Below are 56,830 nucleotides of genomic sequence, written 5' to 3'. Positions count from 1 at the left end.
GTCCTTCTCGGGGCTGCGGTTCACCCGCTCGACGGGGATCCGGAACACGGTGACCCTGCGGGTGTCGCGGTCGATCCGCCACCGGGGCATCGCGTCGGGCAGGGTGGCATCGGTCGGCATGTCGGCCACCTGGAACACCACGCCCGACAGTTCCTCGGGCCACAGCCCGATCAGGTAGTGGGCGCTGTCGCCGACGATGCGGTCGAAGGCCTCGGCGCGGGTCGTGATCGGCGCGAGTTCGGGACCGGTCACGCTCGACCGCCCGCCGCGTCCGTGCCGGGACCGGCCTCGACCGCGGTCGACGGGAGTGACGAGGCGGGGCTTGCGACGCATCCCCACATGGTACGCGCGCACCGGGTGCTCCCGGGCGCTCCGCTAGGCTCCGTGTCGACATGGACGTGAGGATCTGCAGCAAGGTCGCGTGCGCCGCGAGCGCTTCGGCGACCCTGACCTACGACTACGGAGACTCCATGGTCGTCGTCGGGCCGCTCTCCACGCGGGTCGAACCGCACGGCTACGACCTCTGCGCCCGGCACGCCGCCGGCCTGCGCGTCCCGCGCGGCTGGCAGGTGGTGCGGCGCGAGCCGCTGCAGCGCGAGACCGACTGACGGCTCGCGTCCGCGACGCACCAGCGGCGGTGCACGGGAGGCCCGTGGAACGTGACCGACGTCGGCTGGGGACCCGCGCCTCCCGGCATGGAAGACTGATGGGCATGCCCACCGAAGCCCAGACCGCAGCACCGTACCGCGTCGCCGACCTCTCGCTCGCCGAGGCGGGCCGTCACCAGATCCGCCTCGCCGAGAACGAGATGCCGGGCCTGATGGCCCTGCGCGAGGAGTTCGGGGCGTCGCAGCCGCTGGCCGGCGCGCGCATCGCCGGGTCGCTGCACATGACGGTGCAGACGGCCGTCCTGATCGAGACGCTCGTCGCCCTCGGTGCGCAGGTGCGGTGGGCGAGCTGCAACATCTTCTCCACGCAGGACGAAGCCGCCGCGGCGATCGCGGTCGGCCCGACCGGCACACCGGACGCACCAGCCGGCGTCCCCGTGTTCGCGTGGAAGGGCGAGACGCTCGAGGAGTACTGGTGGTGCACCAGCCGCATCTTCGACTGGACCGCCGAGGCCGCTGCCGCCGGAGCCGACTGGGCCGGTCCCAATATGATCCTGGACGACGGCGGCGACGCCACGATGCTCGTGCACACCGGTGCCGACGCCGAAGCCGCCGGTGCGGCCCCGGTCGCCGGCGCCGACGCGAGTGCCGAGTGGAGGATCGTGCTCGACACCGTCGCGGCGTCGCTCGAGACGTCGTCCGACCGCTGGACCCGCATCGCCGCGGACATCGAGGGCGTCACCGAGGAGACCACCACGGGCGTGCACCGCCTGTACGAGCTGTCGCGCACCGGACAGCTGCGGTTCCCCGCGATCAACGTGAACGACTCCGTGACGAAGTCGAAGTTCGACAACAAGTACGGCATCCGCCACTCCCTGCCCGACGGCCTGAACCGTGCGACCGACGTCCTGATGGGCGGCAAGGTCGCGTTCGTGGTCGGGTACGGCGACGTCGGCAAGGGGGCGGCCGAGGCGCTGCGCGGCCAGGGCGCCCGCGTCATCGTGAGCGAGGTCGACCCGATCTGCGCGCTGCAGGCCGCGATGGACGGCTACCAGGTGGCACGTCTCGCCGACGTCATCGAGACCGTCGACATGGTCATCACGTGCACGGGCAACCTCGGCGTCGTGGGCGTCGACGAGATGCTCGGGCTGAAGCACCTGGCGATCGTCGCCAACGTCGGCCACTTCGACAACGAGATCGACATGGCCGGGCTCGAGTCGCTGCCCGGTGTCGAGAAGGTCGAGATCAAGCCGCAGGTGCACGAGTGGCGTCTGCCGACCGGCCGCTCGATCCTGGTGCTGTCCGAGGGGCGGCTGATGAACCTCGGCAACGCCACCGGGCACCCGTCGTTCGTGATGAGCAACTCGTTCACGAACCAGGTGCTGGCGCAGATCGAGCTGCACACCCGTCGTGACGAGTACCCGACGGGGGTCTACGTGCTGCCGAAGCACCTGGACGAGAAGGTCGCGCGCCTGCACCTCGGTGCCCTCGGGGTGGAGTTGACGACGCTGCGCCCGGAGCAGGCGGCGTACATCGGCGTGCCGGTCGAGGGCCCCTTCAAGCCCGAGCACTACCGGTACTGAGCCGGGGCGCGCCGCGCTAGCGCGGGAAGCCCGGGGGCCGCGCCGACGCCGACGCACCCGCTGCGGTGAGCAACCCGACACGGGAGCGCAGCGCCTGCACGTCCCGCCCACGACGCAGCACGACGACCCCGGCGAGGAACACCTCGGCGGGCACCGGCGGCACCGGGTGGGCGAAGGGTGCGACGTCCGCGGCCAGCGCGCGGGCGGCGGACTCCCGGAGTTCGGGGCGCATCACGGCGGCCCCGCGGAAGAACGCGCCGAGCCGGTTCTCGAGTCGCTGCGGCAGCGCCGAGACGTCCGCGACCGTGGCCCAGGCCGTCAGCTCGGGTGGCAGGACGACCTGCGGGTCGCGCTGCTTCGGCAGCCGCTCGTGCTGCACCACGGTGCCGGCGAGCAGGTCCCCGAGGCGTCGCGGACGACTGCCGAACAACGCCACGAGCAGTGCCACCGACCCGAACGTCATCCACAGCTCGAACAGCCCGACGAGTGCGCGGGTGAACGCGTGCCGGAACCCGATCGCACCGCCGTCGACCCGGACGACCCGCGTGCCGACGGCGTACCGGCCGACGCTGCGGCCCCGGGTCACCGTCTCGACGGCGGCCGGCACGAGCACGAGCACGGCGACGAACAGGGCGAGGCTCAGCGCGGCACCCCACGCCTCGTCGAGGCCGCTCGGCCACAGCCGTGACACCCCGAACATCAGCAGCAGGTACAGGACGAGCAGGCACACCCCGTCGAGGAGCGCCGACGCCAACCGCAGGACGAGTCCGGCCGGCTGCACGTCGAGCGCGACCGCCTCGCCGACCACGAGCTCGTCGGCGGTCTCGTCCAGGGCGAGCGAGAACCGGGCGTCGGCGAGGTCGCGCGGCGTGCGGGGCTTCGACATGGGATCATTCTGTCGGAAGTCGGCCGACACGAGGGGGAACACGTGGACCTGGACGCCTACGCCGAGGTGCACCGCGACCGGTGGCAGGAGCTCGACCGCCTCGCGCGCGCCCGGCACACCACCGGTGCCGACGTCGACCAGCTCGTCTCCGGCTACCAGGCCGCCGCGACGGACCTCGCCCGCATCCGCGGCGCCGCACCCCGCACCGCGACCGGCGACCGGCTGTCCCTCACGCTGTACCGCGCCCGCCTGCGCTTCACCGGCACCCCGGTCGACCCGCTCACTGCGGTCGCCCTGTTCTTCACCCGGCAGCTGCCCGCGGCGCTGTACCGGATCCGCTGGGTGACGATCTGGGTGGCGCTGGCCACCGTCGCGATCGGCGCGATCGTGGCCGTCTGGATCACGACGACACCGGGGGCGACGGCGACCTTCGGTACGCCGGCGGCGCTCCGCCAGTACGCCACGCAGGACTTCGTCGACTACTACTCCGACCACGGCCTCGGCGCGTTCACGGCGCAGGTCTGGACGAACAACGCCTACATCGCGGCCACCATGGTCGCGTTCGGCATCACGGGCGTCTTCGTGCCGTTCTCGATCATGCAGAACGCGGTCGGGCTCGGGGTCTCCGCGGCGATCATGCACTCGCAGGGACGCCTGGCGGACTTCTTCCTGTACATCGCCCCGCACGGCCAGCTCGAGCTGTACTCGGTGTTCCTCGCCGGCGGCGCGGGCCTGATGATCTTCTGGTCGTGGGTCGCTCCGGGGCCGCACCGGACCCGCGCGCAGGCCCTCGCCGAGGACGGCCGTGCCCTCATCACGATCGCGGTCGGCCTGACGCTGACGCTGCTGCTGTCCGGGCTGGTCGAGGGCATCGTCACCCGTCAGGACTGGCCGTGGCCGGTCAAGATCGGCATCGGGACGATCGCGCTCGCCGCGGTCCTGGCGTACCAGTGGGTGCTCGGCGGTCGCGCGTACCGGGCCGGGGACCGCGGCGACCTCGACGAGTTCGAGCGCGGCACGTCGGCCCTGGTCGCCGGGTAGCGTCCGTCCGGTCTCAGAGCCGACCGGTCGCCTTCGCGCGCAGGTAGGCGTCGGCCACGAGCGGTGGGACGTCCTCCGGTGCGCCACGGACGACCTCGGCGCCGCTCCGGCGTGCGACGTCGGCGACGCCGTCGGCATCGAGCAGGGTGCGTTCGGCGGCGGCCCGCCGGTACACGTCGCGCTCCGCGCCGGTCGGGAGGCCCGGCACCCGTCCGCCCCCCGCCGTGCGGATCGTCGTGGCCGGGTCCACCCCGCCGCGTGCGGTCCGCTGCACCGCCGGGTCCTCGATGCTCGTCACCACGACGGCGTGCCGCCGGGTGAGCCGGGGCAGCACCGCCAGCAGGTCACCGGAGGCACCGACCGAGTCGAGGCTCGACGCCAGCACGACGAGCGCCCGTGAGGTCGTGATCGAGTCGACGAGCGCCGGCACGGCGGACCAGTCTGTGGCGGCGAGTCCGGGTTCCGCCATCGCGAGGGCCTCGCCGAAGCGCTGGACCACGTCGGTGCGGGTCGCCCCGTGCACACGGTCGTGGACGGTGTCGTCGAGGACCGCCAGGTCGACCCGGTCGCCGGCGGCCGCGGCCAGGGCACCGAGGAGCAGTGCGGACTCGATGAAGGTGTCGAGGCGCGGTTCGTCGGCCACCCGTCCGGCCCCGGCGCGCCCGGCGTCGACGACGACCACGACCCGCCGGTCACGCTCCGGGCGCCAGGTGCGGACCACGAGGCCCTGTCGTCGGGCGGTCGCTCGCCAGTCGATCGAGCGGACGTCGTCGCCCCGGACGTAGTCGCGCAGCGAGTCGAACTCGGTGCCGTGGCCGCGGAGCTGCAGGGTGGTCTCACCGTCGAGTTCGCGCAACCGGGCCAGCCGTGACGGCAGGTGCCGTCGCGAGCGGAACGGCGGGGTGACGACGAGTTCGCCCGGCGCCGTGACGACCCGCTGGCGGGCGGCGAGACCGAGCGGACCGAACGCTCGGATCGCGACGCCGGCCGTGCGGCGTCGACCGCGGCGGAACGGGGTGAACCGCATGCGGGCGGTCCGTCGTTCGCCCGCGGGCACCGTCATCCGGATCCGGCGCGGTCGGTGTCCGGCCGAGGGCTCCCACATGTCGCGGACGATGCCCCGGAGCACCCGCCCGCCGTCGTTCGCGAGCACGAGCGTGCCGTCGGCGGTGCTGTCCCGACGGGCCAGTCGCGGCATCCGCCGTTCGACCCGCACGCGTGCCAGGTCGGCGGCGAGCAGCACGTCGAGGGCCGCGGCGAGCAGCACGACGACGACCCACGCCAAGCCGGCCCACCCGCTGGCGAGCAGCACGGTGGGCACGACGGCGACGGCGAGCAGCGCGACGAACCGGCCGGAGACCGCCACTAGATCGGCACCCGCACCTGCTCGAGCACCTGCTGGAGCACCCCGTCGGCGCCGACACCCTCGAGCTCGGCGTCGGCGGCCACCCGGAGCCGGTGCCGCCAGACCGGCAGGGCCATCGCCTGCACGTGGTCGGGCGTGATGGCGTCGTAGCCGGTGAGCCACGCCCACGCCTTCGCGGCGGCGAGCAGCGCCGTCGCACCGCGCGGGCTGACCCCGACCCGGACGGACGGAGCCTGACGGGTGGCACGGGCGAGGTCGACGATGTACGCCAGCACGTCGTCACGCGCACCGACGGCCCGGACGGCGCGCTGCGCGGCGAGGACCTCGTCGACGCCGACCACGGGGGTGATGCCCGCCGACCGGACGTCCCGCGGCACGAAGCCGTCGGCGTGCCGGCGGAGGACCTGCCACTCGACGTCGCGCGGCGGGATGTCGAGCGTCAGCTTCACCAGGAAGCGGTCGAGCTGCGCCTCGGGGAGCGTGTACGTGCCCTCGAACTCGATCGGGTTCATGGTCGCGGCGACGAAGAACGGGTCGGGCAGCAGCCGGGCGTCGCCGTCGACACTGACCTGGCGTTCCTCCATCGCCTCGAGCAGGGCGGACTGGGTCTTCGGGGGTGTGCGGTTCACCTCGTCGGCGAGCAGCACGTTGGTGAAGACGGGGCCTTCGCGGAACGGGAACGTGCCGGTGGAGGCGTCGTACACGAGGGAACCGGTCACGTCGCCGGGCATCAGGTCCGGCGTGAACTGGATCCGCTTCGTGTCGAGGGACATCGCGGCGGCCAGGCTGCGGACGAGCAGGGTCTTGGCGACGCCGGGCACGCCCTCGAGCAGCACGTGCCCCTGCGCCAGGAGTCCGACGATCATGCCGGACACCGCGCCCTCCTGTCCGACGACGGCCTTGGCGACCTCGGCCCGGACCCGCCCGAAGGCGTCGCGGAGCCCGGGGTCGTGCTGGTTCCGGTCGTGCGGGGCGCGGTGGCCCGGTGCAGGGTCGTGCTGGTCGGGGGCAGCTGGCAGGTCGGTCACGGTCGTGCTCCTGGTCGGTCGTGGTCGGTGCTGGGACGGTCGCCCGACGTGGATCGTCGGACGGCCCGTTCGAGGTCGTCGAGTGCCCTCGTGCCGTCGACGAGGGCTCGGTCGTCACGGGTCGGACCGCCGACGAGGACGGCGCCGATGCGGTCGTGCGGGATGCCGGTGGCGCGGGCCGCTGCGCGGACGACGTCGTCGACGTGCGCGGACCGGGGGAGTCCGAGCATCCGACCGATCCGGCGCACCGCGGCGACGCGGAGGGTGTCGAGGGCGTGGGTGCGGTCGTGGGTGCGGGCGTACATGCGGGCCCGGCCCTCGGTGGTCTCGGCGGCGCGGACCACGACGGGCATCCGTTCGACGACGAGCGGCCCGAGACGTCGGCCCCGCCACACCGCGGCGGCGACGGCCACCAGGGCGAGCAGCGCGATGCCGCTCGGCACCCACGGCGGTGCGAGCTCGCCGAGGGTCGGGGCGGCGTCGGGGGCGCCGACGGTCGGCGTGTACCAGGTGAGGCGGTCGTCCGAGCCGAGCAGGCCGAGGGCGAGCGCGGCGTTCCCGGCGGTCGTGATCGTGTCGTTGCGGAGCGCCGACGTGGTGCCGACGAGGGTGACGTCGCCGCCGGGCGTCGCCGCGCGGACGAGTCCCCAGGCTCGGTCGTCGCCGCTGCCGGACGGCGCGCAGCGATCCGCGTCGGGGTCGTCCACCGTGTAGCCGTACCCGTCGGTGGACACCCGCGCGGCCGACGCCGCGGCCGGGATCGCACAGGACGCGGTGGACACGGTGTCGCCGCCCTCGGGCGCGGTGGCCGTCGTGACGTCGAGGCCGAACGACGCGAACGGAGTGGAGTCGACGCCCACCAGGACCACGTGCTCGGCGGTGCGGGCGATGCGCTCGGCGACGCCTGGGTCGAGGACGCCGTCGGAGTCGTCGACGAACACCGTGCCACCGTCGATCCCGTCGGCACGGTCGGTCACCCGGACGGAGGTGCCGCGCTGCTCCAGGACCCGGACCAGCGCGGCCGACCCGCTCGCGGTGGTCGAGGCGGGGTCGAGCGGCCGGCGGTCCGGGCTCTCGGCGCCCTGCACCACGGCGGTGAGCACGGCGAGCACGAGCCCGACGAGCACGATCGCGATCCAGAAGCCGAACCGGAACCGTCGGCTCTCGCGCTGCTCCGGTCGTGGTGCGGTCGCGCGCGGCACGTCGGTGGCGGTGCTCATGCGGGCACCACCGGCCCCGCGGACCTGGCCGGACGGGCCTGGCGCACGGCCCGCTCGGTGTCGAGGACCCGGCGAGCAGTGGCCTCGTCGGCGTCGAGCCCGAGGTAGCGGACGGCGTCGAAGGCCGTCGCGGCGTCGTCGAGCGCCGGGGCCTCGGCGGGGAAGGGCACGGCTGCGCGGGCGGCGATGGTGCGTGCGGTGGCCCCGGGGACGTCGGGGACCAGGTCGCGCTCGCCGAGGCCGCGGGCGGTCGCACGGAAGCCGTCGAGGACCGCCGCCGACCAGTCGCCCCGGCGGATCGCGGACTGTGCGGCCTCGAGCAGTTCGCGGGCGGACCGGAGGTCGTCGTCGTCGAACACCCCGCCGGCGTCGTCCGCGTCGCTGCGTGCACGACGTCGGGGGAGCCCGCGGGCCACGACGACGAGCACGACGACGGCGACGAGCACCACGATCGCGATCACCAGGGCCGTGCGTGCCGCGACGGGGGAGTCGAGCCCGTCGGCGCGGAGGGACCCGAGCCAGTCCAGGAACGTCCGTGACGCGCGGTCCCACCACGTCACGTGGGCGCCGTCGTACGCGGGCCGGTCGAGTTCGCGTTCGAGCAGGCGGCGGGCCTCGTCGGGGTCGACCGCGGTCATGCGGTCCCGTCCGGCGGGCGGTGCTGCCCCTGCTGCGGCGGGTGTTGCGGCCACGGTTGCTGCTGTCCGGGCCAGGGCTGCTGCGCCTGCTGCTGTCCGGGCCACGCCTGCGGGGGCTGCCCGGGCCACTGCGGCGGCTGCTGCGCCCACGGCTGCTGCTGCCCGGCCCACGGCTGCTGCGGCCACGGCGGTCGGGCGACCGGTGCGGACGGCGCGAACGGGTCGGCCGGCTGCCCGGTGTCGAGGTGCGACGCGATGCGCTGGTCGAGGGCCTCGGTGCGGATCCGCCGGTCGATGGTCAGGAAGGTGACGACCGCCGCGCTCAGCACGTCGGTGACGCACTGCACCGCGATCGCGAGCAGGCTGCCGATGACGATCAGGACGAGGGCGCCCGCACCGATGCCCGAGGACGCGTCGGTCTGCCCGAGCGGGTCGAACACGCCGCCGACGAGCACGGCCCCGATGGTGAGCGGCGCCGTGGCGATCGACGCCGCGACGCCGAACATCACCTGCACGAGCAGCAGGATGCCGAAGGTCCGCCAGAACGCACCTCGGGTGAGCCGCCACGACTGCGCGGCGGCGGCGAAGACCGGTCGGCCCTCGAGCGCGATGGTCGGCACCGTGAAGGCGAAGCGGATGCCGAGCCACGTCAGCACGACGCCGAAGCCGAGCACCATCACGAAGACCGCCAGGACGAACCACCCGGCGCCGGCGTCCCCGGCACCGAGCGCCGCGAAGAACCCGACGAACACCACGGCGACGATGATCCCGACGACGAGCCCCGCGCCGATCTGCACGAACATCCACCCGACGACCGGCCACCGCCGCCCGGCGAGCAACGCCCAGAGGCCCCGGAAGGTCGCGCGACGGCCGAGCACCCGCTGGCCGGTGTCCGCGGCGACGGGTGCCACCAGGAAGCCGCGACCGAGGTACGCCAGGAACGGCAGGCCGATCGTCAGCAGGATCCACAGCGTCACCGAGCCCGCGACGATCGTGTCACCACCACCGCTGCCGTCGAACGCGGTCATCATCCGCGACTGCAGCGCCTGCTGGCCGAACGTGCTGACGAGGGTGGAGAGCAGCCCGAGCACGCCGCTGAGCAGCACGCTCCAGAGCAGCAGGACGCGGGCGTTGCGGCGGAAGACCGTGAAGGCGCCGCCGAGCACGTCACCGAACCCGAGCGGGCGAAGGGGGATCACCGGACGCGAGCCGGACGGCGGACGACCGCCGGGGGGTCGACCCGGCCCCGGGGCGGGCGGCGGCGGCGCGGAGAACCGGGGCGGGCCTCCCGGCTGTCCCTGCCACGCGCCCTGCTGCCCGGCGTCGTGCTGCCCGGCCCCCTGCTGACCACCGCCAGGCGTCTGCCAATCGGACATGACCTCGGCCCCCTTCGTCGTGTCGGTCCGCGCTGCGACGCGCGGTCCACCTCCATCCTGGCGGAAAACGCCGCGTGACGGGGCCTCGGCTATCGTGTGGGGACACGTGCCGACCCGGCACCACCCGCACGCCACACGGAGTCCACATCACATGACACCGCGCATCCTCGTCGTCGACGACGACCAGGCCCTCGCCGAGATGATCGGCATCGTCCTCCGCTCGGAGGGCTACGAACCCGAGTTCAGCGCCGACGGCAACGACGCCGTCGACGCGTTCCACAGCACGAAGCCGGACCTCGTCTTGCTCGACGTGATGCTCCCGGGCATCGACGGCATCGAGGTCTGCAAGCGCATCCGTGCCGAGAGCGGCACGCCGATCATCATGCTCACCGCCAAGAGCGACACCGCCGACGTCGTCCTCGGGCTCGAGAACGGGGCCGACGACTACGTCGTCAAGCCGTTCAACCCGAAGGAGCTCGTCGCCCGCATCCGCACGCGGCTGCGGCCGAGCGCCACCGACGCCACCGTCCTGCACGTCGGGGACGTGACGGTCGACGTCGCCGGGCACGAGGTCCGCCGCGGTGACACCGTCATCGCGCTCACCCCGCTCGAGTTCGACCTGCTCCGGGCGCTCGCCGAGAAGCCGAACCAGGTCTTCACCCGCGAGATGCTGCTCGAGCAGGTGTGGGGCTACCACTACAAGGCCGACACCCGCCTGGTGAACGTGCACGTCCAGCGCCTGCGCGCGAAGATCGAGCACGACCCGGACAACCCGAAGACCGTCACCACGGTCCGCGGTGTCGGGTACCGGGCCGGAGGAGCCTGACCGCCGTGCCGCCCGCCCCGCCCGCCGGCACCGCTCCCGGCACGGCCACCGTGTCGATCGGGGTGGTCGGCCGCGGCCGACGACGGATGCGCCGCTGGGTCCGTCGCGGCTGGCGGCCCGTCGCCTACGTGTGGCGTCGGTCCCTGATGTTCCGCTCGGTCGCCATCACCGTGATGACGACCGGACTGGCGGTCGGGATCATCGGCACCGCCGTCATGGTGAGCATCTCGACGAACGTCTACTCGCAGCGCCGCGACCAGATCGAGTCGGAGTCGGCCCGCGCGACCATCGTCGCGCAGGGGATCTTCGACGCCGCCACCGCGGCCGAGGACAACAACCAGTCGGAGCTCGAGACGCTGCAGAACGAGGCGCAACAGGCGATCCTGTCGAACACGACGAGCCCCGGCGGCACGAGCATCGCGATCGAGCGGAGCCCGGACCAGTCGACCCCGCAGACCTTGCAGACCATCGCGAGCCAGGACTTCCCGGACGCCGTCATCACCGACGCCCTGCGCAAGGAGGTCGGTGCGAACACCGGCAAGCTCAGCCTGCAGCCGGTGCGGCTCGACGACGACGGCCGCCGCGTACCCGGGCTGGCCGTCGGCTCGACGCTGCAGATCCCGAGCGCCGGCCAGTACGAGCTGTACCTCGTCTACGACCTGTCCGATGCCCAGCAGACCCTCGACTTCGTGTCGCAGACGCTCTCGATCGGCGGCGTCGCGCTCATGGTGCTCATCGCCCTGGTGACGTCGCTCGTGGTCCGGTTGGTCGTCGTCCCGATCCGCGAGGCGGCGGAGACGAGCCGCAAGATCGCCGCCGGACGCCTCGACGAACGCATCCCGGTGCGCGGACAGGACGACCTGGCGACCCTCGCGCGGAGCTTCAACGGCATGGCTCAAGCGGTCAGCCGGCAGATCACCCAGCTCGCCGAGCTCTCCCGCGTGCAGCAGCGCTTCGTGTCCGACGTGTCCCACGAGCTGCGCACGCCGCTCACCACCATCCGGCTCGCCGGCGACATGCTCTTCGACTCGCGGCACGCGTTCGAGCCCTCGGTCGGGCGCTCGGCCGAGCTCCTGCACGCCCAGGTGGAGCGGTTCGAGCTGCTGCTCGCCGACCTGCTCGAGATCTCCCGCTACGACGCGCAGGCCGTGCAGCTCGACACCGAGCCGTCGGTGCCGGCGGCGCTCGCCGCGGACATCGTCGAGGAGTTCCGCCCCCTGGCCGAACGCGCCGGCATCGACCTGCAGCTCGCCACTCCCGGCGGGCACACCACGATGCGGCTCGACGCCAAGCGCGTCCGCCGCATCCTGCGCAACCTGGTCGGCAACGCGATCGAGCACGGTGACGCCAAGCCCGTCCAGGTCGTCGTCGACAGCGACGCCCGCACGGTTGCGATCGCGGTGCGCGACCAGGGCGTCGGCATGCCGCCGGAGGACGCAGCACGGGTGTTCGACCGGTTCTGGCGTGCCGACCCGAGCCGCAAGCGCACCATCGGCGGCACCGGCCTGGGTCTCGCGATCAGCCTGGGCGACGCGAAGCTGCACGGTGGTCGGATCGACGTGTGGTCGCGCCCCGGTCAGGGGTCGACCTTCGTGCTCACCCTGCCCCGCAACGAACAGGTCACCGCCGCGACGTCGGCGATCCCGCTGCCCGAGCTCGACGAGTCGTACGACGGCCCCCGCGCCGTGCGAGAGGAGTCCTGATGCGCCCCCGTCTCCGTCCCCGCTTCCGGCACGTCGTCGCCGCAGCACTGGCGGCCGTCAGCGTACTGGCGCTCACCGCCTGCGCCGCGATCCCCGTCGACGGCGCCGTCCGCACCGGGCAGACGATCAAGGACGAGTCGCTCTCCGGTGTCGACTTCCGGCCGGACAAGCCGATCACCGGCTCCGACCAGACGGCGATCCTGCGCGGGTTCATCGCGGCGGCCACCGGTGCGCAGGACAACTACGCCATCGCCCGGCAGTTCCTCGCATCGGACTTCTCGCAGCAGTGGAACCCGCGGCGGGGCGTCACGATCCGCGACGGCAGCGGCACCGTCGAGCGCGCCGACGACCGCGAGCTGACCTACACGCTCACCGCGAGCGCGACGGTGGACTCCGAGGGGGAGTACACCCAGGCGGTCCGCCCGACCTCGTCCACGCTGACGTTCCAGTTCACCCGCGAGGACGGCGAGTGGCGCATCGCCTACGCCCCGGACGGCATCATCCTGTCCCCGGTGAGCTTCGACTCCGTCTTCCAGCAGCACGCCCTGTACTTCTACGACCCGACGTTCCGGTTCCTCGTGCCCGACGAGCGCTGGTTCCTCGCCCGCTCGTCCACCAGCACCCGCATCGCCAGCGCGCTGATGGCCGGTCCCGCCGACTGGCTGAAGGGCGCCGTGGTCTCGTCGTTCCCCGAGGGCACCCAGCTCTCCCTGAACGCGGTCACCATCGACAGCGGCACAGCACTCGTCGACCTGTCCAGCGACGCCCTGCGCGCCAGCACCGTCGATCGCGTCCGGATGCGCGAGCAGCTGAGCAAGTCGCTCGCCTCGGTCGCCACCATCTCGTCGGTGTCGATGACCATCGAGGGCGCGAGCCTGTCCGTCCCGGACTCGAGCGGGGCGAACGCGCAGCAGAACCCGGACGTCGACCCCCGCCCCCTCGTCGACGAGGACGGTGTGGTCGGCTACGCGGCCTCGGGCACCGGCAAGGTCTCGAAGCTCGGCGGCGGCGTCGGCGACACCGTGGCCGGCCTCGACCCGACGTCGATCTCGCTGTCCGCCTCCGGCACCACGGCCGCCGTCGGCAACCGCGACGGTGCCGTCGTCGTCCGCGGCGACGACCACCTGCGCGTCGACGCCCGCGAGGACCTCGTCGCCCCCGCGATCGACGACCTCGGGTTCGTCTGGGTCGGCCAGTCCTCGGACACCCGCCGGATCACCGCCTACGGCCTCGGCGGCGACCCGCACCAGGTCGCGACGACGTTGCCGCGCGGCGACCTCGTGTCGTTCCAGGTGTCCCGCGACTCGACCCGGGCACTCGCCCTGATCCAGACCGCCGACGGTCCCGGCCTGTACGTGATGGCGATCATCCGCGGGTCCGACCGCTCCCCGACGTCGTTCGGCGCAGCCGTCCGCGTGCAGGCGGCCACCGGCGACGCCGTCGGGGCGACGTGGGTGAGCGACACCGACGTGGCGTCGGTCGGGCAGACCACGGCCGGACCGAACGTCGTCCGGACCACCATCGGCGGGCAGTCGAGCACCCTGCCGAAGCCCGACGGCCGGGCGACCTCGATCAGCGGCGGGAGCGGTGGTGCGCTGTTCCTCCGGATGTCGAGCGGGTCGGTGTTGCAGTCGACCGGCGGCGGTTGGGACACCACCGGCGTGACCGCGGACGTGCTCGGCGTCCAGCGCTGACGCCGCGGTCACCCCTCCACACCCACCCCGGCCGGGAGGCCCGTCCACCGTCCGCACCGTCGGCCCACGACCGCCGTCCGGTCGCCACCACACTCGTCGTATGCGCACCGAGGACCCGCTCACCGAGGACCGGTCCACGGTGGACCCGCTCACGCCGTGGCGTGACGCGGCGCTCGCGGTGCTCGGCCTGTTCCTGCCGGTGGAGTGCCTGGGCTGCGGACGCCCGGACCGTGCGCTCTGCCGGGCCTGCCGCGCCGCCCTGGCCGCGCGCCCGCGCCGGGTCCGGCTCGTCGCGGGCGTGCGGCTCGACGCCGCCTTCGAGTACGAGGGACTCGTCCGGACCCTGCTGCTCGAGCTGAAGCTCCGCGGTCGGGTGGACGTCGCACGGCCGCTCGGCGCCCGGTTCGGCTCGCTCGTGGGTGTCGCGCTCGCCGAGGCTCCGGTCAGTGCGGTCGTGCTGCGGATCCCACCGTCACGGGCGGGGGCACGGCGTCGGGGGTTCGACCCCGTGGTGCTGCTGCTCGCCCGCGGCGGCGTCCGTGGCACCGGGAGGCTCCGACGGGCGCGGGTCCGGGGTGGACCGGCGAGCGGGGGACCGGGGCAGAAGGAACGGACGGCGATCGAGCGGGTCGCCGCGACCGTCGGCACGCTGCGGGCGCGCGGGGTCGACGGGCGGGACGTGGTGCTCGTGGACGACGTCGTGACGACCGGCGTCACGATGGCCGAGGGCGTGCGGGCGGTCCGCGCCGCGGGCGGGCGGGTCGTCCGGTGCGTGGCCGTCGCGAGCGTCGAGGACTGACGGCTCGGTGAACACCGGGTGACCGCTGTGCGTCCGGTGGGTGTCCGGCGGACTCGCCGACGCACCGTGACGGGGGACCTGCGGCGGGTCTAGCCTCGCGGCAAGGCGTTCGGGTTCGCCGGATGGAGGCGACGCGCCGAAGCTCGATGGGAGCCGCGACATGGACGTGACGATCACAGGCCGGAACGTCGGGGTCACCGACCGATTCCGCACCTACGTCGAACAGAAGTCCGAGAAGATCGACGTGCTCGCTGACCGTGCGCTCGCCTTCGAGGTGCGCATCAGCCGCCACCACGAGAAGTCGGGCGGCAGCCAGGGCGAGGACCGCATCGAGCTGACGCTCATCGGTCCCGGCCCCCTCGTGCGGGCGGAGTCCGCGGCGTCCGACAAGTACGCCGCCTTCGACCTCGCCTTCGCCCGCATCATGGAACGGCTGCGTCGTGCTCGTGACCGGCGCAAGGTGCACCGCGGTCGTCACCGCCCGACCTCGGTGGCCGAGGCTGCCGGCAGTGGCTTCGACGGCATGGGGGTGGTCCCCGCTGACGGCCGCCTCATCGAGGACGTGGCCACCGGCGCGGTCCCGGTCGTCGACGCCGACGCACCGGAGGACGAGGACGACGAGGTCTACAGCCCCGTGGTCATCCGGCACAAGGTCTTCGAGGCCGCCCCGATGACCGTCGACGACGCCCTGTACTTCATGGAGCTCGTCGGACACGACTTCTACCTGTTCGTGGACGCCGAGACCCACCGCCCGAGCGTCGTCTACCGACGCAAGGGCTGGGACTACGGCGTGATCGGCATCGACGACCAGACCGGTGCCACGGCTTCGGTGGACGCCGAGCCGGCCGCAGCGCTCGCCTGACGCGATCGCTCCGGACACCGTCCGACCCGTGTGTGCGCGGTCCGTTCGCGGGCCGCGCACACCGCTGCCCCCACACCGGCGCCCCTCACAGCGCACGGCACCGGGGGGTTGCTAGCATGACTGGTCGATCGGGCGCGCAGGTCGCGCACGACGACCCCGTAAGGAGCTCACGTGGCAAACGTGCTGGAGAAGGTCCTCCGCATCGGCGAAGGACGCACCGTCCGCCGGCTGAAGGCGTACGCCTCGGCGATCAACGACCTCGAGGACGACTTCTCGAGCCTCACCGACGAGGAACTCCAGGACGAGACGAAGGAACTGCGCGAGCGGTACGCCAACGGCGAGACCCTCGACGACCTGCTCCCCGAGGCGTTCGCCGCCGTGCGGGAAGCAGCGAAGCGCACCCTCGGCATGCGGCACTTCGACGTGCAGCTCATGGGCGGGGCGGCCCTGCACCTCGGCAACATCGCCGAGATGAAGACCGGTGAGGGCAAGACCCTCGTCGCGACGACGGCGGCGTACCTCAACGCGATCCCGTCGCGCGGCGTGCACGTCATCACGGTCAACGACTACCTGGCGTCGTACCAGTCCGAGATCATGGGTCGCGTCTTCCGCGCCCTCGGCATGACGACCGGCTGCATCATCGCCAACCAGACGCCGGCGGAGCGCCGCGAGCAGTACGCCGCGGACATCACGTACGGCACGAACAACGAGTTCGGCTTCGACTACCTGCGCGACAACATGGCGTGGCAGGCCTCCGACATGGTGCAGCGCGGCCACTTCTTCGCCGTCGTCGACGAGGTCGACTCGATCCTCATCGACGAAGCGCGCACGCCGCTCATCATCTCCGGCCCGTCCTCGGGCGAGGCCAACCGGTGGTTCACGGAGTTCGCCTCCATCGCCAAGCGCCTGACCCCGGGCGAGGACTACGAGGTCGACGAGAAGAAGCGCACCGTCGGCGTGCTCGAGCCCGGCATCGAGAAGGTCGAGGACTACCTCGGCATCGACAACCTGTACGAGTCGGCGAACACCCCGCTCATCTCGTTCCTCAACAACTCCATCAAGGCCGTTGCCCTGTTCAAGCGCGACAAGGACTACGTCGTGATGAACGGCGAGGTGCTCATCGTCGACGAGCACACCGGCCGCATCCTGATGGGCCGTCGCTACAACGAGGGCATCCACCAGGCGATCGAGGCGAAGGAGAACGTCGAGGTCAAGGCGGAGAACCAGACCCTCGCCACGGTCACGCTGCAGAACTACTTCCGGCTGTACCAGAAGCTCTCCGGCATGACCGGTACCGCCGAGACCGAAGCGGCCGAGTTCATGTCCACCTACAAGCTCGGCGTGGTCCCGATCCCGACGAACAAGCCGATGCAGCGCATCGACCAGACCGACCTGGTCTACAAGAACGAGAAGTCGAAGTTCGAGCAGGTCGCCGAGGACATCGCCGAGCGCCACGAGCAGGGCCAGCCCGTCCTCGTCGGCACCACGAGCGTCGAGAAGTCCGAGTACCTGTCGAAGCTCCTCGCCAAGAAGGGCGTGAAGCACGAGGTCCTCAACGCGAAGAACCACGCGCGTGAAGCCGCGATCGTCGCCCAGGCCGGTCGCCTCGGCGCCGTCACCGTCGCGACGAACATGGCCGGCCGAGGCACCGACATCATGCTCGGTGGCAACTCCGAGTTCCTCGCGGTGCAGGAGATGCACGCCAAGGGCCTGTCTCCGACCGAGACCCCCGACGAGTACGAGGCCGAGTGGGACGAGGTCTTCGCCCGTGTCAAGGCCGAGGTCGAGGTCGAGGGCGACAAGGTCCGCGAGGCCGGTGGGCTCTACGTCCTCGGCACCGAGCGCCATGAGTCGCGCCGCATCGACAACCAGCTGCGCGGTCGTTCCGGCCGTCAGGGTGACCCGGGCGAGAGCCGCTTCTACCTGTCGCTCACCGACGACCTCATGCGCCTGTTCAACTCCGGTGCCGCCGAGAGCCTCATGGGCCGCTCGAACGTGCCGGACGACCTGGCGATCGAGAACAAGCTCGTCGGCCGTGCGATCCGTTCCGCCCAGGCACAGGTCGAGGGCCGGAACGCCGAGATCCGCAAGAACGTCCTGAAGTACGACGACGTCCTGAACCGGCAGCGCGAGGCGATCTACAGCGACCGCCGCCACATCCTCGAGGGCGACGACCTGCACGACCGCGCGCAGTCGTTCCTCAAGGCCGTCATCGACGACGTGATCGACACCCACACCGGCGAGGGCTCGCCGGACGACTGGGACCTCGACGCCATGTGGACCGAGCTCGGCACGCTCTACCCGATCTCCATCTCCATCGACGAGGTCATCACCGAGGCCGGCTCGAAGGGCAAGGCATCGCGTGACTTCCTCGGCCGTGAGATCCTCTCCGACGCCAAGCTGGCGTACTCCACGCGTGAGGAGCTCCTCGGCGACGAGGCGATGCGCGAGCTCGAGCGTCGTGTCGTCCTGTCGGTGATCGACCGCCGCTGGCGCGACCACCTGTACGAGATGGACTACCTCAAGGACGGCATCGGCCTCCGCGCGATGGCGCAGCGTGACCCGCTCGTCGAGTACCAGCGCGAGGGCTACGCGCTGTTCCAGACGATGATGGGCCAGATCCGCGAGGAGTCGGTCGGCTACCTGTTCAACCTCGAGGTCCAGGTGCAGTCCGACGGCGAGAACGCCGTCATCGAGGCCAAGGGTCTCGGCGAGGACGAGGTCTCCGGCCTCGAGTACTCGGCGCCGTCGATCGACGGTGAGGTCGAGGTGCGCGACGAGAAGGGCCGGCTCGAGCAGGCCGCCACGGCGCGTGCGCAGCAGGCCCAGGCCGAGGCCGAGGCGGCTGCCGAGCCCGAGCAGGGCTCCGCGTTCGGCAACGCGGCCACGGCTTCCGGCCAGGCCGCCGCGGCCGGCAACCGCGCCGAGCGTCGTCAGGCGTCGAAGAAGAACTAGCGTCCGGCGCGAGAGCGCATCGTGAGCAGAAATGGTCGGGTCCCGCGTCGGGACCCGACCTTTTCTGCTCACCAAGCGCACCACGTGCGCCGACGGCGGACGGCTACAGGACGCCGATCGCGGTCGCCCGCCACCTGCCGTCCCGCGTCTCCAACCGCATCGCCACGGCGCGTGCATGACTGCGCGTGTGCACGACGACCGTGGCCTCGGCGACGCCGTCCGCCGGTCGGCAGACGAGCACGCTGCCGACCCGCAGCACCGCTCGGCTCCGCGACCGACGGCGCACCGAGCGGGCGTGCGCGGCCACGGCTGCACGGTGCTGCAGGTGTCGGTGCACGTCGTCGGTGATCCAGCGGGCGATGCTGTCGACCTCGCGGGCCCCGGTCAGGACCTCGGCGACGCACAGTCCCAGGGCGCGTGCGGTGTCCGCTGGGTCCGGTGGACCGCTCGCTGGTTCCTCGACCGGCTCTGGTTCGACGATCGTGAGCGGCGGCGAGTGCGCCGTCGTCGTCGTGTGGTCGATCCGGCGTGCCTGCTCCGCCACCCCTGCCCCTTCCGTTGCTGGAGCGAGCGTATGGGGCGTGCAACATGAGAAATACAAAGCTGATGGACCTGTGGAGAGGACGACGTTCTCCACAAGTCGGCGCACCTAGACTGGCGGGGTGTCGACCCTCAGTGACCTCGTCCTCGCGCAAGGCCGTTCCTCCGAAGCCGACGTGGAGTGGCTCCACCTGCTCGTGGGGGACTGGCAGCTCCTCGCCGACCTGTCCTTCGCCGACATGGTCCTGTGGGTGCCGACTGCCGAGGACGGCTCGTTCGTCGCCGTGGCACACGCCCGACCGAGCTCCGCGGCCACGCTGTTCTACCGTGACATCGTCGGGCAGGAGATCCGCGAGGAGTGGCGCGGTCAGGTGACCGAGAGCTTCGCCGGCGCCCGCGTCGTCGACTCGGCCGAGCCCGACTGGTACGAGGACACCCCCACCCGGGTCCGCGCGATCCCGGTCCTCCGGCGCCTCAGCGCCAAGAGTGCGCAGACCACCGAGCGACCGATCGCCGTCGTCACGCGGCACTCCAACCAGGACGAGATGCGGACGCCGAGCCGCCAGGAGCTGAACTTCACCGCGAGTGCGAACGACCTGTTCGGCATGATCGCGACGGGTGACTTCCCGGACCTCGGCGCACCGGCCGGTCCGCGCCGCGGGGCGCCGCGCGCCAGCGACGGTCTGCTGCGCCTCGACACCGCCGGCATCGTGACGTTCGCCAGCCCGAACGGCCTGAGCGCCTTCAACCGGATGGGCTTCGAGGGGGAACTCGAGCGCAAGTCCCTCGCTGAGGTCACCACCGAGCTCATCGGCGCGCAGCTCGATGTCGACGAGTCCCTGCCCCTCGTCGTCACCGGTCGCGCTCCGTGGCGGGCCGACATCGAGTCGAAGGGCGTGACGGTGTCGCTGCGGTCGATCCCGCTCCGCGACCACGGCGACCGCATCGGTGCGATCGTGCTCTGCCGCGACGTGTCCGAGCTCCGGCACCAGGAGCGCGAGCTCATCACCAAGGACGCGACGATCCGCGAGATCCACCACCGCGTCAAGAACAACCTGCAGACGGTGGCGTCGTTGCTGCGCATCCAGGCTCGCCGGACGCACTCCGACGAGGCACGTACGTCGCTGCAGAACGCCATGCGCCGCGTGGCAGCCATCGCCGTCGTGCACGACACGTTGTCGAGCGGCCTGAGCCAGACGGTCGACTTCGACGACGTCTTCGACTCGGTGCTCAAGCTCGTCACCGAGGTCGCCGCGTCGCACAACACGACCGTGCACCCGAAGAAGACCGGCGAGTTCGGCGTCCTGCCGTCCGAGGCCGCCACGCCGCTCGCCCTCGGGCTCACCGAGCTCGTCACGAACGCCGTCGAGCACGGGTTGGACGGCCGCGACGGTGAGGTCGAGATCGTCGCCCGCCGGTTCGACGACCACCTGGAGATCGAGGTCCGTGACAACGGCGTGGGCCTGCCCGAGGGGAAGGTGGGGTCGGGTCTCGGCACCCAGATCGTCCGCACGCTCATCCAGGGTGAGCTCGGCGGCACCATCGACTGGCACACCCTGACCGGCAGCGGCACCGAGGTGACGATCACCATCCCGTTCCGCTGGCTGACCGCTCCCGCCTAGCCCCTGCGCCGCGCTGTGACGCCGCGCCCGCGGGAGTGGCGCGTCGGGTTCGCGCCCGCTCACGGGCATCGCGCCCCGGCTCTTCGGGGCGCAATGCCCCTGCGGGGGCGCGCACGGGCGCCCGCTTCGGCGGGGCACCCGCCTCCGCGCCCGCTCGTGAGGTTCCGAGATCTGCGCATCTCGGCGGGCGATCGCGCGTGTTGTGGAACCTCGACGGTCGGCGCGCGGCAGGTTGTGGAACCCCGAGGACCAGCGCACGGCGTGCCGCCCCGCCCCGCGCCACGGTCGCTGCCGCCCACACGCACGACGACGCCCGCCGCCCCCGAAGGGACGACGGGCGTCGGTGTGTCCTGCGGGAACCGGCCCGGGTCAGGAAGCGCGGCGGGCGCGGGCGGCGCGACGCTTCAGCGCACGACGCTCGTCCTCGCTGAGGCCACCCCAGACACCGGAGTCCTGGTTGTTCTCGAGGGCGTACTGCAGGCACATCTCGGTGACCGTGCAGCGCGCACAGACCGACTTGGCCTTCTCGATCTGATCGACGGCGGGCCCGGTGTTCCCGACGGGGAAGAAGAGCTCGGGGTCCGCGGTGAGGCAAGCTGCCTTGTCACGCCAGTCCATGTGTGGTGCTCCTTGATGTCGATGCTCGAACGGCAGGCCGGGGCCGGGGTTCGGGGGATCGGAACGCTGACCATGCATGAGGCATGAGGGGACAACTGTGGGGAGGAGTCCGCTGGAAGCGAGTCTGACGCCCGCGTGACGCTCGGGGGAGGAGCGACGAACCACGGGAGACGCACACCACATCGTGCCGTCCAAACGACCTCGAATATCGTTCCATACTGGTAGGGGCAAATCAAGGGTTCCGATGCTGGAGGATCACTGTGCACGATGACGACCCGACCGCGGTCGACCGTCCTGAGCGACGCTCACGCGCGCTGATCGGCCTGCTGGTGGTGGTCGGCCTGGAGTTCGCGGCGCTCGTGGTGGTCACGGTCGTCCTGGTCGTCGAGCTGATCGTCGCGCCGGCGTCCAGCCTGGCCTCCGGGATCGCGCTGACGATCCTGTCGGCCGTCGCGGCGCTCTGGCTCGGTGCGCTCCTGAACGGCCTGTGGAAGCGTCGCGCCTGGGTGCGCTCGGGGATCATCGTCTGGCAGGTCCTGCAGGGTGCGATCGCGATCGGCGCGTTCCAGGGTGTCTTCCGCGAGCCGGCGGTCGGCTGGGTCCTGCTGATCCCCGCCCTGCTCGGCATCACGTTCGTGCTGTCGCGGTCGGTGACGGCCGCGCTCGCGCGTCCCGTGGAGTAGACGCGACCGACAGACGGACGGGAGGCGCGGTGCCAGCTGGCGCCGCGCCTCCCGTCTCGCTGTGGTCCGGTCCTCAGACCAGGCCGAGCTTCTTCCGCAGGCTCGCCACGTGTCCGGTCGCCTTGACGTTGTAGAGCGGCAGCTGCACGCTGCCGTCCTCGTCGACCACGATCGTGGAGCGGATCGTGCCGGTCACGATCTTGCCGTAGTTGTTCTTCTCGCCCCACGCGGCGTAGGCCTTGTGCACCGCCAGGTCGGGGTCGCTCAGCAGCGGGAACGTGAGTGCCTGCTCGTGCTGGAAGGTCTTGAGCTTCGCCTGCTCGTCCTTCGAGACGCCGAGGACCTCGTAGCCGGCTGCCTGCAGTGACGACATGTTGTCGCGGAAGTCGCAGGCCTCGGTGGTGCAACCGGGGGTGGACGCGGCCGGGTAGAAGTACACGATGACCTTCTTGCCCCGCAGTGCGGCGAGCGAGTGTTCGACGCCGTCCTGGTCCGGCAGCGTGAAGTCGGGGGCGGTGTCGCCGGCGGCGAGACGGTCGGTCATGGTGCTCCTGTTCGCTTGGTGCCCACGAGTGGTCGTGAGGGCGCAGAACCCATGCTATTGTTGATTCCCGTTGCGGCACGGAAGCCGGAACATGCACCTCTAGCTCAATTGGCAGAGCAACTGACTCTTAATCAGTGGGTTCTCGGTTCAAGTCCGAGGGGGTGCACCACGACCACGAAGGCCCCGACTCATCGAGTCGGGGCCTTCGTGCGTTCCGGGCGTGTGCACGCGTTCCGAACGGGACACGCCCGAGGTGCTTCCGGCGGTCGGATTCAGTCGGCGGCGACGTCGACGATCCGTTCCGGGCCGACGACGAGGTCGACGGCGCCGGCGGAGGCCGCTGCGAGGTCCGCGGTCAGGATCGCGAGCGCGTCGGCGGGCACCCAGGCCTCGAACGTCGCCGCGCGCCCGTAGACCGTCGCACCGAGGGCCGCGTGGTGGTGGCGGACCCAGTCGCGCAGGACGTTGTCGAGCCGGCCGGCCTCGGCGTGCGGGGCGTCGAAGTGCACCTGCGTGAGCGCCTCGCGTCGGACGAGCGCGGCGGTGTCGAGGGCCTCGGAGACCGAGGTCGAGTAGGCGCGGACGAGTCCGCCGGCGCCGAGCTTCACGCCGCCGAAGTAGCGCGTCACGACGGCGACCACGTCGGTGAGGTCGCGGCGGCGGAGCACCTCGAGCATCGGCACGCCAGCCGTACCCGACGGTTCTCCGTCGTCCGACGACCGGGCCTGGTCGCCGAGGGTGCCGGTGACCATCGCGGTGCAGTTGTGCCGGGCGTCCCAGTGGCGGCGTTTCACCTCGGCGATGACCCGTTCGGCGTCCGCGACGTCCGACACGGGGGTGACCGTGGTGATGAACCGCGACTTCGTGATGACGATCTCGTGCTCGACCGGCTCGGCGATCGTCGCGGGGAAGCTGCGGGCCATGCCCACGAGGCTAACGGCGTGCACCGTGTCCGCCGCGCTACGATGTCGTGCACGCACGGCTGGGGAGGAGTCCGACATGGAGACCGGTGATCCGAGGGGCGGGGTCCTGGACGCCGCCGAACTCGCACGGCGCATCAACCTGCTGCTCGACTTCGAGGAGTCCCAGCGTGGTGCTCCGGTGCCGTTCGCCTCGATCGAGGAGTACGTCGCCGCCCGCGGCGGTTCGCTCTCGCGGGCGAAGTGGACCTACATGCTCTCCGGCGACGGCCGACGCAACCGCGACACCGAGCTCCTGCGGCTGCTCGCCGGGTTCTTCGAGGTCGACGAGCGCTTCCTGCTCGAGGACAGCGACGTCCCCGAGCGCATCGGCGCCCAGCTCGCCCTCGTCCGCTCCCTGCGTTCCGCCCGCGTGAGCGGGTTCGCTGCACGCACCTTCCCCGGCGAGCTCTCACCCGACGCGCTGCGGCGCATCGCCGAGGTGCTCGAGGAGGAATCACAGCGCGGGAGCGTGGCGTGACCGACCCGCTGCTCGAGTCCTTCTGGGCACGCGGTGCGGTCGAGGAGTGGTCCGACGTCGACCAGGCCGTCGCAGCCGCAGCCGTCGTCGTGGACAAGCCCATCGTCGTCCGCGAAGAGGCGTTCCTGGCGACGGAACCCGTGTGCGGCTTCGTCGCGACGCTCGAGCACGCCCACCTGATCATGATCTCGCCGACCGCGTCGCGGACCTTCCGGGCGTTCGTCATCGGCCACGAGCTCGGCCACGTCCTGCACCGGCACCAGGAGCACGCGCCCCAGTCGGCCTACATCCGCGACGTCATCCCGGACCTGCCCGAGTACAAGGTCGAGCGGGCGCTGGCGCGGGGGATGTTCTCGAACGCGTACGAGCACGAGGCCGAGGTCTTCGCCGACGCGCTCGCGACGCTCATCCGGCGGCACCGCGGCCGCCCGAGCGCCTTCCGCGGGGTCTTCGGGTGATCGTCGCCGTCGTCCAGGCGGTGCTGCTCATCGCCGGGACGATCGCGCTCTTCGTCCTGCAACGCGGGCAGGACCGGACCCTGGCGGTGACCTTCCTGCTGTTCGCCGGCACCATCGTCACGAACGTCGATCCGCTGTACCGGTGGCTCGACCCACTGCTCGGTGGCTTCAACGTGGTCACCGTGGTCAGCGACTGCCTGATGGTCGCCGGTACGAGCACGCTGCTCTGGGGCGTGGCGAAGGCGGTCGGGGCAGCCCGGCCGTGGCTCCGGAACGCGATCGTGGTGTCGTGCGCCGCGGTGGTGGTCGTGGTGGTCGTCGCCTTCTCGGTGCTGGACAAGCCCGCCACCACGACGACGTTCATGCTCGACGCCGGGTCGCACCCGGCCGCGACCGTCTACTCGATCGCGCAGACGGTGTACCTCGGGGTGGCGCTCGGCGCGACGGGCCTCATCTGCGTCCTCCGCCTGCGCGAGGCCCGGACGACGACGGACCTGGTCGGGCTGTGGGTCCTCGTGCTCGGCGGCGTGCTGGGGGTCGTCCGGATGGTCGTCGTCGTGGTCATGGACCTGGCGCACGTCACGGGGGACCTCGACCGGATGCGCTCCCTCGCGCTGCCGTACGACGTCACGACGCCCGGCGCCGTGATCTGCGTCTCGACGGGGATGCTGCTGCTCGTCGTCGGACACCGGGTCTCGCGACGTCGGCGCACCCGTCGGGTCGACGCGGCGCTGCGACGTCTCGCGCCGCTGCACGCGCGGATCGGTGCCGACAACGCCTACCCGTCGACCGAGGATCCCGCCACGCGGTTGAGCCGCGCGATCGTCGAGGTCAACGACGGGCTCCGGCGGACGCGTGCGCCGTTGACCGATGCCGAGCGAGCCGTCCTCGCCGAGGCCGAGTCGGCGCTCGACTCCGCGTAGCCCGAAGGGGTGGCTCGACGGTCTCCCGACGCCCGTGTAGGGTTTGTAGCAAGTGCTACAGAAAGTGTGGCTCGTCGGTGGGACTCGGCCGCGTTGGGGGCGGCCGAGCACCACCGACACTCGTTGTCTAGACTCGGACGGTGCTCGTCTTCGCCGCAGTCGTCCTGTTCATCGGTGCCGTCTTCAACGTCGTCACCTGGCCGCGCTTCTTCCAGCGCGTCGCGAAGGACACCCGCGCGCGGGACGCCGCGGGCAAGCCGACGACGTTCTACACGGTGCACCTCGTGCTGCTGCTCATCGCGCTCGCCATCGCCGTGGCCGCGGTCGTCGCCGGGATCCTGCTGCTGGTCTGAGCCGTCCGCCGTCGGGCGTCGCTTCAGCGCTGCTTCAGGGCGGCACGGCAGGATCGTCGCCATGCGTGTCCTGGTGGTCGATGACGAGGTGCGGCTCGCCGACGGCGTCCGTCGCGGCCTCGAGGCCGAGGGGTGGGCGGTCGACGTCGCCCACGACGGCGTCGACGGCCTGTGGCACGCCCGGGAGTTCCAGTACGACGCGATCGTCCTCGACCTGATGATGCCGGGGATGAGCGGATGGGCGGTCTGCGCCCAGCTCCGGGCCGACCAGGACTGGACGCCGGTGCTCATGCTCACCGCCAAGGACGGCGAGTGGGACCAGGTCGAGGCCCTCGACGCCGGCGCCGACGACTACGTCACGAAGCCCTTCTCACACCCGGTCCTCGTCGCCCGGCTGCGCGCGCTCGTCCGCCGTGGTGCGCGGGAACGCCCGGCGGTGCTGACCCTCGGCGACCTGGTGGTCGACCCGGCCGCTCGGACGGTGACGCGTGCCGGGACCCCCGTCGACCTGACGAGCCGGGAGTTCGCGGTGCTCGAGTACCTCGCGCGGCGCCCCGGGCAGGTGTGCTCGAAGCGCGAGGTGATCGAGAACGTCTGGGACGTCGACTTCGAGGGCGACCCGAACATCGTCGAGGTGTACGTCGGGCACCTCCGGCGCAAGCTCGACCGGCCGTTCGGACGGACGTCACTCGAGACCGTCCGCGGTGCGGGCTACCGACTGGCGGCCGACGGTGGCTGACCGGGGGACGGGGCGCACGCGCCGCTTCCGGTCGGTGCGCGCGCGGACCACGCTCGGCGCCGGCGTGGTCGTGCTCGCCGCCCTGGTCGTCGGTGCCGTGGGGTTCGTCGTGGTGCTCCGCCTGGTGCTGCTCGACGGGGTGCGGACGTCCGCCGAGGCCGGACTCGAACAGGTGTCGTCACGGGTCGAGTCCGACGGTGCCGGTGCGGTGACCGACTACGAGGACGTGCTGGTGCAGGTGGTCGGTGCCGGCGGCTCGGTCCTCGCACACGGTGAGGACGCCGACGCTCCGGCCCTGCCGACCGCCGACGAGTCCCGGTGGTCGCACGACGGCGAACGCTGGTTGCTCGTCGCCGACGACGTCGACCTGCCCGGTGGGGGTGAGGCGACCCTGGTGTACGGCGTCGCCCTCGAGCAGACCGACACGGCCATCCGGACCGCCGTGGTGCTCCTCGCCGTCGGGGTGCCGGTGCTCGTCCTCGTGCTCGGGGTCGTGACCTGGTCCGTGACCGGGCGGTCGTTGCGGCCGGTCGAACGGATGCGCACCGAGGTCGAGACGATTCGTGCCGCGCAGCCCGATGCCCGCGTGGTCGTGCCGGACACCGGCGACGAGATCGCCCGGCTCGCGACGACCATGAACGCCATGCTCGACCGGCTCGACCGATCCGCGGCGGGGCAGCGGCAGTTCGTGTCCGACGCCTCGCACGAGCTGCGGTCGCCGATCGCGTCCCTCCGTCAGCACGCCGAGGTCGCCGTCGCGTACCCGGACCGGACGGACGTCGCCGAGTTCTCCGACGTCGTGCGGTCCGAGGCCGTGCGCCTGCAGGACCTCGTCACCGGGCTGCTCGAGCTGTCACGGCTCGACGAGGGCGGCGCGGGTGTTCGTCGTCCCGTGGACCTCGACGACCTCGCCCTCGAGGCCGTCGCGCGGGCGCGGGCCCGGGTGCCGGGTGGTGCGACCGGCGACCGTGCGATCCGGGTCGACGGTTCTGGGATCTCCGCCGCACGCGTGCTCGGCGACGAACGGCTCCTCACCGGCGTGGTCCGGAACCTCGTCGACAACGCCGTCCGGCACGCCACGTCGCGCGTCGCGGTGGCCCTGGTCGAGCAGGACGGCGCCGCGGAGCTGACCGTGGACGACGACGGCTCCGGGATCCCGGCGGCCGAGCGCGACCGGGTGTTCGAGCGGTTCGTCCGGCTCGACGAGGCCCGCAGCCGCGACGCCGGTGGTGCCGGCCTCGGTCTGGCGATCGTGCGGGACGCCGTCCGGGCGCACGGCGGCGAGGCGACGGTGGCGGACTCGCCGCTCGGCGGGGCGCGGTTCGTCGTGCGCATCGCACTCGGCGGCTGAACAGGCGGCTGAACAGGCGGCTTCAGGTCTGCTTCAGCACCCCGCCGACATGCTCGTCCCATGACCTTCCGCACCCAGCTCCAGAAGCCCTCTGCCCGCCGCATCGCCGCCCTCGCCGCCTTGCCCGTCGTGGCCGCGCTCGCCCTCACCGGCTGCTCCACCGACGGGTCGTCCGACTCGGCGGCATCGTCCTCGAGCGGGTCGGCCGCGACGGACGCCACCACCGGCACGTCGGGTGGCGCGTCCGCGACCGCCGCCTCGGCCACGTCGAACGACGCCCTGCTGGCCGCCGTCGCGACCGCACGCAAGAGCGTCGGCTCCGGCACCGTCATCTCGGTCGAGCAGGAGCAGCGTGGCAGCGCGTACGAGGTCCTCGTCGTGACGAAGGACGGCACCGAGCACGAGGTGCACACCGACGCCGCCGGCACCGGGGTGACGGGTACCCCGCAGACCGAGACCGCCGACACCGACGACCGTGCCGAGCACGACCGGTTCGTCGCAGCGGCGGACCTCGACGTCAGCAAGGCCGTCAGCGCCTTCGAGGACCTGCACGCCGGGTCGATCACCGAGCTCGGCCTCGACGACCACCTCGGCACGGTGGTCTGGGAGGGTGACGTCGTCGACGGATCCGGCACCAAGCACAGCGTCCGGATCGACGCCGGCTCCGGCGACGTCGTCACCGACCAGGTCGACACCGACGACTGACCCGGCGACCGGCCCGGCGGCCGGCCCGGCGGCCGGCCCGGCGGCCGGCCCGGCGGCCGGCCCGGCGGCCGGCCCGGCGGCCGACCTGGCCGACGTCGGCGGTCAGCGGTAGACCTGGGGCATCCGACCTGGGCGTCGGCGACCTCGGGAGACACCATGACGGACCAGACCCCTCGCACCTACCCGCAGGGCGTGCCGAGCTGGATCGACGGACGACACCCGGACCCGGACGCCGCCCAGGCGTTCTACGGCGGTCTGTTCGGCTGGGACTTCGAGGAGCGCCTGCCGCCCGGCGCCCCCGGCTCGTACCGGATCGTGAGCATCGACGGACGCGAGGTCGGCGCGATCGCCTCGGGTGACGAGCCGGCGTCGTGGACGACGTACATCGCCGTGGACGACGCCGACGCGGTGGCCGCTCGGGTCGTCGAGCTCGGTGGCACCGCCACTCCGGCGGAGGACGCCGGGCCGGGTGGCGCCGCGGGCCGCAGCGTCGACTGCGTCGATCCGCGCGGTGCAGCGTTCGGACTCTGGCAGGCGCGCGACCGGCTCGGGTCGCAGCACATCAACGCCCCCGGCGGCTGGGTCTTCAGCGACCTCCGCTCGACCGAGCCGGAGCAGGCGATCTCGTTCTACGAGCAGCTGTTCGGCTGGCGGGTCTCCGGCATCGAGGAGGGCCCGAGCGCCATGGTCCGGCTGCCCGGCTACGGGGAACACCTCGCGGCCACCTCCGACCCCGACATCCGCGAACGGCAGGTCGGCGCACCGGAGGGCTTCGCGGACGTCATCGGCGCCCTCGCCCGACTCGACGACGGGCCGGACGACTGGCACGTGTCGTTCAGCGTGGCGGACCGTGACGCCGCCGCCGCACGGGCCGAGGAGCTCGGCGGAGCCGTGCTCGGCACCTGGCAGGGCCCGTGGACGCGTGCGGCCGAGCTGCGGGACCCGCAGGGCGCCGCGTTCCGCGTCACGCAGTTCGCCCCGGAGGGCGACGCCTGAGCGCAGCGCCCGTGGACCGTCAGCCGGTGGTGAGCGGCGGTCCGAGCACCTTCTGGATCGCCAGCGCGGCGAGCTGCTCGTCCGAGGTGTCGAGCAGCACGCGGAAGGTCTCCGGCGCCGTGACGAACTCGACGCAGACGGCGTCCTCGTCGCACGGTCCGAGCCGCCACCCCGACACCGCGTCCATCGGCACCGAGACCCGCGCCTCGCGCTCGTAGTCGGTCTCGGCCTCCAGGCGGTCGGGGAACACCCGCAGGCGTCCGTACGCGCCTCGCCAGCTCAGCTGGAGATCGAGGGTGGGGGGAACAGACGCAGGGGAGACAGAGCGGTCCGGCACCCGCCGATCGTACCGACGGGTGCCGGACCCACTGCACTCGGCGCGCGACGTGCTGCGCACCGGGGACAGATCAGACGGTGTCGTCGGACCCCTTGTGCTCGCCGCCGTCCTCGCCGTCGCGACGGACCTGGTTCGCCGGGTCACGGACACCGATCGGGTACGGACCGGTGACGCCCTGCCGGAGCGACGCAATGCGCAGGATGCGGTCGCGCTGCAGGAACCAGCCGACGACGAGCAGCGGGATGACGATCACGAGGGACGCGATCGTGTAGGTGCCGACCGGGTAGTCGATCGCCATCAGCACGATGACCGACGCCAGGAACGCCAGGGTGAGCCACGCGGTCACCGGGGCGCCGGGCAGCTTGAAGGACGGCTCCTTCGCCAGTCCCTGCTTCGCCCACGACCGGAGCCGCATCTGACAGAGGATGATCGTGCCCCACGCCGTGATGATGCCGAGGCTCGCGATGTTCAACGCGATCTCGAACGCCTGGCTCGGGACGAAGTAGTTCAGGACGACGCCGGCGACGGTGAAGCCGGCGGTGAGCAGGATGCCGGCGTACGGCACACCGCCCTTCGACATCTTGGTGGTCCACTTCGGTGCCGAACCGTTCATGCCCATCGAGTGCAGGGCGCGACCGGTCGAGTACAGACCGGCGTTGAGCGACGACAGTGCCGCCGTGAGCACCACGAAGTTCATGATGCCGCCGACGATCGACCCGACCTGCGGGTTGCCGAGCGACGAGAAGAACGTCACGAACGGGCTCTCGCCCTCCTTGTACGCCGTGTACGGCAGGAGCAGGGAGAGCAGGATGATCGACCCGACGTAGAAGACCGCGATGCGGAACACGACGGAGTTGATGGCGCGGGGGATGACCTTCTCGGTGTTCTGCGTCTCACCGGACGCGGTGCCGACGAGCTCGATCGCCGCGTACGCGAACACGACACCCTGGATCACGATGACCGCGGGGAGCAGCCCGTTCGGGAACAGTCCGCCGTTGTCGCCCCAGATCGAGAAGCCCGTGCGGACGGCTTCGCCGCCGGCCTCGACCGGGAACGCGAAGACGAGCCAGATGATCGCGACGACGAGGAACGCGACGAGTGCCGCGACCTTGATGAGCGCGAACCAGAACTCGAGTTCGCCGAACACCTTGACCGCGACCATGTTGGCGGCGAGCACGACGATCAGGGCGATCAACGCGAGGAGCCACTGCGGTGCGGCGGTGAACGCGGACCAGTACTGCAGGTAGATCGCGACGGCGGTGGTGTCGACGATCGAGGTCATCGCCCAGTTCAGGAAGTACATCCAGCCGGCGGCGTAGGCGAACTTCTCGCCGTAGAACTCACGTGCGTAGGAGATGAACGACCCTGACGACGGACGGTGCAGCACGAGCTCGCCGAGGGCGCGCAGGATGAAGAACGCGAAGATGCCGCAGATCAGGTAGGTCAGCGCGAGCGCGGGGCCCGCGGTGTGGAGTCGTCCACCCGCACCGAGGAAGAGTCCGGTGCCGATGGCCCCACCGATCGCGATCATCTGCAGCTGCCGGGGCTTCAGACCGTGCTGGTAGCCCTCTTGCTCGTGCGAGAAGTCGTTCGCCGGAGCACGGTTCACGCCCGTGTCGTTCTGCGCTGTCATGCGCGCCAACCTACATGCGGACGGAACCGGGGCGGCACACAAACCTCCGAACGAGCTGATCTGTAACAGGACGGTCACGATCGCGATCCCCATGTGCGTGGGCGACACGCCGACGACGGGGTACAGCGGTGCCGGGATTCCGGCGGACGTCGATTGTGATCGGGGGACAGGAGACCGTTAGGTTTGAACGTCCCCACAGGCCCGACGGCCGGGGGGCACGACGACCAGAACGCGTCCGCGGCCAGCAGCGCCGCAGCCGTACGGTCGGCCGGACCGGGACCGCCCCGAGCGTGGTCCCCGCGTGCGTGATCGCTCGCCCTGCGCCGTTGCGCGGGCTCGACGTGGCCGCGCGCACCGTCCCGGACGACCCGTTCGCAACCACACCGTCGCCGCACGTGCGCTCCGTCCGCCGTGGCGACGCGAGGAGCCCAGTTGTCCATCGCACCACCCCAGAGCCGGCACACCCCGTCGCCGGACCCCACCGGCTCGTCCCCGGACCCCATCAGCACGTCGCCGGCGGTCAGCGTCCGCGACGTCTACAAGGTGTTCGGCCGCCGACCCGCCGAGGCCGTCCGCCGCCTCGCCGCCGGTGCCACCCGCGACGAGGTCCGCGAGCAGGGATCCGCCGCGGTCATCGACGCGTCCTTCGACGTCCGACCCGGCGAGATCTTCGTCGTCATGGGGCTGTCCGGCTCCGGCAAGTCCACCCTCATCCGGATGCTCAACGGCCTGCTCGAGCCCACCGCCGGCAGCGTCGAGATCGGCGGCCGCACGGTCACCGGCGCGACGCCGAAGGGGATCCGCGACATCCGCCGGTCCAGCGTGTCGATGGTGTTCCAGCACTTCGCCCTGCTGCCGCACCGCACCGTGCTCGAGAACGTCGCGTACGGGCTCGAGGTGAACGGTGTCGACAAGGCCACTCGGCTCGCGAAGGCCCGTGAGGTCATCGACCTGGTCGGCCTCGACGTCTGGGCCGACGCGAAGCCCGACGAGCTGTCCGGCGGCATGCAACAGCGCGTCGGCATCGCCCGCGCCCTCGCCGCCGAGACCGACGTCCTGCTCATGGACGAGGCGTTCAGCGCGCTCGACCCGCTGATCCGCCGCGAGATGCAGGAGCAGCTCGTCGACCTGCAGCAGCGGCTCGGCAAGACCATCGTCTTCATCACGCACGACCTCAACGAGGCCATGTTCCTGGGGGACCGCATCGCCGTGATGCGCGACGGCCGGATCGTGCAGATCGGGTCGCCGGAGGACATCCTCACCGACCCGGCGAACGACTACGTCGCCCAGTTCGTGCAGGACGTCGACCGTGCCCGTGTGCTCACCGCCGCGAGCGTCATGGAACCGGCCCGCGCCACCGTCCCGCTGACCGTGGGTCCTCGTGGCGCACTGCGCACCATGCGCGACCTGCAGACGGCCGCGCTCTTCGTCACCGGTCGTGGCCGGAAGCTCGAGGGCTGGGTCCGCGACCGCCACGTGATGCGCCAGGTGAAGGCCGGCGACACGAACCTCGATGCCATCGTGAACACCGAGTACGCACGGGTCGCCCCCGACACGGCGCTGACCGACCTGTTCGAGCTCGCCGTCGAGTCGCCCCTGCCGATCGCCGTCGTCGACGACGAGCAGCGCCTGCTCGGTGTCGTGCCCCGCGTCACCCTGCTGGCCGCGCTCGGCAACGTGCCGACCGCGACGATGCCGATCCCGGTGCTCGAACCGGTCACCCGCATCTCCGACTCCGACATGGACTCGACCCTCGCCGCGACCGGCGAGACGCCCGCCCGCACCGGCGAGCCCGCCACCGAAGGAGACCACGCATGATCACCCCCGGTACCAACTCCTTCGGTGACTTCCACCTGCCCCTCGGCACCTGGGTCGCCGCGGTCGTCGACTGGATCACGACCTACCTGTCCGGCTTCTTCGACGTCGTCCGCTACGTGTTCACGTGGATGGACGCGTGGATGGAGTACTTCCTGTCCACCCCGCCGTTCTGGGTCGTCGTCGCGGTCCTCGTCGTGCTCGCGTTCCTGGCGAAGGGCTGGAAGCTCGCGCTCGGCGCTGCCATCGGTCTGCTGTTCATCGTCAGCGTCGGGCAGTGGACGAACGCGATGAACACGCTCGCGCTCGTCGTGGTCGCCGCCGGCCTGGCCGTCGTCCTCAGCATCCCGCTCGGGGTGTGGGCCGCCCGCTCCGACGCCGCAAGCCGGATCATCCGCCCGGTCCTGGACTTCATGCAGACGACCCCGGCGTTCGTCTACCTGATCCCGGCGCTGCTGCTGTTCCGCGTCGGCGTCGTCCCCGGCATCGTCGCGACGATCGTCTTCGCGATGGCCCCCGGCGTCCGGCTCACCGAGCTCGGCATCCGCGGGGTCCCGAGCGAGGTCGTCGAGGCCGGTGCCGCCTTCGGGTCGAGCCCGTGGCGCATCCTCCGTCAGATCCAGCTGCCGTTGGCGAAGGCCAGCATCATGGCCGGCGTCAACCAGGTCATCATGCTGTCGCTGTCGATGGTCGTCATCGCCGGCATGGTCGGCGCCGGCGGCCTCGGCGAGCAGATCGTCGCCTCCCTGAACCGCATCGACGTCGGTCTCGGGGCGGAGGCCGGTCTGTCGGTCGTGGTCCTGGCGATCCTGCTGGACCGCCTGACCGCAGCGCTCGGCGGCGACGCGAGTGGTGCCTCCCGGCCGTGGAAGCGCAAGCGCAAGCCCACCGTGACCGCGACGCCGAACGCGGCGACCGCCCAGACCGCCGCCACCACCGAGGCAGCCCCGGCCGACCGCCGGCGCGAGCCGCAGACGACCAGCGCGTGAGGAAGGACCAGATCATGAAGCGAACCAAGCGAACCAAGCGCACCCTCGCGGCGGCCGTCCTCGCCGTCGCCACCGCCGTCGGCCTGTCCGCCTGCATGCCGCCCGGCTACTACGGAGCCTCTGGCACCGTCGACAACGGTGACCAGAAGTCGATGCACGTCGTCGTCTTCAACGGTTGGGACGAGGACACCGCCGCCAGCTACCTCTGGAAGCACGTGTTGGAGCAGAAGGGCTACGACGTCCAGCTCACGAACTCCGACGTCGCACCCGCCTACACCGGCCTCGCGTCCGGCGACTACGACGTGGTGTTCGACACCTGGCTGCCGAACACGCACAAGGAGTACATGGACACCTACGGCAAGGACCTGACGGACCTCGGCGCCTGGAACGAGCAGGCGTCGCTGGAACTGGCGGTGCCGGAGTACTCGGACATCGACTCGATCGATGAGCTCAAGGCGCACGCGTCCGACTTCGGCAACAAGATCATCGGCATCGAGCCCGCCGCCGGTGAGACGAAGGTCGTGTCCGACCAGGTCATCCCGCAGTACGGCCTGGACGGCATGGACTTCATCACGAGTTCGACGCCGGCGATGCTCGCCGACCTCAAGGCCTCGATCGCGAAGAAGGAGGACGTCGTCGTGACGCTGTGGCGTCCGCACTGGGCGTACGACGCCTTCCCGATCAAGGACCTGAAGGACCCGAAGGGTGCGCTCGGCAAGAACGAGGAGATCCACACGATCGCCAAGAAGGACTTCGAACAGGACTTCCCGCAGGCGTCGAAGTGGATGGAGGACTTCTCGATGGACTCCGACACCCTGTACTCGCTCGAGAACGCGCTCGTGAACAGCGGCGCGAAGGCCAGCGAGTACCCCGCGATCACGGAGAAGTGGGCTTCCGAGCACCAGGACTTCGTCGATTCGCTCACGTCCGGCAAGTAGTCAGCAGGTCGGGCAGGAGGCCCGGTGCGCGTCGTGCGCACCGGGCCTCGGTCGCGCTCGGGGCCGGTTTCCCTGAACGACGCCTGTCGTTTCGTTGCTTGCATGGAGGGATGGACATCCTCCTCCGACTCCTGGTCGCGATCGGGTTCGCCCTCCTCATCACCGCCGTCGCCGCGGTCGTCCTGCACCTGGTGCTGCGGACGATCGCGCGACGGGAACGGTGGGCCGGCGTGCTCTCGCGGCGGGCCAAGCACCCGTTCCGCACCACCCTGCTCGTGGTCCTGCTCTGGATCGCGTTCACCTCGAGCGTCCCGCGCGACGCCGACGCGTACCCGTGGCGCGACGAGGTCGTGCACGGGTTCCTCATCGTCACGATCGCGGTGGGCTGCTGGCTGGCGTGCCAGATCGCGATCTTCCTCGAGGACCTCGGCCTCCACCGGTTCCGCATCGACGTCCCCGACAACCGGCAGGCTCGCCGCATCCGCACGCAGGTCCTCATCATCCGGCGGCTGACCGTCGCCGTGCTCGTCATCATCGCCGTCGGCGCGATCCTGCTCACCTTCGACGGGGTCGAGGCCGCCGGCGCGAGCGTCCTCGCGAGCGCCGGACTCATCTCGGTCGTCGCGGGTCTGGCGGCGCAGTCGACGCTCGGCAACGTCTTCGCGGGCATGCAGCTCGCGTTCTCCGGGTCGATCCGCGTCGACGACGTCGTCGTGGTCGAGCAGCAGTGGGGACGGATCGAGGAGATCACCCTGACCTACGTGGTCGTGCACCTGTGGGACGACCGGCGCTTCGTGCTGCCGTCGACGTACTTCACGAGCACGCCGTTCGAGAACTGGACGCGCACGAACAGCGAACTGCTCGGTGCCGTCGAGATGGACCTGGACTGGCGGGTCCGGCCGGGGGAGATGCGCGAGGAACTCGACCGGATCCTCGACCGCACCGAGCTGTGGGACCGCCGCGTCAAGGTGCTGCAGGTCACCGAGGCCGTGCAGGGGTACGTGCGGGTGCGGGTCCTCGCGACGTCGCATGACGCACCGTCGCTGTTCGACCTGCGCTGCTACATCCGCGAGGAACTCGTCGAGTGGATCCAGCGCACCCACCCCGACGCCCTGCCGGTCCAGCGCGTGCTCATGGTCGACGAGAGCGCACCGCGGCGGCGCACGGCGTCGACCGCTGCCGATTCGGCGCTGTTCGCGCCGGGGCAGGAGGACCGCGCGGCACTCTTCACCGGCCCGATCCAGACGTCCGACATCCCGCCTGCGGAGCGCTGACGGGCTCCGGACCCGACACGGGACGGACGGGAGGCCCGTGGCGGATCCGCCACGGGCCTCCCGTCCGTCGTGTGGTCGCGATCGCGACCTACGGCTGGCGCGCCTTGACGGCGCGATCGTCCTCGACCACCGTGCCGATCGCCACGATCGTGGTCGCGATCCACGCGACCCACGTCAGGGCGAGCCGCCAGTCGCGGGGTCCCTGGCGGGTGGTCTGGAGCACGCTGTAGCCGCTGATGAGCGAACTCCACACCGCACCGTTGAACATGAACTTGCGCACAGAGGCCTCCTGTCGTCGTGCTGCCAACGCTACCGGTCAGTACATTGGAGCGCCGCCGGACACCCTGCCCGGCGCACTCGTGGAGGAGCGCCCGTGCGTCAGGCCGTCATCGGAGCAGTGCTGCTCGTCATCGGCGCGGTGTGCGTCGCGCTCGGACTGCTGCCACTCGACGACCTCGGGGTCCTGGCCGAGCGGGTCCTGCCCGTCCTCGGGTTCGTCCTCGGGCTGACGATCGTCGCCGAGCTCGCTGCGGACGCCGGGGTGTTCGACCGACTCGCCGACGTCGCGGCACGTGTCGGCGGCGGACGCACCATCGGGCTGTGGGGCGCGGTCGTCGTCCTCGCCGTGCTCTGCACGGTCTTCCTGTCGATCGACACGACCGCGGTGCTGCTCACCCCGATCGTGATCTCACTGGCGCGCCGGGTCGGGCTGCCGCCGATGCCGTTCGCGCTCACCACCGTCTGGCTCGCGAACACCGCGTCCCTGCTGTTGCCGGTGTCGAACCTGACGAACCTGCTCGCCGTCGACCGGATGGGCCTCGGCGGCCCGCTGCCCTTCGCCGGGCTGATGGCCTGGCCGGCCGTCGCCGGGGTCGTCGTGCCGTGCGCCGTCCTGCTCGTGGTGTTCCGCGGCAAGCTCTTCGGGCGCTACACGCCGGTGTCGGTGCGGCGTCCGTCCGACCCGGTGTCGTTCTGGGCAGCGTCCGGGGTGCTCGTCGCGCTCGTGGTGGCGCTGACCGCCGGCGTGACGGTCTGGATCGCGGCCGTGGCCGGTGCCCTCGTGCTCGTCGTCGTCGCGGCGTTCCGGTCGCCCGCCGAGCTCCGGCCGTCGCGGGTGCCGTGGTCGACGCTGCTGTTCGCCGCCGGGCTCTTCGTCGTGGTCGAGACCCTGCACAGCACCGGGCTCACCGACCCGATCGTGCGGGCGCTCGGCGACGGCACCGGAGCGGGGCCGCTCCTGCTGCTGGGCGCCGGGGGAGCGGTGGCGGCGAACGCGATCGACAACCTGCCCGCGTACCTGGTGCTCGAGCCCGCCGCCGGTCACGAGGCCGTGCGGTACGCGGCGCTCCTCATCGGCGTGAACGCCGGGTGCCTGGTGACGCCGTGGGCCTCGCTCGCCACCCTGCTGTGGCACGCACGGCTGTCGGCCGAGGGCGTGCACCTGTCGTGGGGCAAGTACATGCTGCTCGGGTGCATCGCGGCTCCGCTGACCGTGGTCGCCGGGGTGCTCGCGCTGGCGATCTGACGGGGGATCGCCGGGGTGCTCGCGCTCTGACCCGCCGCGGCGGTCAGAGCCAGTCGCGGGCCTTGAAGACGCGGTAGAGCACGAGCGACGACGCGACGATGAGCGCGAGCGAGACGTACAGCCCGCTCCACGCACCCTCGCCCGGGAACGTCACGTTCTGCCCGAAGAAGCCGGTGATGGCGGTGGGGATCGCGATGATCGCGGCCCAGCTCGTCACCTTCTTCATCACGGTGTTCTGCCGGTTCGACGCCAGGTTGAGGTTCGTGTCGAGGACACTCGAGACGGCGTCGCGCAGCTGCTCGACGGAGTCCGAGATCGACACCAGGTGGTCCTCGACGTCGCGGAAGTACGGCCGGATGCCGTCCGAGATCGTCTCCGCGTCGCCGTGTAGCAGCGACGCGACGCTGTCGCGGGTCGGGACGACGAGCCGCCGCAGCACCCCGAGGGCCTTGCGGAGGCGGAACGACCGGCGTTGGATCTGCTGCTCGCGGGCGTTGCCCCGCTCGAACAGGTCGTCCTCGAGGTCGTCGATCCGTCGCTCGATGTCCTCCACGGTCTCGGTGGCGTGGTCGACGACGGCGTCGAGCAGCGCCCAGACGAGCCACGGCACACCGTGCTCGGCCACGTCGGCGTTCGCGTCGAGCCGGTGCTCCATCGCGGCGGTGTCGACGTCGGCCCCGTGGATGGTGACGAGGGCGTGCTCGGTGACGAACGCCTTCACCTCGTGGGTGACGAGCTCACCGTCCTCGCCGAGACCGCCGACGTCGTAGACCACGAGGAACAGGCTGTCGCGGTACCGGTCGAGCTTCGGGCGCTGGCCCTGCTCGACAGCGTCCTCGACGGCGAGGGCGTGGATGCCGAGCTCCTGCTCGACCTGCACGAGGTCGTCGTGCACCGGGTCGGTGTAGTCGACCCAGACGAACGTGTCCGCGTCGGCGACGAGGTCCGAGATCCGGTCGACCGGGAAGTCCCGTTCCGCCGCGTCGCCGTTCCGCCACGCCCGTGTCCTGACCATGCGCGTCAGCCTAGTGAGACGGCCGGCCCGGGGATCCCAGGCCGGCCGTCGTCGCGTGCGGTGGTGCGTCAGTAGGCGGAGACGAGCTTCCCGTCCTCGACCTTCAGGTACTGGTTCACGTCGAAGCTGTCCTCACCGTGCTCCGCGTCCCCGGAGTACGAGGTGTAGTCGTACTCGACGACACCGTCCTTCGTGCTCTGCACCACGACCGTGCCCGAACCGGAGGCCTCGACCTCGATCTCCGGCATGGTCGTGACGTCGTAGCGCACCGCACCGTCGGCGTCGTACGGGCCGTACCAGGGGCACCCGCTCAGTGCGCTGAGGTCGGTCTTCTCCGCGCAGCCGTCGATCAGGTCGGACACGTACCGCTCGGCGTCCTGCTGCAGCGCCTTCGTGGCGGTGGGTGTGAAGTCGACGTACCCGGAGGACGTCGCGCCGACCGACACCTGCTCGGTGCCGCCGGTGAAGTACTTCGTCCCGCCGACCTGCACCTCGTAGGTGCCGGGGTAGGCGAGCGAGGTGAACCGGCCGTCGCTGATCTCGCCGATCTCCTTGCCGCCGACCGTGACCGGTGCGCCCTCGAGCACCTCGGACGCGGTCAGGGTGACGGTCTGGGCGAGCGGCTCGGTGACGCGCCACTCGTCCTTCACCAGGAACGCGGTGCCGGTGCGGCGGAGGCTGACCTGGCCGGAGCGGTTCTTGCCGTCCTGGGTGTAGCTGACGGTGGCCACGGCGTTGTCACCGCTCGTCGAGACGCGGCCCACGCGGATGTCCGACGGGCGGTCCTTCGCGCTCTTCAGCACCGCGGTGTCGAGCATGGCGGCGTCGGCCGGTACCTCGCTGAGTCGCGCGGCGGTGTCGGCGTCGCCCTTCGCGATGGCCTGTACGTAGGACTTCACGGTCGGGGCCGGACCCCACACGTTGGCCCGGAGCACCCCGGTGGTGACGGCACCCGCGATGACGACGACGACCACGGCGCCACCGGCGATGAGCGAGCGGACCAGGACCTTCTTGGCGCGCGGCGACATCGGAGCGGGTGCGGGAACGCCGCCGCCGACGAAGGGCTGTTCCGGCTGACCGGGGTGGCCGACGCCGGGCGTCGCCGCCCACGCTGCTGCTGCCGGGTCGCCCGCGGGCGCCGCCGACGGGAAGGCCGGGTCGGCCGGCGGGAACGCAGGGTCTGCCGGCGGGAATGCCGGGTCTGCCGGCGGGAACGCCGGGCCGGCCGGCGGGAACGCCGGAGTCGCTGCCGGGAAGGTCGGTGCGGCCGTGGGGCGCGGGTCCGCTCCGACGAGGCGCGAGGTCCGCAGCACCACGCCACCGCCGAGGCGGGGGAGCAGCACGGGCGCGAGGTACCGTGCCACGGCCTCGATCGCGCCGCCCCACAGCGCGAACACGAGCGGCGTCCACGGTGCGATCCCGATCGAACCGGTCCCGCTGACGGCGCTGATGCCCGTCGCCTGGTAGGACACCAGCCCGGTGCCGAGCACGAAGAGCAGGAGTCCGAGGCCGAACCAGACGACCGGGGTCACGACCCAGTCCAGCGTGGTGCGGAACCGGTCGTTGCGGCGGACGGCGAGTGCGAGGCCCGCGACGACCGAGGTCACGACGACGAGCAGGACGACGAGCCAGGTCCAGCCGCCGGCGCCGCCGAAGACCGACGCCGTGCTGCCCGCCGAGCCGAAGCCGGACAGCCCGACGCCGCCGAGGAACCCGAGGGCGGTGAGGCCGACCGCGACGTTGCCGACGAGCACCGGCAGTGCTGCGCCCCACGAGGGCTGTGCGACCAGGGCGACGACGATGACGACGACCGTCACCAGCACGACGAGCACCGTGAGCTGCGACGCCGCGACGCGCAGCGTGCCGAGGACGCGACCGGCGAACACGTTCCGGCCGAGGAGGGCCGACGGGCGTGCGAGCACCGCGGCGAGTGCACCGATCACGAAGGCGCCGAGGATGCTGCCGAGGCCGACCGCGTGCACGGGGTCGATGGAGGCGCCGGAGACGGCGGGGAACCGGATGGCGAGGATGCCCGCGGCGGCGTTGGTCAGCACCGTGGTCACCAGCCCGGACAGGACGGCGGTCAGCAGGATCGGGGTGCGCCCGAGGCCGCGGGTGCGGATGCGACGGGTGAGCACGACGGCCAGCACGACCTGCGCGGCGAGCACGAGCGCCGGGACGACCGCGAGCGCGCCCGACCCTGACCCGAGGAAGCCGATCGAGCCGGACAGGTGCAGGCGGCCGAGGTCGGCGAGGGCGACGAGCTGAGCGGGGGTGCCGAGCAGGACGCTGACGCCGGACAGCAGCGACTGGACGTCGGGCGTGCTCCCGGCGCCGAGGTCGGTCCCGGTGCCGGTCGACCCCGACCCGACTGAACCGGATCCGGATCCGCCCGCTGCCAGCACGGCGACGGTGAGGAGCAGCGAGATCGCGGCGACCACGTAGGCGGCGACCCAGCCGCCGACGGCGGCGAGCACGGCCGCCAGCCAGTCACGGCCGGACACGGACCGCAGCAGGCGACCGAACGCATCCGACGACTGCGGGCCGGGCTGCCCCGGCGGGACGGGCGGGTTCGGCGGGTTCTCGCTCATGGCTGGTGGGTCCTCTCCGACCGGGAGGCCGATGCCGCACGCCAGCACCCGTGTCCCCCCGACACGCACCCGCAGCGTAGCGGAACCCGCCGATCCGCCGTGAATCCGCTGTCCGGGCGCTGGTAGGTTCCCACCGTGTCTGCGCCTTCTCGTTCCTCCACCAAGTACGCCTTCGTCGTCGCCTCGAACCGCCTGCCGGTGGACCGGGTCGTCGACCAGGACGGCAACGAGGGATGGCGGCACTCGCCCGGTGGCCTCGTCACCGCCCTCGAGCCCGTGATGCGCGCGAACGACGGGGCCTGGGTCGGCTGGGTCGGCCAGCCCGAGGTCGAGGTCGAGCCGTTCGACAACGAGGGCATCCACATCGTGCCGGTCCCGTTGTCCGACGACGACGTCGAGGAGTACTACGAGGGCTTCAGCAACGACACCCTCTGGCCGCTGTACCACGACGTCATCGAGCACCCGAGCTACCACCGCGACTGGTGGAACGCCTACAAGCGCGTCAACGAGCGCTTCGCGGCCCAGATCGCCGAGATCACCGAGCAGGACGGCATCGTCTGGGTGCAGGACTACCAGCTGCAGCTCGTGCCGGCACTGCTCCGGGCCAAGCGTCCCGACCTGACGATCGGCTTCTTCAACCACATCCCGTTCCCGCCGGTCGGCATCTACGCCCAGCTGCCCTGGCGCGCGCAGATCCTGGACGGCCTGCTCGGCGCCGACGTCATCGGCTTCCAGCGCCACGACGATGCGAGCGACTTCCTCCGCGCGGTCCGTCACATCAAGGGCTACACGACGAAGGGGCAGACGATCGACGTCCCCGTCGACGACCCGGACGCGCCGCGCAGCCGCAAGGGGATCACGGTCCGCCACGTCGAGGCCCGGCACTTCCCGATCTCGATCGACGCCGAGGCCTTCGAGGACATCGCGCGCCGTCCCGAGGTGCAGGAGCGTGCCCGCGAGATCCGCGAGAGCCTCGGCAACCCGAAGACGGTGCTGCTCGGGGTCGACCGCCTCGACTACACCAAGGGCATCCGGCACCGCATCAAGGCCTTCGGCGAGCTCGTCGAGGACGGCCGCATCAAGGTCGAGGACGCCGCCCTCATCCAGGTCGCGAGCCCGAGCCGCGAGCGCGTCGACACCTACGCCACGCTCCGCGACGAGATCGAGCTGAGCGTCGGCCGCATCAACGGCGACCTCGGGGTCATCGGCCACCAACCGATCTCGTACCTGCACCACGGCTACCCGCGCGAGGAGATGGTGGCGCTCTACCTGGCCGCCGACATCATGCTCGTCACCGCGCTGCGCGACGGCATGAACCTCGTCGCGAAGGAGTACGTCGCGGCCCGCTTCGACAGCGACGGGGTGCTCATCCTGTCCGAGTTCGCCGGTGCAGCCGACGAACTGAAGCAGGCCGTCATCGTCAACCCGCACGACATCGGCGCGCTGAAGGACAGCATCGAGCGCGCGATCGAGATGCCGCGCCGCGAGCGCTCGACGCGCATGCGTGCGCTCCGGAAGCGCGTGCGTGACAACGACGTGGCGCGCTGGTCGCGCTCGTTCCTCGAGGCGCTCGACCGGCACGCGCCGCGGAACGCCCAGCTCGACCCGTCCGCCACCGACCCGGCGGACCGACACCGTGAGGCGCAGACCGACAACATGTCGATCTTCGACCAGGACGCCCAGTCCGCCAGGGCTGCCGAGGACACCCGGGAGGCACGTGATGACTGAGACCACCACCGACCAGACCGCCATCGACACGGCTCTCGAGACGCTCGCGGCTGCGCCGCGACTCATCGTCGCCCTCGACTTCGACGGCACGCTCGCGCCGTTCGCCGACGAGCCGTCGCAGGTCGGCGCCCTGCCGGGCTCGTGGGCAGCGGTCCTGACCCTGCACCGTGCGAAGGACACCGAGGTCGTGCTCGTCTCCGGTCGTCCGCTCGGCAGCCTCGCGGCCGTGTCGCACGCGCCGCAGGACATGGCGCTGGTCGGGTCGCACGGTGTCGAGTGGCGCGTGGACGGCCACGACGAGGCCGCCCTGACCGACGACGAGGTCGCCCGGGTCGCACGGATCGGTGCGGCGCTCGACGAGGTCGGCGCGCGGTACCCCGGCGTCGTCATCGAGCACAAGCCGGCCGGCCACGGCGTGCACACCCGTCGCGTGAGCGCCGAGGTGGCCGCGCAGGCGAACGCCGACGCGAGCCGTGCGGCGCACGAGGCCGACGCCGACGTGCTCGAGCGCGGTGGCAAGGACATCGTCGAGTTCGCCGTCCGGCACGTCACGAAGGGCGACGCGATCGCCCGGCTGCGCGAGCTCCACGGTGCCGACGCGGTGTTCTTCGCCGGTGACGACGTCACCGACGAGGACGGCTTCCGCGTGCTCGGCGACGGCGACGTCGGCGTGAAGGTGGGCCCGGGGGAGACCCGTGCCGGGTACCGCATCGCGGACCCGGCGGCCCTGACGGGTGTCCTGAAGCAGCTCGCCAGGATCCGTGCGACGCGCTGACCAGGGTGATCCGGGCCTCCCGGTCGGGCTCCAGAACATGCGAACGCATGTTGTTGTCCAACTGGTATCCCAAAGCGTCCTAGACTCGCTCCATGCCTGATATCGACGTCAAGCCGCGCAGCCGGGTCGTCACCGACGGGATCGAAGCAACCACCTCGCGTGGCATGCTGCGGGCCGTCGGTATGGGAGACGAGGACTGGAGCAAGCCGCAGATCGGCATCGCGTCCTCGTGGAACGAGATCACGCCCTGCAACCTCTCGCTCGACCGCCTCGCACAGGGCGCCAAGGAAGGCGTCCACTCCGGCGGCGGCTACCCGCTGCAGTTCGGCACCATCTCCGTCTCGGACGGCATCTCGATGGGCCACGAGGGCATGCACTTCTCGCTCGTCTCGCGCGAGGTCATCGCCGACAGCGTCGAGACCGTCGTCAACGCCGAGCGCCTCGACGGCACCGTCCTGCTCGCCGGCTGCGACAAGTCCCTGCCGGGCATGCTCATGGCCGCCGCGCGCCTCGACCTGGCGAGCGTGTTCCTGTACGCGGGCTCGGTCATGCCGGGCTACGTGAAGCAGGCCGACGGCACGATGAAGGAAGTCACGATCATCGACTCCTTCGAGGGCGTCGGCGCCTGCAAGGCCGGCACCATGTCCGAGGAAGAGCTGAAGAAGATCGAGTGCGCCATCGTCCCGGGCGAGGGCGCCTGCGGTGGCATGTACACGGCCAACACCATGGCGAGCGTGGCCGAGGCCCTCGGCATGTCGCTGCCGGGCTCCGCCGCCCCGCCGAGCGCCGACCGTCGTCGTGACTACTACGCGCACCGCTCCGGCGAGGCCGTGGTGAACATGCTCGAGCACGGGATCACCGCCCGCCAGATCCTGACTAAGGAAGCCTTCGAGAACGCGATCGCCGTGGCGATGGCCCTCGGCGGCTCCACCAACGTCATCCTGCACCTGCTCGCCATCGCCTACGAGGCCGAGGTCGAGCTGTCGCTGGACGACTTCAACCGCATCGGTTCGAAGGTCCCGCACCTTGCCGACATGAAGCCCTTCGGCAAGTACGTCATGGTCGACGTCGACCGCAACGGCGGCATCCCGGTGATCATGAAGGCGCTGCTCGACGCCGGCCTGCTGCACGGTGACTGCCTCACCGTCACGGGCAAGACCGTCGCCGAGAACCTGGCCGAGATCGACCCGCCGGCGCTCGACGGCGAGGTCTTCCGCACGCTCGACAACCCGATCCACGAGACCGGCGGCCTGACCGTCCTGCAGGGCACCTTCGCCCCCGAGGGCGCCGTGGTGAAGACCGCGGGCTTCGACGCCGAGGTGTTCGAGGGCCCCGCGCGGGTGTTCGACCGCGAGCGCGCCGCGATGGACGCCCTCACCGAGGGGAAGATCCAGAAGGGCGACGTCGTCGTCATCCGCTACGAGGGCCCCAAGGGCGGCCCGGGCATGCGCGAGATGCTCGCCATCACCGCAGCCATCAAGGGCGCGGGCCTCGGCAAGGATGTACTACTCTTGACCGACGGACGATTCTCAGGCGGCACAACCGGCCTGTGCATCGGCCACATCGCACCCGAGGCAGTGGACGCAGGTCCAGTTGCCTTCGTGCGCGATGGCGACCGCATCCGTGTCGACATCGCGGCTCGCTCGCTCGACCTACTGGTCGATCCGACCGAGCTGGAGGCCCGCCGTGACGGCTGGGCCCCGCTGCCCCCGCGCTACACCCGCGGAGTCCTCGCGAAGTACGCCAAGCTCGTGAAGTCCGCCGCCCAGGGCGCGGTCACGGGCTAGCGTTCGACACACGCACCATCGCCACCTCTCCAGGCAAGGACCACCTCATGCCCACGGAAGCAACTCCGCTGTCCGCGGCCGCCGGTGCACGCCGGTCGCCGGAGATCCTGACCGGCTCGGGAGCCGTCCTCCGGACGCTCGAGCACCTCGGGATCACCGACGTCTTCGGCCTGCCGGGCGGTGCCATCATCCCGTTCTACGACGAGCTCATGGCGTCGAAGACGATCCGCCACATCCTCGTCCGCCACGAGCAGGGCGCCGGCCACGCCGCCGAGGGCTACGCCTCGGCGTCCGGCAAGGTCGGCGTCGCCATCGCGACGTCCGGCCCCGGTGCGACGAACCTCGTCACGGCCATCGCCGACGCCTACATGGACTCGGTGCCCTTCATCGCGATCACCGGCCAGGTGTTCTCGACGCTGATGGGGACCGACGCGTTCCAGGAAGCCGACATCGTCGGCATCACGATGCCGATCACGAAGCACTCGTTCCTGGTCACGGACCCGGCCGACGTGCCGGCGACCCTGGCCGCGGCGCACCTCATCGCGACGACCGGTCGGCCCGGCCCCGTGCTGGTCGACATCACGAAGGACGCCCAGCAGAAGTCGGCGCCCTACGTCTGGCCGCCCAAGATCGACCTGCCCGGCTACCGACCGGTCACCAAGGCGCACGGCAAGCAGATCACCGCGGCCGCGCAGCTCCTGTCCGAGGCCGAGCGTCCGGTGCTCTACGTCGGCGGCGGCGTGATCCGCTCCCGCGCGACGGCCGAGCTGCTCCGCTTCGCCGAGGCGACGGGGGCGCCCGTCGTGACGACGCTGATGGCACGCGGTGCCTTCCCGGACTCGCACCCGCAGCACCTCGGCATGCCCGGCATGCACGGCACCGTCCCGGCGGTGCTCGGTCTGCAGGACAGCGACCTGATCATCGCGCTCGGTGCCCGCTTCGACGACCGCGTGACGGGCAAGGCCGACGAGTTCGCGCCGAACGCCAAGGTCGTGCACGTCGACATCGACCCGGCCGAGATCTCGAAGATCCGCTTCGCCGACGTCCCGATCGTGGGCGACGCCCGCGAGGTCCTGGTCGACCTGCTCGACGCGTGGGGCGGCATCGCCGTCGACGACCGCGCCTCGACGGCCGACTGGTGGACGAAGCTCCGCCAGCTCAAGGTGGACTTCCCGCTCGGGTACGCCGAGCCGACCGACGGCCTGCTCGCCCCGCAGGCGATCATCAAGCGCATCGGTGAGCTCTCCGGTCCCGAGGCCGTGTACGCCTCGGGTGTCGGGCAGCACCAGATGTGGTCGGCACAGTTCATCAAGTACGAGCGCCCGAACGCCTGGCTGAACTCCGGCGGCGCGGGCACGATGGGCTACTCCGTCCCCGCGGCGATGGGCGCGAAGGTCGCCCAGCCGGACCGCGTGGTCTGGGCGATCGACGGCGACGGCTGCTTCCAGATGACGAACCAGGAACTCGCGACCTGCGTCATCAACGACATCCCGATCAAGGTCGCGATCATCAACAACTCGTCGCTCGGCATGGTGCGGCAGTGGCAGACGCTGTTCTACGACGGCCGCCACTCGTTCACCGACCTCGAGACCGGCCACGACTCGCGCCGCGTGCCCGACTTCGTGAAGCTGGCGGACGCGTACGGTGCCCTCGGCATCCGCGTCGAGAAGGCCGACGAGGTCGACGCCGCCATCCAGCTCGCACTCGAGACGAACGACCGCCCCGTGGTGATCGACTTCGTCGTGAGCCGTGACTCGATGGTCTGGCCGATGGTCCCGCAGGGAGTCAGCAACTCGTCCATCGAGTACGCCCAGGCCCTCGCACCCACCTGGGACGACGAGGACGCCGACATGACGGGGGAAACCGCATGAGCCACGTCCTGTCCCTCCTCGTCGAGGACAAGCCCGGTCTGCTGACCCGCGTCGCGGGCCTGTTCGCCCGCCGCGGGTTCAACATCGAGTCGCTCGCCGTCGGCAACACCGAGGTCGACGGCCTCAGCCGGATCACCGTCGTCGTCGACGTCGAGGACCTCCCGCTCGAGCAGGTGACGAAGCAGCTCAACAAGCTCGTCAACGTCATCAAGATCGTCGAACTGGACTTCTCGCAGTCCGTCCAGCGCGAGCACATGCTCGTGAAGGTCCGCGTCGACAACCAGACACGGTCGGCCGTGCTCGAGGCAGTGAACCTGTTCCGCGCACAGGTCGTCGACGTCGCGAACGACTCGCTCATCGTCGAGGTGACCGGAGACCCCGGCAAGATCCAGGCGATCCTCCGCGTCCTCGAGCCCTACGGCATCAAGGAGCTCGCCCGTGCGGGACTCCTCGGCATGGGTCGCGGACCGAAGAGCATCACCGACCGGGTGCGCTGACCAGCGGTCCGCCACCCCCACAATCCACCAGAACCAAGGAGACACACCCTCGTGACTGACATCGTGTACGACGCCGACGCCGACCTGACGCTCATCCAGGGCAAGAAGGTCGCCGTCATCGGCTACGGCTCGCAGGGCCACGCCCACGCCCTCAACCTCCGTGACTCGGGTGTCGAGGTCAAGATCGGCCTCAAGGAGGGCTCGAAGAGCCGCCAGAAGGCCGAAGAGGCCGGCTTCGAGGTCCTCACCCCGGCCGACGTCACCGCCTGGGCCGACGTCGTCGTCATCCTCGCGCCGGACCAGGTCCAGCGCATCGTCTACGCGGACGACATCCGTCCGAACCTCAAGCCGGGCGCCACGCTCGTCTTCGGCCACGGCTTCAACATCCGCTTCGGCTACATCGAGGCGCCCGAGGGCGTCGACGTGTCGCTCGTCGCCCCGAAGGGCCCGGGTCACACCGTCCGTCGCGAGTACGAGGCCGGCCGTGGCGTCCCCGTGATCGTCGCCGTCGAGGTCGACGCGTCGGGTTCCGCCTGGGACCTCGCCTGGTCGTACTCGAAGGCCATCGGTGGTCTGCGCTCCGGCGGCATCAAGACGACCTTCACCGAGGAGACCGAGACCGACCTGTTCGGCGAGCAGGCCGTCCTGTGCGGTGGCACCTCGCAGCTCATCCAGTACGGCTTCGAGACCCTGGTCGAGGCGGGCTACCAGCCGCAGATCGCGTACTTCGAGGTCCTGCACGAGCTCAAGCTGATCGTCGACCTGATCTGGGAGGGCGGCCTCACCAAGCAGCGCTGGTCGATCTCCGACACCGCCGAGTTCGGTGACTACGTCTCCGGCCCGCGGGTGATCTCGCCCGACGTCAAGGAGAACATGAAGGCGGTGCTCGCGGACATCCAGAACGGTGCCTTCGCGAAGCGCTTCATCGACGACCAGGACGCCGGCGCACCCGAGTTCAAGGCGCTGCGCGCCAAGGGCGAGGGCCACCCGATCGAGGCGACCGGCCGCGAGCTCCGCGCGCTCTTCGCGTGGAAGCAGAACGACGGCGACTACGTGGACGGCTCGGCAGCGCGGTAGTCTTCCGAGGAACACTCGATGACGAGGCGGCGGTGCAGCCCTTGCACCGCCGCCTCGCGACGTGACCCGAACGTTATGCAGCAGCTCTTCTCCAGCCCCGACGCCGTGGACCGGCGTCCCGTCGGCGTGCGCCCGGACGATGTGCGACAGCCGTCGTCCGCGGTCCGCACGAGCGGTCAGGGGCGGACCGACCAGCATGGGATGATCATCGGATGGCGGTGACGAAACGAGCGGTCCACATCGGCGCCGGCAAGATCGGGCGTGGGTTCGTGGGCCAGTTCCTCGTGGCGAGCGGCTACGAGCTCACCTTCGTCGACGTCGACGACCGTGTGGTGTCCGCGTTGAACGAAGCCGGACGCTTCGTGGTGCACGAGGTCGGCGAGATGCCGGTCGAGCACCTCGTCTACGGCTTCCGGGCGCTCAGCAGCAAGACCGACCGCGACCGCGTGATCCAGGCGATCGCCGAGGCGGACGTCGTGACGACCGCCGTCGGTGCCCGGACGCTCCCGCTCGTCGCACCGCTCATCGCCGAGGGTCTCGCGGCACGTCCGCTCGAGCGCGGCGACGTCACGATCGTGGCGTGCGAGAACGCGTTCAACGCCACCGATTCGCTGCACGCGAGCATCCGGCGTGCGCCGGTGCTCGAGGACCGCGACATCGCCGCGGTCTTCGCGAACTGCGCCATCGACCGCATCGTCCCCGACCAGTCCGGCGTGCTCGGGCAGTCCGGCGGCCTCGACGTCGTGCTCGAGCCCTTCTACGAGTGGGTCATCGAGCGCACGCCGTTCCTCGGCTCCGACGCCGAACCCCCGACGATCGAGGGCGTCACCTGGGTCGACGACCTGCAGCCCTTCGTCGAGCGCAAGCTCTACACGGTGAACACCGCGCACGCGACGGCCGCCTACCACGGCTACGTCCGGGGCATCCGGCTCATTCGTGAAGCCCTCGAGGACGACGCCGTCCGTGCCGAGGTCGACGGCGTGCTCGCCGAGACCACCGCGCTGCTCGTCGCGAAGCACGGCTTCGACCCGGAGGACCACGCACGGTACGTCGCGGCGAACCTGTCGCGCATCGCGAACCCGCACCTCCCGGACACCACCGTGCGCGTCGGACGCAACCCGCTCCGCAAGCTCGGCCGACGCGAGCGCTTCGTCGGTCCCGCCGCGCAGCTCGCCGAACGCGGGTTGCCGGTCGAGCACCTGCTCGGGGCCGTCCGCGTCGCGCTCGCGTTCGACGACGAGAACGACCCGGAGTCGATCGAGCTGCACGCGCTGCTCCGTTCCGGCGCGACGGCGCACGCGCTCACCGAGATCCTCACCGGCCTGATGGAGAGCCACCCGCTCTTCCCCGCCGTGCGCGACGTCGTCGCCGAGGTGCTCGCGACGCAGCCCGCCGACGCCTGAGCGCGCGTCCCACCGGGAACCCGTGGTCTCCCCGGGCGCTGGTCCCTCGTAGGATCGAGGCATGAACACGGCAGCATCCCCACCCGACGGGTCGGTCGACCCGGACGTGACGAACGCCGTCGACCACGACGACGAGGCGCTCAGCTGGGGTGACGCCGACGACGCCACCCACGTCGACGCCGCGCACAACCCGGTCGCCGTCAAGGACCGTGGCGACCGCGACCCCGAGGCACCGGAGACCTCCGGCGCCCTCGTCGGGTTCGGTGTGTTCGGTGGGCTCTACCTGCTCTACACGGTCGCGTGGCTGCTGACGGCGTCGACCTCGTACGTCTCGGGTGTCGACACCGTCCTGACGGTCTTCGTCGAGGTGCTCCGGTTCCTCGCCATCCTCGCCCCGGCGCTGTGGTTCACGGTGGTGCTGTGGGCCGCCCGCGGCAGCCGGACCCGGACACGACTGCTCTGGATGCTGCTCGGAGCCGTGGTGCTGTTCCCGTGGCCGTTCCTGCTGACGCGGAGCTTCGGGTGACCGCCGCGACGCCGGTCGGCCGCCGGTCGCGCGGTCCGGTCGTCGGCCGCATCGCGGTCTGGCTCGTGTTCGCCGTGCTGTTCGCCTACATGACGGTGCAGGCGGTGGGGAACCTCACGCAGATCTCGCAGCGGGTGGACGAGTTCAACGCGTTCCTCGCGACCACCTCCGGTGGCGAGTCGCTGCAGGCCAGCACGCCCTGGCTGTGGCTGGTCCTGGACATCCTGATCGCCCCGGTCGCCTTCGTGGTCGCCCTGGTGATCACGCGTCGTGCGCGGCTCGCGGTCACCCTCGCCGTGTTCGTCCTCGCCTTCGCGGCGGCGGGCGCCCTCTGGCTCGACCTGCAGCTGTTCGTGCCGAGCCTGCTGCAGTTCTAGGCGCCGCGCGGTCGTAACGGACCGCGCACGTCGATAGCATGGTGGGATACCAACCGTCTCTCGTGAGGAAACAGCAGCTGTGTCGAAGCCGGTCGTCCTGATCGCCGAAGAACTCTCGCCCGCCACGGTCGACGCCCTCGGGCCCGACTTCGAGATCCGGAACGTGGACGGCACCGACCGCCCCGCGCTCCTGTCGGCCCTCGCCGACGCGGATGCCGTGCTGGTGCGTTCCGCCACCAAGGTCGATGCCGAGGCGATCGCCGCGGCCCCGAACCTCAAGGTCATCGCCCGTGCCGGTGTCGGCCTGGACAACGTCGACATCAAGGCGGCGACCACCGCCGGTGTCATGGTGGTGAACGCGCCGACGTCGAACATCATCTCCGCCGCCGAGCTCACCGTCGGGCACATCCTGTCGCTCGCCCGCCACATCCCGGCCGCGCACGCGTCGCTGGCCGCCGGTGCGTGGAAGCGCTCGTCGTACACCGGTGTCGAGCTCTACGAGAAGACCGTCGGCATCATCGGTCTCGGCCGCATCGGCGCGCTCATCACGCAGCGCCTGCAGGCCTTCGGCGTCCAGGTGATCGCGTACGACCCCTACGTCACGACGGCCCGCGCCCAGCAGCTCGGGGTCGAGCTCGTCTCGCTCGACGACCTGCTGCGGCGCGCCGACTTCGTCACGATCCACATGCCGCGCACGCCCGAGACCCTCGGCATGATCTCGGACGACCAGTTCGCGCTCATGAAACCGACGGCGTTCGTCGTGAACGTCGCCCGCGGCGGCCTGATCGACGAGGACGCCCTGCACCGTGCACTGACCGCGAACACCATCGCGGGTGCCGGTCTCGACGTCTTCGTGTCGGAGCCCCCGAAGGACTCCCCGCTCGTCTCACTGCCCAACGTCGTCGTCACGCCGCACCTGGGTGCCTCGACCGACGAAGCGCAGGAGAAGGCCGGCGTCTCGGTCGCCAAGTCGGTGCGTCTCGCCCTCGGCGGCGAGCTCGTGCCGGACGCGGTCAACGTCGCCGGCGGCGTCATCGACCCGTACGTCCGCCCCGGCATCCCGCTCGTCGAGAAGCTCGGCCAGGTCTTCACGGCCCTCGCGACGTCGCCCGTCACGAGCATCGACGTCGAGGTCCACGGCGAGCTCGCCGAGTACGACGTCAGCGTGCTCAAGCTCGCGGCGCTCAAGGGCGTCTTCACCGACGTCGTCAGCGACCAGGTCTCCTACGTCAACGCCCCGCTCATCGCGGAGCAGCGCGGTGTCACCGTGCGGCTCATCACCGAGACCGACAGCCCCGAGTACCGCAACGTCCTCACGATCCGCGGCGCGCAGTCCGACGGCCCCGCGATCAGCGTCTCCGGCACGCTCACCGGCCCCAAGCAGGTCGAGAAGCTCGTCGAGATCAACGGCCACGACGTCGAGGTCCCGCTCGACCGGCACCACGTCGTCATGGAGTACGTCGACCGCCCGGGCATCGTCGCGGTCTACGGCAAGGAGTTCGGCGAGGCCGGCATCAACATCGCGGCGATGCAGATCTCGCGCGAAGCCGCCGGCGGCCAGGCGCTCAGCGTCCTCACCGTCGACTCGCCGGTGCCCGCCGAGATCCTCGAGCACGTCGGCCGGGCGATCGACGCCTCCTCGCTCCGCGAGATCGACATCACGCTCTGATGGCCGTCCGGACGCTCCAGCTCGCGGTGATCCGCGGGGACGGCATCGGACCAGAGGTCGTCGACGAGGCCCTCAAGGTCCTGCACGCCGTGACCCCGGGCGACCTCGTCATCGAGGAGACCCCGTTCGCCCTCGGTGCGACGCGCTACCTCGAGACCGGCGACATCCTCACCGAGGACGACATGTCCGCCATCGCGTCGCACGACGCGATCCTGCTCGGCGCCGTCGGCGGGGACCCCCGCGACCCCCGGCTCGCCGGCGGGATCATCGAGCGTGGGCTCCTGCTGAAGCTGCGCTTCGCGTTCGACCACTACGTCAACCTGCGTCCGACCAAGGTCCACGACGCCGTCGCGACGCCGCTCGCCGACCCGGGTGCGGTGGACTTCGTCGTCGTGCGCGAGGGCACCGAGGGACCGTACGTCGGCAACGGCGGCGCCATCCGCACAGGTACGGCGCAGGAGATCGCGACCGAGGTCTCGCTGAACACCGCGTTCGGTGTCGAGCGGGTCGTCCGCTACGCCTTCGACCTGGCGAACCGTCGGGTACGGAAGCACCTCACGCTCGTGCACAAGAGCAACGTCCTGGTGCACGCCGGGGCCCTGTGGCAGCGCACGGTCGCGGCCGTCGGAGCGGAGTTCCCGGACGTCACGGTGGACTACCAGCACGTCGATGCGGTCACCATCCACATGGTGCGGGATCCTGCTAGGTTCGACGTCATCGTCACCGACAACCTCTTCGGCGACATCATCACCGACCTGGCCGGCGCGATCAGCGGCGGCATCGGTCTGGCGGCCTCGGGCAACATCAACCCGGACGGCACCTTCCCCAGCATGTTCGAGCCGGTCCACGGCTCCGCGCCGGACATCGCGGGTCAGCAGAAGGCCGATCCCACGGCCGCCATCCTCTCCGTCGCACTGCTGCTCGACCACATCGGTCGCAGCGACCTCGCGACGGCGGTGACGCGGGCCGTCGAGGCGGACCTGGCAGACCGGGGCACCACGCAGCGTCGCACGGCCGAGATCGGCGACGCCATCGCCGCCGCGGCCACGGCACGCACCACCACCGCCTGAGAAGGAGCCCTCCCCATGAGCACCGACACCGCCTTCGGACTCGAGTTCGCCACCACCCCGTCCGCGGACCGTCGCGCCGCCGCCGAGCGCGAGGAGATCCTCGCCGACCCGGGCTTCGGCAAGCACTTCACGGACCACATGGCCACCGTCGTGTGGACGCTCGACGACGGGTGGCACGGTGCGTCGGTCCACCCGTACGGGCCGCTCTCGCTCGACCCGAGCGCCAGCGTGCTGCACTACGCGCAGGAGATCTTCGAGGGCCTCAAGGCGTACCGGCACGCGGACGGGTCGGTGTGGTCCTTCCGCCCGGACGCCAACGCACGTCGGTTCCAGCGGTCGGCCCGTCGGCTGGCGCTGCCGGAGCTGCCGGTCGAAGCCTTCGTCGAGTCGATCCGGCAGCTCGTGCAGACCGACGTCGACTGGGTGCCGTCCGCGCCCGAGACGAGCCTGTACCTCCGGCCGTTCATGATCGCGACCGAGTCGTTCCTGGGGGTGCGCGCGGCGCAGGCGGTGGCGTACCACTGCATCGCGAGCCCGGCCGGAGCGTACTTCACCTCGGGTCCGAAGCCGGTCTCGATCTGGCTGTCGACCCAGTACGCCCGCGCCGGCAAGGGCGGGACCGGTGCCGCCAAGACCGGTGGCAACTACGCGTCGTCGCTGCTGCCCCAGCAGGAGGCCTACGAGCACGGGTGCCAGCAGGTCATGTTCCTCGACTCGGTCGAGGGCAAGTACCTCGAAGAACTCGGTGGCATGAACGTCGTGCTCGTGAAGTCCGACGGTACCCTCGTCACGCCGGACTCCGACTCCATCCTCGAGGGCATCACGCGCGACTCGATCCTGCAGTTGGCAGAGGACCGCGGGCTCACGGTCGAGAAGCGCCGGGTGACCCTCGACGAGTGGCGTGACGGTGTGGCCGACGGCTCCATCACCGAGGCGTTCGCCTGCGGGACGGCAGCCGTCGTGACCCCGATCGCGGAGCTCCGCGGCGAGGGCTTCACGATCGGTTCGCCGACCGAGGGCGCCGGGGAACTCACGATGTCCCTGCGCGACGAGCTCACCGACATCCAGTACGGCCGTCGTCCCGACCCGCACGGGTGGATGACGAAGCTGACCGACGCGTCCTGATCGACGCTCGGGCGTGGGTAGGGTCGAACGGTGAAGATCGCACGGTTCAGCAGCAAGGGTGAAGACCCCCGGTACGGCATCCTCGACGAGCGGCACCTGGTGGTGCTCGCCGGAGACCCGATGTACCAGGGGTTCGAGACCACGGGGGAGCGCGTCGCACTCGCCGACGCCAAGCTCCTCGCCCCCGTCATCCCGCGGTCGAAGGTCATCGGGGTGGGGCTCAACTACCTCGAGCACGCCTCGGAGATGGACGAGCGCGCCGGCGACGACCCGGTGGTGTTCCTCAAGCCGAACACCTCGGTGATCGGACCCGACGAACCCATCCGCCTGCCGGCGGACATCGGCCGCGTCGACCACGAGGGCGAACTCGCCATCGTGATCGGATCGCTCGCCAAGAACGTCCGGCGCGAGGACTTCGCGAGCGTCGTGCTCGGGTACACGATCGCCAACGACGTGACCGCCCGCGACCTGCAGGCCCGCGACGGCCAGTGGACCCGCTCCAAGGGGTTCGACACCTTCTGCCCGCTCGGCCCGGTGATCGAGACCGAGATCGACCCGTCGGACATCCGCATCGAGACCCGCGTCGACGGTGACCTGCGCCAGGCGGGCTCGACGAACGAGATGGTCCACGACATCCCCTCGCTGGTCGAGTTCGTGTCGTCGATCTGGACCCTGCTGCCGGGTGACGTCATCCTGACCGGTACCCCCGCCGGGGTCGGCCAGATCCGCGATGGCGAGGTCGTCGAGGTGACGATCTCGGGCATCGGCACGCTCAAGAACCCGGTGATCGCGCGCCACTGACCTGGCTCGTCACCGCGACGGCCCGTTCCCCCTCGGGGGAGCGGGCTGTTCCGCGTTCGGGGCCGTTCCGGGCGACACGCCCGGGATGCGGCCTGGCTTGGCGCAGCCGTTCGTCCCTGCGTAAAGTAATCACTCGTTGCCACGGCGGCGGAGAACGGAACGGCTGAGACGGTCACTGGGTTTACCCGGGGATCTTGTCCGCCAGGGTTCTTCCCCGGGCAGCGGATTCATCAGCCTCTCTGGCGGAGCATCTTCGGGTGTCGAGTGGGGGAGTGCGTCTGGTCCTTGAGAACTCAACAGCGTGCACATTGTCAATGCCAATTTATTGATTGACCTCGTGCCTGGCCTTCCTTCGGGTTGGTTGGGTTTGAGACAATTCCTTTTGGATTGAAGATTGTCAGTAGACAGTCAACAGTCAGAATCAACTCGGTCTGATGCCTTTTGGGGTGT

At 71.2% G+C, this 56,830-nt stretch carries 53 protein-coding genes and 1 tRNA gene (1 of these 54 cut by a window edge); 38 read left to right on the top strand and 16 right to left on the bottom strand.

Annotation, left to right across the window (positions count from 1 at the left end; translation table 11 throughout):
* Positions 1–333: the 5' portion of a metallopeptidase family protein gene (locus ITJ60_RS00270; protein ID WP_159573843.1), read on the bottom strand. The gene continues 108 nt to the left of window position 1, outside the view; the window shows 333 of its 441 coding nt (coding positions 1–333); it begins with the start codon at positions 331–333; its stop codon lies off the left edge, out of view.
* A gap of 59 nt (positions 334–392) precedes the next feature.
* Between ITJ60_RS00270 and ITJ60_RS00265 the strand changes: the two genes are divergently transcribed.
* A complete protein-coding gene (locus ITJ60_RS00265) occupies positions 393–608 on the top strand; it encodes a DUF3499 family protein (protein WP_111085977.1) in 216 nt (71 codons plus the stop codon).
* Between the two features lie 104 nt (positions 609–712).
* Positions 713–2,191, top strand: coding sequence for an adenosylhomocysteinase (gene ahcY, locus ITJ60_RS00260; RefSeq protein WP_194646305.1), 1,479 nt, complete (start codon positions 713–715; stop codon positions 2,189–2,191).
* Between the two features lie 16 nt (positions 2,192–2,207).
* Here ahcY and ITJ60_RS00255 read toward each other — a convergent pair whose 3' ends face one another.
* The gene (locus ITJ60_RS00255) at positions 2,208–3,077 is read right to left on the bottom strand and encodes an RDD family protein (protein ID WP_194646304.1); all 870 of its coding nucleotides are present in this window, start codon (positions 3,075–3,077) and stop codon (positions 2,208–2,210) included.
* Positions 3,078–3,119: 42 nt separating this feature from the next.
* On the opposite strand from ITJ60_RS00255, the gene ITJ60_RS00250 reads away from it, so the two are divergent.
* Positions 3,120–4,118: a stage II sporulation protein M gene (locus tag ITJ60_RS00250; protein WP_194646303.1), complete on the top strand. Its 999-nt coding sequence runs from the start codon at positions 3,120–3,122 to the stop codon at positions 4,116–4,118.
* Positions 4,119–4,131: 13 nt separating this feature from the next.
* Here ITJ60_RS00250 and ITJ60_RS00245 read toward each other — a convergent pair whose 3' ends face one another.
* Genes ITJ60_RS00245 through ITJ60_RS00225 form a run of 5 tightly spaced genes read right to left on the bottom strand, consistent with a single transcriptional unit; the run spans position 4,132 to position 9,746 of the window.
* Positions 4,132–5,484, bottom strand: a complete 1,353-nt coding sequence (locus ITJ60_RS00245) for a DUF58 domain-containing protein (protein ID WP_194646302.1) — start codon at positions 5,482–5,484, stop codon at positions 4,132–4,134.
* On the bottom strand, positions 5,484–6,512 hold the full coding sequence (locus ITJ60_RS00240) for an AAA family ATPase (protein WP_235036026.1): 1,029 nt from the start codon (positions 6,510–6,512) through the stop codon (positions 5,484–5,486). Before ITJ60_RS00240 ends, ITJ60_RS00245 begins: the two co-directional genes overlap by 1 nt.
* A complete protein-coding gene (locus ITJ60_RS00235; RefSeq protein WP_194646301.1) occupies positions 6,509–7,732 on the bottom strand; it encodes a DUF4350 domain-containing protein in 1,224 nt (407 codons plus the stop codon). The genes ITJ60_RS00240 and ITJ60_RS00235 overlap by 4 nt, the downstream gene beginning before the upstream one ends.
* Positions 7,729–8,370, bottom strand: coding sequence for a DUF4129 domain-containing protein (locus ITJ60_RS00230; protein ID WP_194646300.1), 642 nt, complete (start codon positions 8,368–8,370; stop codon positions 7,729–7,731). The genes ITJ60_RS00235 and ITJ60_RS00230 overlap by 4 nt, the downstream gene beginning before the upstream one ends.
* Positions 8,367–9,746 (bottom strand): glycerophosphoryl diester phosphodiesterase membrane domain-containing protein, encoded by a 1,380-nt coding sequence (locus ITJ60_RS00225; protein WP_194646299.1) that lies wholly within the window; start codon positions 9,744–9,746, stop codon positions 8,367–8,369. Before ITJ60_RS00225 ends, ITJ60_RS00230 begins: the two co-directional genes overlap by 4 nt.
* 151 nt (positions 9,747–9,897) lie before the next feature.
* Between ITJ60_RS00225 and mtrA the strand changes: the two genes are divergently transcribed.
* The 6 genes from mtrA to secA all read left to right on the top strand — a co-directional run bounded on the left by mtrA (position 9,898) and on the right by secA (position 18,585).
* Positions 9,898–10,572, top strand: a complete 675-nt coding sequence (mtrA, locus tag ITJ60_RS00220) for an MtrAB system response regulator MtrA (RefSeq protein ID WP_123292246.1) — start codon at positions 9,898–9,900, stop codon at positions 10,570–10,572.
* A gap of 5 nt (positions 10,573–10,577) precedes the next feature.
* The gene (mtrB, locus tag ITJ60_RS00215; RefSeq protein WP_194646298.1) at positions 10,578–12,275 is read left to right on the top strand and encodes an MtrAB system histidine kinase MtrB; all 1,698 of its coding nucleotides are present in this window, start codon (positions 10,578–10,580) and stop codon (positions 12,273–12,275) included.
* Complete coding sequence (locus ITJ60_RS00210) at positions 12,275–13,969, top strand: GerMN domain-containing protein (protein ID WP_194646297.1); 1,695 nt, start codon at positions 12,275–12,277, stop codon at positions 13,967–13,969. The genes mtrB and ITJ60_RS00210 overlap by 1 nt, the downstream gene beginning before the upstream one ends.
* A 100-nt stretch (positions 13,970–14,069) precedes the next feature.
* Positions 14,070–14,768: a ComF family protein gene (locus ITJ60_RS00205; RefSeq protein WP_194646296.1), complete on the top strand. Its 699-nt coding sequence runs from the start codon at positions 14,070–14,072 to the stop codon at positions 14,766–14,768.
* A 160-nt stretch (positions 14,769–14,928) separates the two neighbouring features.
* A complete protein-coding gene (gene hpf, locus ITJ60_RS00200) occupies positions 14,929–15,630 on the top strand; it encodes a ribosome hibernation-promoting factor, HPF/YfiA family (RefSeq protein WP_134195913.1) in 702 nt (233 codons plus the stop codon).
* 171 nt (positions 15,631–15,801) lie between these two features.
* A complete protein-coding gene (secA, locus tag ITJ60_RS00195; protein WP_194646295.1) occupies positions 15,802–18,585 on the top strand; it encodes a preprotein translocase subunit SecA in 2,784 nt (927 codons plus the stop codon).
* A 103-nt stretch (positions 18,586–18,688) separates the two neighbouring features.
* Here the strand turns inward: secA and ITJ60_RS00190 are convergent, their stop codons facing one another.
* Positions 18,689–19,129: an Rv3235 family protein gene (locus tag ITJ60_RS00190; protein WP_194646294.1), complete on the bottom strand. Its 441-nt coding sequence runs from the start codon at positions 19,127–19,129 to the stop codon at positions 18,689–18,691.
* A 118-nt stretch (positions 19,130–19,247) separates the two neighbouring features.
* Between ITJ60_RS00190 and ITJ60_RS00185 the strand changes: the two genes are divergently transcribed.
* Complete coding sequence (locus ITJ60_RS00185) at positions 19,248–20,747, top strand: sensor histidine kinase (protein ID WP_194646293.1); 1,500 nt, start codon at positions 19,248–19,250, stop codon at positions 20,745–20,747.
* A 369-nt stretch (positions 20,748–21,116) separates the two neighbouring features.
* On the opposite strand, the gene ITJ60_RS00180 is transcribed toward ITJ60_RS00185, so the two are convergent.
* Positions 21,117–21,365: a WhiB family transcriptional regulator gene (locus tag ITJ60_RS00180; RefSeq protein ID WP_017888820.1), complete on the bottom strand. Its 249-nt coding sequence runs from the start codon at positions 21,363–21,365 to the stop codon at positions 21,117–21,119.
* A gap of 260 nt (positions 21,366–21,625) precedes the next feature.
* On the opposite strand from ITJ60_RS00180, the gene ITJ60_RS00175 reads away from it, so the two are divergent.
* Positions 21,626–22,048, top strand: a complete 423-nt coding sequence (locus tag ITJ60_RS00175) for a hypothetical protein (protein WP_111085962.1) — start codon at positions 21,626–21,628, stop codon at positions 22,046–22,048.
* A 73-nt stretch (positions 22,049–22,121) separates the two neighbouring features.
* On the opposite strand, the gene bcp is transcribed toward ITJ60_RS00175, so the two are convergent.
* Positions 22,122–22,592, bottom strand: a complete 471-nt coding sequence (gene bcp, locus ITJ60_RS00170; RefSeq protein WP_123672221.1) for a thioredoxin-dependent thiol peroxidase — start codon at positions 22,590–22,592, stop codon at positions 22,122–22,124.
* Between the two features lie 93 nt (positions 22,593–22,685).
* Between bcp and ITJ60_RS00165 the strand changes: the two genes are divergently transcribed.
* A tRNA-Lys gene (locus tag ITJ60_RS00165) sits at positions 22,686–22,761 on the top strand.
* Positions 22,762–22,864: 103 nt separating this feature from the next.
* On the opposite strand, the gene ITJ60_RS00160 is transcribed toward ITJ60_RS00165, so the two are convergent.
* Positions 22,865–23,515 (bottom strand): YigZ family protein, encoded by a 651-nt coding sequence (locus ITJ60_RS00160; protein WP_228509663.1) that lies wholly within the window; start codon positions 23,513–23,515, stop codon positions 22,865–22,867.
* Positions 23,516–23,591: 76 nt separating this feature from the next.
* Between ITJ60_RS00160 and ITJ60_RS00155 the strand changes: the two genes are divergently transcribed.
* The 8 genes from ITJ60_RS00155 (at position 23,592) to ITJ60_RS00120 (ending at position 29,557) form a co-directional block, all read left to right on the top strand.
* Positions 23,592–24,032, top strand: a complete 441-nt coding sequence (locus tag ITJ60_RS00155) for a hypothetical protein (RefSeq protein ID WP_194646292.1) — start codon at positions 23,592–23,594, stop codon at positions 24,030–24,032.
* The gene (locus ITJ60_RS00150; protein WP_194646291.1) at positions 24,029–24,490 is read left to right on the top strand and encodes an ImmA/IrrE family metallo-endopeptidase; all 462 of its coding nucleotides are present in this window, start codon (positions 24,029–24,031) and stop codon (positions 24,488–24,490) included. The genes ITJ60_RS00155 and ITJ60_RS00150 overlap by 4 nt, the downstream gene beginning before the upstream one ends.
* Complete coding sequence (locus ITJ60_RS00145; protein WP_131881471.1) at positions 24,487–25,413, top strand: hypothetical protein; 927 nt, start codon at positions 24,487–24,489, stop codon at positions 25,411–25,413. The genes ITJ60_RS00150 and ITJ60_RS00145 overlap by 4 nt, the downstream gene beginning before the upstream one ends.
* A 140-nt stretch (positions 25,414–25,553) precedes the next feature.
* Positions 25,554–25,766 (top strand): SCO4848 family membrane protein, encoded by a 213-nt coding sequence (locus ITJ60_RS00140; RefSeq protein WP_111085956.1) that lies wholly within the window; start codon positions 25,554–25,556, stop codon positions 25,764–25,766.
* Positions 25,767–25,827: 61 nt separating this feature from the next.
* A complete protein-coding gene (locus ITJ60_RS00135) occupies positions 25,828–26,505 on the top strand; it encodes a response regulator transcription factor (RefSeq protein WP_194646290.1) in 678 nt (225 codons plus the stop codon).
* Between the two features lie 34 nt (positions 26,506–26,539).
* A complete protein-coding gene (locus ITJ60_RS00130; protein ID WP_194646289.1) occupies positions 26,540–27,856 on the top strand; it encodes a sensor histidine kinase in 1,317 nt (438 codons plus the stop codon).
* A gap of 60 nt (positions 27,857–27,916) precedes the next feature.
* Positions 27,917–28,561 (top strand): PepSY domain-containing protein, encoded by a 645-nt coding sequence (locus ITJ60_RS00125; RefSeq protein ID WP_194646288.1) that lies wholly within the window; start codon positions 27,917–27,919, stop codon positions 28,559–28,561.
* Between the two features lie 156 nt (positions 28,562–28,717).
* Positions 28,718–29,557 carry a VOC family protein gene (locus ITJ60_RS00120; protein WP_194646287.1) on the top strand — a complete coding sequence of 280 codons (840 nt, stop codon included), beginning with the start codon at positions 28,718–28,720 and terminating at the stop codon, positions 29,555–29,557.
* Positions 29,558–29,576: 19 nt separating this feature from the next.
* On the opposite strand, the gene ITJ60_RS00115 is transcribed toward ITJ60_RS00120, so the two are convergent.
* Together ITJ60_RS00115 and ITJ60_RS00110 are read right to left on the bottom strand one after the other, a co-directional pair.
* The gene (locus tag ITJ60_RS00115; protein ID WP_194646286.1) at positions 29,577–29,894 is read right to left on the bottom strand and encodes a hypothetical protein; all 318 of its coding nucleotides are present in this window, start codon (positions 29,892–29,894) and stop codon (positions 29,577–29,579) included.
* Positions 29,895–29,964: 70 nt separating this feature from the next.
* The gene (locus tag ITJ60_RS00110) at positions 29,965–31,527 is read right to left on the bottom strand and encodes an amino acid permease (RefSeq protein ID WP_194646285.1); all 1,563 of its coding nucleotides are present in this window, start codon (positions 31,525–31,527) and stop codon (positions 29,965–29,967) included.
* 501 nt (positions 31,528–32,028) lie between these two features.
* Here ITJ60_RS00110 and ITJ60_RS00105 point away from each other — a divergent pair.
* From ITJ60_RS00105 to ITJ60_RS00090, 4 genes are all read left to right on the top strand, one after another.
* Positions 32,029–33,345 (top strand): quaternary amine ABC transporter ATP-binding protein, encoded by a 1,317-nt coding sequence (locus ITJ60_RS00105; RefSeq protein ID WP_194647042.1) that lies wholly within the window; start codon positions 32,029–32,031, stop codon positions 33,343–33,345.
* The gene (locus ITJ60_RS00100) at positions 33,342–34,331 is read left to right on the top strand and encodes an ABC transporter permease (RefSeq protein WP_131881483.1); all 990 of its coding nucleotides are present in this window, start codon (positions 33,342–33,344) and stop codon (positions 34,329–34,331) included. The genes ITJ60_RS00105 and ITJ60_RS00100 overlap by 4 nt, the downstream gene beginning before the upstream one ends.
* 14 nt (positions 34,332–34,345) lie before the next feature.
* The gene (locus ITJ60_RS00095; protein ID WP_194646284.1) at positions 34,346–35,269 is read left to right on the top strand and encodes a glycine betaine ABC transporter substrate-binding protein; all 924 of its coding nucleotides are present in this window, start codon (positions 34,346–34,348) and stop codon (positions 35,267–35,269) included.
* 110 nt (positions 35,270–35,379) lie between these two features.
* Positions 35,380–36,543 carry a mechanosensitive ion channel family protein gene (locus ITJ60_RS00090; RefSeq protein WP_194646283.1) on the top strand — a complete coding sequence of 388 codons (1,164 nt, stop codon included), beginning with the start codon at positions 35,380–35,382 and terminating at the stop codon, positions 36,541–36,543.
* Between the two features lie 88 nt (positions 36,544–36,631).
* Here ITJ60_RS00090 and ITJ60_RS00085 read toward each other — a convergent pair whose 3' ends face one another.
* Positions 36,632–36,823 (bottom strand): hypothetical protein, encoded by a 192-nt coding sequence (locus ITJ60_RS00085; protein ID WP_111085947.1) that lies wholly within the window; start codon positions 36,821–36,823, stop codon positions 36,632–36,634.
* Between the two features lie 93 nt (positions 36,824–36,916).
* Here ITJ60_RS00085 and ITJ60_RS00080 point away from each other — a divergent pair, with 93 nt between their 5' ends.
* Positions 36,917–38,068 carry an SLC13 family permease gene (locus ITJ60_RS00080; protein WP_194646282.1) on the top strand — a complete coding sequence of 384 codons (1,152 nt, stop codon included), beginning with the start codon at positions 36,917–36,919 and terminating at the stop codon, positions 38,066–38,068.
* Between the two features lie 43 nt (positions 38,069–38,111).
* Here ITJ60_RS00080 and ITJ60_RS00075 read toward each other — a convergent pair whose 3' ends face one another.
* Positions 38,112–39,083: a magnesium transporter CorA family protein gene (locus ITJ60_RS00075; RefSeq protein WP_194646281.1), complete on the bottom strand. Its 972-nt coding sequence runs from the start codon at positions 39,081–39,083 to the stop codon at positions 38,112–38,114.
* A 68-nt stretch (positions 39,084–39,151) separates the two neighbouring features.
* Complete coding sequence (locus tag ITJ60_RS00070; RefSeq protein WP_194646280.1) at positions 39,152–41,674, bottom strand: hypothetical protein; 2,523 nt, start codon at positions 41,672–41,674, stop codon at positions 39,152–39,154.
* A gap of 135 nt (positions 41,675–41,809) precedes the next feature.
* Here ITJ60_RS00070 and otsA point away from each other — a divergent pair, with 135 nt between their 5' ends.
* The 13 genes from otsA to ITJ60_RS00005 all read left to right on the top strand — a co-directional run bounded on the left by otsA (position 41,810) and on the right by ITJ60_RS00005 (position 56,380).
* Entirely contained in the window at positions 41,810–43,402 is a 1,593-nt protein-coding gene (otsA, locus tag ITJ60_RS00065; protein WP_123292265.1) for an alpha,alpha-trehalose-phosphate synthase (UDP-forming), read from the top strand.
* Positions 43,395–44,177: a trehalose-phosphatase gene (gene otsB, locus ITJ60_RS00060; protein WP_123292266.1), complete on the top strand. Its 783-nt coding sequence runs from the start codon at positions 43,395–43,397 to the stop codon at positions 44,175–44,177. Before otsA ends, otsB begins: the two co-directional genes overlap by 8 nt.
* Before the next feature lie 92 nt (positions 44,178–44,269).
* The gene (gene ilvD, locus ITJ60_RS00055; RefSeq protein WP_123292267.1) at positions 44,270–45,964 is read left to right on the top strand and encodes a dihydroxy-acid dehydratase; all 1,695 of its coding nucleotides are present in this window, start codon (positions 44,270–44,272) and stop codon (positions 45,962–45,964) included.
* A 47-nt stretch (positions 45,965–46,011) separates the two neighbouring features.
* Positions 46,012–47,835: an acetolactate synthase large subunit gene (locus ITJ60_RS00050; RefSeq protein WP_194646279.1), complete on the top strand. Its 1,824-nt coding sequence runs from the start codon at positions 46,012–46,014 to the stop codon at positions 47,833–47,835.
* A complete protein-coding gene (gene ilvN / locus ITJ60_RS00045) occupies positions 47,832–48,332 on the top strand; it encodes an acetolactate synthase small subunit (RefSeq protein ID WP_022907763.1) in 501 nt (166 codons plus the stop codon). Before ITJ60_RS00050 ends, ilvN begins: the two co-directional genes overlap by 4 nt.
* A 51-nt stretch (positions 48,333–48,383) precedes the next feature.
* On the top strand, positions 48,384–49,409 hold the full coding sequence (gene ilvC / locus ITJ60_RS00040; RefSeq protein WP_111085939.1) for a ketol-acid reductoisomerase: 1,026 nt from the start codon (positions 48,384–48,386) through the stop codon (positions 49,407–49,409).
* A 212-nt stretch (positions 49,410–49,621) separates the two neighbouring features.
* A complete protein-coding gene (locus ITJ60_RS00035) occupies positions 49,622–50,812 on the top strand; it encodes a mannitol-1-phosphate 5-dehydrogenase (protein WP_123292269.1) in 1,191 nt (396 codons plus the stop codon).
* Positions 50,813–50,873: 61 nt separating this feature from the next.
* On the top strand, positions 50,874–51,338 hold the full coding sequence (locus tag ITJ60_RS00030) for a hypothetical protein (RefSeq protein ID WP_111085937.1): 465 nt from the start codon (positions 50,874–50,876) through the stop codon (positions 51,336–51,338).
* A complete protein-coding gene (locus ITJ60_RS00025) occupies positions 51,335–51,715 on the top strand; it encodes a hypothetical protein (protein WP_123672212.1) in 381 nt (126 codons plus the stop codon). The genes ITJ60_RS00030 and ITJ60_RS00025 overlap by 4 nt, the downstream gene beginning before the upstream one ends.
* Before the next feature lie 79 nt (positions 51,716–51,794).
* Positions 51,795–53,384, top strand: coding sequence for a phosphoglycerate dehydrogenase (gene serA, locus ITJ60_RS00020; protein ID WP_194646278.1), 1,590 nt, complete (start codon positions 51,795–51,797; stop codon positions 53,382–53,384).
* Positions 53,384–54,454 carry a 3-isopropylmalate dehydrogenase gene (locus ITJ60_RS00015; RefSeq protein WP_194646277.1) on the top strand — a complete coding sequence of 357 codons (1,071 nt, stop codon included), beginning with the start codon at positions 53,384–53,386 and terminating at the stop codon, positions 54,452–54,454. Before serA ends, ITJ60_RS00015 begins: the two co-directional genes overlap by 1 nt.
* Before the next feature lie 15 nt (positions 54,455–54,469).
* Positions 54,470–55,579, top strand: a complete 1,110-nt coding sequence (locus tag ITJ60_RS00010) for a branched-chain amino acid aminotransferase (protein ID WP_194646276.1) — start codon at positions 54,470–54,472, stop codon at positions 55,577–55,579.
* A gap of 30 nt (positions 55,580–55,609) precedes the next feature.
* On the top strand, positions 55,610–56,380 hold the full coding sequence (locus ITJ60_RS00005) for a fumarylacetoacetate hydrolase family protein (protein ID WP_111085932.1): 771 nt from the start codon (positions 55,610–55,612) through the stop codon (positions 56,378–56,380).
* Positions 56,381–56,830 lie beyond the last annotated feature (450 nt).

Origin of the sequence: Curtobacterium sp. VKM Ac-2884, from assembly GCF_015350945.1 — a bacterium.
Taxonomy (GTDB): Bacteria; Actinomycetota; Actinomycetes; order Actinomycetales; family Microbacteriaceae; genus Curtobacterium.
This window is presented reverse-complemented; position numbering and strand designations above follow the sequence as displayed.

What these genes read in the sequence shown, in the direction of transcription:
- ITJ60_RS00265 (WP_111085977.1), top strand. Translation starts at nt 393, where the DNA reads ATGGACGTGAGGATCTGCAGCAAGGTCGCGTGCGCCGCGAGCGCTTCG.
- ITJ60_RS00075 (WP_194646281.1), bottom strand. Translation starts at nt 39,083, where the DNA reads ATGGTCAGGACACGGGCGTGGCGGAACGGCGACGCGGCGGAACGGGAC.
- ITJ60_RS00155 (WP_194646292.1), top strand. Translation starts at nt 23,592, where the DNA reads ATGGAGACCGGTGATCCGAGGGGCGGGGTCCTGGACGCCGCCGAACTC.
- ITJ60_RS00180 (WP_017888820.1), bottom strand. Translation starts at nt 21,365, where the DNA reads ATGGACTGGCGTGACAAGGCAGCTTGCCTCACCGCGGACCCCGAGCTC.
- otsB (WP_123292266.1), top strand. Translation starts at nt 43,395, where the DNA reads ATGACTGAGACCACCACCGACCAGACCGCCATCGACACGGCTCTCGAG.
- ITJ60_RS00015 (WP_194646277.1), top strand. Translation starts at nt 53,384, where the DNA reads ATGGCCGTCCGGACGCTCCAGCTCGCGGTGATCCGCGGGGACGGCATC.
- ITJ60_RS00230 (WP_194646300.1), bottom strand. Translation starts at nt 8,370, where the DNA reads ATGACCGCGGTCGACCCCGACGAGGCCCGCCGCCTGCTCGAACGCGAA.
- ITJ60_RS00235 (WP_194646301.1), bottom strand. Translation starts at nt 7,732, where the DNA reads ATGAGCACCGCCACCGACGTGCCGCGCGCGACCGCACCACGACCGGAG.
- hpf (WP_134195913.1), top strand. Translation starts at nt 14,929, where the DNA reads ATGGACGTGACGATCACAGGCCGGAACGTCGGGGTCACCGACCGATTC.
- ITJ60_RS00205 (WP_194646296.1), top strand. Translation starts at nt 14,070, where the DNA reads ATGCGCACCGAGGACCCGCTCACCGAGGACCGGTCCACGGTGGACCCG.
- ilvD (WP_123292267.1), top strand. Translation starts at nt 44,270, where the DNA reads ATGCCTGATATCGACGTCAAGCCGCGCAGCCGGGTCGTCACCGACGGG.
- ITJ60_RS00210 (WP_194646297.1), top strand. Translation starts at nt 12,275, where the DNA reads ATGCGCCCCCGTCTCCGTCCCCGCTTCCGGCACGTCGTCGCCGCAGCA.
- bcp (WP_123672221.1), bottom strand. Translation starts at nt 22,592, where the DNA reads ATGACCGACCGTCTCGCCGCCGGCGACACCGCCCCCGACTTCACGCTG.
- ilvN (WP_022907763.1), top strand. Translation starts at nt 47,832, where the DNA reads ATGAGCCACGTCCTGTCCCTCCTCGTCGAGGACAAGCCCGGTCTGCTG.
- ITJ60_RS00225 (WP_194646299.1), bottom strand. Translation starts at nt 9,746, where the DNA reads ATGTCCGATTGGCAGACGCCTGGCGGTGGTCAGCAGGGGGCCGGGCAG.
- ITJ60_RS00050 (WP_194646279.1), top strand. Translation starts at nt 46,012, where the DNA reads ATGCCCACGGAAGCAACTCCGCTGTCCGCGGCCGCCGGTGCACGCCGG.
- ITJ60_RS00100 (WP_131881483.1), top strand. Translation starts at nt 33,342, where the DNA reads ATGATCACCCCCGGTACCAACTCCTTCGGTGACTTCCACCTGCCCCTC.
- ITJ60_RS00255 (WP_194646304.1), bottom strand. Translation starts at nt 3,077, where the DNA reads ATGTCGAAGCCCCGCACGCCGCGCGACCTCGCCGACGCCCGGTTCTCG.
- ITJ60_RS00095 (WP_194646284.1), top strand. Translation starts at nt 34,346, where the DNA reads ATGAAGCGAACCAAGCGAACCAAGCGCACCCTCGCGGCGGCCGTCCTC.
- ITJ60_RS00010 (WP_194646276.1), top strand. Translation starts at nt 54,470, where the DNA reads ATGAGCACCGACACCGCCTTCGGACTCGAGTTCGCCACCACCCCGTCC.
- mtrA (WP_123292246.1), top strand. Translation starts at nt 9,898, where the DNA reads ATGACACCGCGCATCCTCGTCGTCGACGACGACCAGGCCCTCGCCGAG.
- ITJ60_RS00135 (WP_194646290.1), top strand. Translation starts at nt 25,828, where the DNA reads ATGCGTGTCCTGGTGGTCGATGACGAGGTGCGGCTCGCCGACGGCGTC.
- ITJ60_RS00090 (WP_194646283.1), top strand. Translation starts at nt 35,380, where the DNA reads ATGGACATCCTCCTCCGACTCCTGGTCGCGATCGGGTTCGCCCTCCTC.
- ahcY (WP_194646305.1), top strand. Translation starts at nt 713, where the DNA reads ATGCCCACCGAAGCCCAGACCGCAGCACCGTACCGCGTCGCCGACCTC.
- ITJ60_RS00070 (WP_194646280.1), bottom strand. Translation starts at nt 41,674, where the DNA reads ATGAGCGAGAACCCGCCGAACCCGCCCGTCCCGCCGGGGCAGCCCGGC.
- ITJ60_RS00110 (WP_194646285.1), bottom strand. Translation starts at nt 31,527, where the DNA reads ATGACAGCGCAGAACGACACGGGCGTGAACCGTGCTCCGGCGAACGAC.
- ITJ60_RS00035 (WP_123292269.1), top strand. Translation starts at nt 49,622, where the DNA reads ATGGCGGTGACGAAACGAGCGGTCCACATCGGCGCCGGCAAGATCGGG.
- ITJ60_RS00160 (WP_228509663.1), bottom strand. Translation starts at nt 23,515, where the DNA reads ATGGCCCGCAGCTTCCCCGCGACGATCGCCGAGCCGGTCGAGCACGAG.
- ITJ60_RS00120 (WP_194646287.1), top strand. Translation starts at nt 28,718, where the DNA reads ATGACGGACCAGACCCCTCGCACCTACCCGCAGGGCGTGCCGAGCTGG.
- ITJ60_RS00030 (WP_111085937.1), top strand. Translation starts at nt 50,874, where the DNA reads ATGAACACGGCAGCATCCCCACCCGACGGGTCGGTCGACCCGGACGTG.
- ITJ60_RS00125 (WP_194646288.1), top strand. Translation starts at nt 27,917, where the DNA reads ATGACCTTCCGCACCCAGCTCCAGAAGCCCTCTGCCCGCCGCATCGCC.